The sequence below is a fragment of the Variovorax sp. 10L421 genome (genome assembly GCF_056395365.1).
The window spans coordinates 53,634-109,009 of sequence record NZ_JBFTJJ010000015.1 but is presented as its reverse complement, the minus strand read 5'-3'; the positions used below and the strand labels follow the sequence as shown (position 1 = coordinate 109,009).

Genomic DNA, 55,376 nt, shown 5'->3' with positions numbered 1-55,376 from the left:
GGATCTGCGCCTCGGTAAGCTGCCGGTTGGCCCAGTTTGACGTGGTCGCCTTGCGCGACTTGATGAAGCGGCGGTTGAACACCAGTGCCACGGCCGCCTTCACGCCAACCGACTTGCGGTAGCCGCGGTGGCGGAATTCGGTGTCGATGTCGAACACCGCCTTCGGTTCGATGCCGAGCCGCAGGCGGATCAGCGTGAGATCGCCCGAGAGCCCGAAGCCGACCTTGCGCAGCTCGGCCGAGGCGATCAGCGCGGCCACCACCGGGTTGCACTCGGTGCGGTGCAGCTGGAACAGCCACGCCGTGTCGCGCGTCGAGAACTGCACCACGTGCGGGCCGCCCGACACCTCGTTCTTCGCGAAGGTGGGCTTCGATTCGGTGTCGAAGCCGGCGATGCCGGCTGCCAGCAGCGTGGCGGCCGCGCGCTCGGCCTCCTGCAGCGTGGTGACGACGACGATGTCCTTGGGACCGAGGCCTTCGAAGGGTTCGAGCAGCGCGATCTGTTCGCGTTCGGGAAGGGGCGGGAGCGTCGGGTTGTGGGCGCTCACCGGGAGGCTGCCTTGCTTGTCTTTTTCTTCACTGCGGCTTTCTTGGCGGGTGTTTTCTTCGGCTTCGGCGGCTGGCCCGAGCGCAGCGCCGCCTCGTAGGCCCGGCGGCCCCAGAGTGCGGCTTCGTTCCGGTCCTCGAACAGGTCCGCCGGGGCTTGCCGGTACGACATCGGCATCGACTGGCCCTGGCGCACGTAGGTGAACGGCGGCAGGTCGAGCGCGTCGAAGTACGGCGCGCTCTCGGCATCCGACTTGAGGTAGAGCGTGTCGTTGGCCACGAGGGCGATCATGCGGTCCTCGTGCCACACGCCATGGCCGCCGAACATGCGGCGCGTGCGGATGCGGCCCAGGCGCTCGAAGGTTTCGTGCAGGCTATCGACGAAATCGCTCATGCCGTGATCTCGATGCGGTTGCCGTCCGGGTCCAGCACCACGCTTTCGTAGTAGCCGTCGCCGGTGCGGCGCGGGCCGTCGAGCAGCGGATGGCCGTCGGCCTTCAGGCGTTGCGTGAGTTCGTCGACTGCTGCGTCGGAGCCCACGCTGATCGCGAGGTGCGTCCAGCCCATGCGCTGTGCGCCGGCCTCCGCCGTCACGGGAGAGAGCGTGCTCGTCGTCATGGCCTCGATGCGTGCGCCGTCGCCAAGGCTCAGGAAGCACGAGGCAAAGCCCTTGGCCGGATTGACGTAGCCCGCGCCGGCGGTGGCGCCGAAATAGTCGACATAGAAGCGCTTGCAGCGCTCGAGATCGGTGGTCCAGAGTGCGATGTGGTCGATGCGCATGGAGCGGGGAAAAATTGGAACGGATTCAGCCGATGCGCCATGGCGGGCGCGCGGGCGACCAATGGTAGGCGATGCGTTCGCGGCCGCTCGTCGGATGGCGGTCGACCGCACCGCGCTGGAGGCCATAGCGCTCGTAGAAGCGCTGCGCCGGCATGTTGGTGGCGGCCACGTGCAGCCACCAGCCGGTCGGAAGGCGCACGCAGGCCTCGTCGAGCAGGGCCTTGCCCAAGCCCTGGTTGCGCAGGTGGGGCTCGACGAAGAGTTGCGCCACGTACTCGCGCCGCTCCAGCAGCACCATGAACGCCAGCACCTGCCCGTCGCGCTCCGCCAGCACCACGTCGGCAGGCGCCCCGAATTCGGTCTGCACGCGGCGCAGCCAGTGAGCGATCGGCTCGATATGGGGGAGGCCCCGGTTGGCCGCGATCCACGCGCGGCGCCAGATGCCGGCCAGCACCATGTTCTCTTCGGCAGTGCCTTCGCGCGACCGCAGATGGAAGGCGGGAATTTGGGCGGCGGACATGTGTTTCATGATACGGCGCGAGGCCGCCGCGGTCGATGAGACTTTATGCGCGCAGCGTTTGCGCGTGGTGCGCAATGTGGTCGGCCATGAAGCTCTGGATGAAGTAGTAGCCGTGGTCGTATCCCGCGTGGCGGCGCAGCGTGAGCGGCTGGCCGGCTGCGAAGCAGGCGGCCTCGAACGCCTCGGGGTGCAACTGCTCGGCGAGGAACTTGTCGGCCAGGCCCTGGTCGACGAGGATGCCTTGCGGGTAGGGCGCCGCGACCTGCGATTTCATGAGCGCGCTCGCGTCGTGCGCCAGCCACTGCGCGCGGTCGGCGCCAGGGCGGCCCAGGTAGCTGCCGAACGCCTTCTCGCCCCATGGGCACTGCGTGGGTGCGCAGATCGGCGCAAAGGCCGAGAGCGATTTGAAGCGCCCCGGATGCCGCAGCGCCAGCGTCAGCGCACCGTGGCCGCCCATCGAGTGGCCGGAGATGCCGATGCGCTCGCCGTCGATGGCGAAGTGCCGGGCCACAAGCGGCAGCAGCTCGTGCACGATCCAGCTTTCCATGCGCCAGTGCGTGGCCCACGGCTCGCGCGTGGCGTCGAGGTAGAAGCCGGCGCCGATGCCGAAGTCCCAGTCGTCCTTCGCGCCAGGCACGCACTCGGCGGCGGGGCCGCGCGGGCTGGTGTCGGGCGCGATCAGCGCAATGCCCAGGCTCGCGGCCATGCGCTGTGCGCCGGCCTTCACCGCGAAGGTTTCCTCGTTGCAGGTCAGGCCCGCGAGGTAGAGCAGGGCGGGCACGCGCTCGTGCGCGACCTGCGGCGGCAGGTACACCGAGAAGCGCATCGGCAAGCCGATTTCATGCGAGCGGTGCTCGTGGAAGCTTTGCACGCCGCCGAAGGCGTGGTGTTCGGAAAGAGTCTTGGGGCTGTTGTCGGTCATTGCGGGTTTTGGCTGCGCAGGGCGGGTACGAGTTCGAGCACGGCATCGGCAAAGACGCGCGGCGCTTCCTGCGGCATGTTGTGGCCCACGCCGGGCACAAGGCGGTGCGAACGCGGCCCGCTGAAGCGGTGTGCGTGCGCCGATGCATCGGCGGGCGGGCGCACGCCGTCGTCGAGGCCGTCGAAGGTGATGGTGGGCACTGTGATCGTGGGCTGGGCCGACAGGCGGCGTTCGATGTACGCATAAGCCGGGTCGCCCGGCACGAGGCCGAAGCGATGGCGGTACGACTGGATCACCACGTCCACGAAGTCGGGATGGTCGAAGGCGGCGGCGCTGCGCTCGAAAGTGGCGTCGTCGAATTTCCACGTGGGCGACCACAGCTTCCACAGCAGCTTCGTGAGCGCCTTGCGGTCTTTCCCGAGGCCGGCGCAGCCGCGCTCGCTGTGGAAGTAGTATTGGTACCAGAGGCTGTGCTCGTTGGCCGGCGTGTCCGGCTCCATCGCCTTGGCGATGTCCTGGATGTTGTAGCTGTTGAAGGACACCAGCCCCGCGACGCGTTCGGGCCACAGCGCCGCGACCACGCAGGCGGCGCGGCCGCCCCAGTCGTAGCCAGCCAGCACCGCGCGCTCGATCTTCAGCGCATCGAGCAGCGCGAGCAGGTCGGCGCCCAGCGCGGCCTGCTCGCCCGAGCGCGGCGTGGCCTCGCTCAGGAAGCGCGTGGCGCCGTAGCCGCGCAGGTACGGCACGATCGTGCGGCAGCCCTGGTCGGCCAGCATCGGCGCGACTTCGGCATACGTGTGGATGTCGTACGGAAAGCCGTGCATCAGCAGCACTGGCGGGCCATCGGCGGGGCCGGCTTCGAAGTACGCAACTTCGAGCACACCGGCCTCGATCTTGTGCAGGGGCTCCATGCGGGTCATGGCCGGTGCCTGCAGTGGTCTTAGTAAAGGACGACGCCGCGGATGGACTCGCCGCGCTTCATCAGATCGAAGCCCTTGTTGATGTCTTCCAGCGGCATCGTGTGCGTGATGAGGCTGTCGATGTCGATCTTGCCTTCCATGTACCAGTCGACGATCTTCGGCACGTCGGTGCGTCCGCGTGCACCGCCGAAGGCCGAGCCTTCCCACTTGCGGCCGGTGACCAGCTGGAACGGGCGCGTGCTGATCTCCGCACCCGCCTCGGCCACGCCGATGATGATGCTGCGGCCCCAGCCCTTGTGCGTGCACTCGAGCGCCTGGCGCATCACCTTGGTGTTGCCGATGCATTCGAAGCTGTAGTCCGCGCCGCCGTCGGTCAGCTGCACGATGGCGTCGACGACGTTCTCGGTGTCCTTCGGGTTGATGAAGTGCGTCATGCCGAACTTGCGCGCCATGGCCTCGCGCTCGGGGTTCAGGTCGACGCCGATGATCTTGTCGGCGCCCACCATCTTCGCGCCCTGGATCACGTTCAGCCCGATGCCGCCGAGGCCGAACACCACCACGTTCGCGCCGGCTTCCACCTTGGCCGTGAAGATCACCGCGCCGATGCCGGTGGTGACGCCGCAGCCGATGTAGCAGACCTTGTCGAAGGGCGCATCCTCGCGGATCTTGGCCAGCGAGATCTCGGGCGCGACCGTGTAGTTGCTGAAGGTCGAGGTGCCCATGTAGTGGAAGATGGGCTTGCCGTCGAGGCTGAAGCGCGAGGTGGCGTCGGGCATCAGGCCCTTGCCCTGCGTGCCGCGGATCAGCTGGCACAGATTGGTCTTGCGGCTCAGGCAGAACTTGCACTGGCGGCACTCGGGCGTGTAGAGCGGAATGACGTGGTCACCCTTTTTGAGTGTGGTGACGCCGGGGCCCACGTCGACCACGATGCCTGCGCCTTCATGGCCGAGGATGGCCGGGAAGATGCCTTCGGGGTCGGCGCCCGAGAGCGTGTAGTAGTCGGTGTGGCAGATGCCGGTGGCCTTGATCTCGACCAGCACCTCGCCGAATTTCGGGCCCTCGAGGTCCACGGTTTCGATGGTGAGCGGGGCTGCGGATTTCCAGGCGACGGCGGCTTTGGTTTTCATGGCGGGTTTCGGGGGAGAAGCAAAAAACGTTAAGGATACTCAGGCAGGGCCTGCAGGGAAGATGCCCGACATGCCGATAAACCCGGGCAGGTGGCGAACATTCCAGACCCAGTCTCTCAGCGCGGGAAATTCGTCGAGCGAAATGCCGCCCTCGCCGGCGAGCGCGACATACGGGAAGCAGGCAAGGTCGGCAATGGTCGGACCGGGCGCCGAGGCCAGCCAGTGCAGCCCGGCGCTCGCCTGTTCGGCGAGATGGTCGTCGAGCACGCGGAACACCGCGCGCGCGCCGCTGCGGCAGGCCTCGATGTCGAGGTGGTGGTAGCCGAGCGCATCGTGCAGCCGCGCGGCCGATGCCGTGCGCGTGATCTCGTCGGCGGTGGCGAGCCACATCGCGATCTGGCCGCGCAGCTTCGCGTCGCCGGGATACCACCGGCCTTGCGTGTCGTAGAAGCTTGCGAGGTACACCAGGATGGCTTGCGCATCGCGCAGCAGGAAGCCGTCGTCATCGAGCACCGGGAGCTGGCCGAGCGGGTTGACGTTTGCAATGAACGCAGCGGATTTGTGCTCGCGTCCCGGAAAGAAATCGACCGGCACCGTGTCGTACGCGATGCCCAGCCAAGCCAGCATCTGCCGCACCTTGAAGCAGTTGCCCGACAGCGGGTAGTCGTAGAGCTTGATCGTTGTCGTCATGCCGCAGCCCTCACGCCGAAGCGCATGCCGCGCTCGCGCAGCCAGCGCCGGTAGGTGACGGAGGAGGTGTCGCCGCGCGTCGGTGTCTCGGCGCGGCCTTCGAGCGGCATGCGCTTGAAGGCGTGGTTCTCGAGGATCGGCTTGTCCTGGCCGAAGATGGTGTGCTGGAAGGCGATGAGCTCGGCATTGGTGGAGTCTTCGTCGTAGCAGGCGAGGACGGTGTGGGCGATCACGTGTTCGTCGTCGATGGGCTGCAGGAAGAGGCCGATGGCGTCGAGTTCGCCCGCGCGAAAGCTCGATTTGTAGAGCATGGCCGAGAAGGGCTGCATCACACGGTACTTGTAGAGCACCTCGCTGCCCGAATCGTGCGCGGCAGAGGCGCGCGGCTGCCAGAAGCGGCAGTCGGTGGCCCAGATCTCACCGCTGCCGGGATCGACCTGCACCTCGTATTGCGCCACCTCGGTGTGTGGCACCTTGCCGAGGTAGTCGGCGTGCACGAAGGGAAAGTGCGCCATGTCGAGAAAGTTCTCGATCACGCGCAGGCCCGACACCGCCACGCCGATGCCGCCGCAGTCGACGATGCGGCGGCCGGGCTCGGCGTATTCCGGAAACTCGAAGAGGGGACGCGCGGGGCGGCCGCTCGGGCAGACCCAGAGATAGCCGTAGCGCGACTGCACGGCGAGCGGCCGGTCGCCAAGGCAGCAGTGAGGCGCGCCATCGGCATCAGTGCGGAGTTGCACGGTTTCGCCCAGCAGGCGGGTCGTCCGGGGCATGGGCGCGGCAGGCCCGACGACCAGCCAGTCGTCGAGCATGTTGGAATCGTCTGTGACGAAGGGCATGGTGGTTCCTTCAGCCTTGTGGTTGTGCTTCGATCTCGGAGCGCAGATTCCGCGCGGCTGCGTGCAGCGTCTTCATCGCGCTGGAGCCGGGGGCGGCCTCCGTCCACAGGTGGACGAAGGTGAGCCGGGGCTGCGCTTCGAGCAGCAGCGAGACGGTCTTCACCTCGCTGAGCGTGCCTTGCCAGGCACCCGACCCAGCGTCGGTTGCGAAGCCCTGCCGTGCGAGGGCTTCGCGCGCGGCCTGCGTGCCGGCGCGGACGGTCAGCGTACGGCAGAAGTGCCAGCCGGCCGGTACGGCGCCGGCCAGCGACGGCGGTGCGGCGGAAATATCTTGCGCAAGGTTGACCCACAGCATGCCCGCGGCATCCACCGCGGCGAACACCTTGGCGCAGACGTTGCGCGGCGCCTGCATGGCCGGGTGGGCCGGAATGTGGGTGCACTGTCCGCTGCCCGCGGCGTACTGCCAGCCGTGGTAAGCGCAGGAGAGGCGGTTTTCGATCACCTGGCCGAGCGTGAAGCGCACGCTTCGGTGCGGGCACCGGTTTTCCCACGCCTGGGCGGCGCCGTCGGCCGAGCGCCAGAGCGCGAGTTCCTGGCCCTCGGCGAAGCCGGCGACGATGTTGGCGCCGGGGCGCACGCCGGCGGAGGGCGCCACTGGATGCCAGGTGAAAGCGTGTGGATTCGTCATGCTGCCCCGGTTGAAAGCAGGGTACGTCGGGTGGAGCTGCGCATGGGGTTTTCTCCGGTCGTGGGAGCTCGGGGCTCGGTGGGGATGGCATAGCATTCGGTGTGCCGCCAGCAAGCACCGAACCTACCGTTTCTGTTCCCTTGATGAAAGCCAAATGCCGAGACGCTACTTTTCATTCCTGAAACGCTGGCCCGCATGAGCCGCATCGATCTCGCGCTGATCGAAGCCTTCGTGCTCGTCGTGCAGAGCGGCAGCCTGACGAAGGCCGAGAGTCTGTCGGGTGTGTCCAAGGCCACGCTGAGCCGGCAGCTCACGCGGCTGGAGGAACTGCTGGGTGCGCAACTGCTGATGCGCAGTTCGCGCAGCGTCACGCCGACCGAGGCGGGGCGCGCGTTCTTCGCGCGCTGCGAAGGCCTGCTCGACGAGGTGACGGGCCGGCTGGAAACGGCGTGCACCGAAATCCAGGAGATCACGGCCGGCGTCTCGGGCAGCCTGTCGCTGCTGTCCGAGACCCAGTTCAGCACCTCCTTCGTCTGCCATGTGGTGAAGCTGTTCCTCGAATCGCACCCCAACGTGCGCTGCCATCTCGACGTGGCGAGTCGCCTGAACGCGCCGCAGATCGGCGAGGTGGACTGCTATGTCTGCTCGGAGCCGCCCGATGTGCCGAACCTTGTTGCCAAGCTGCTTGGGCGCCTGAACTACGGCCTCTATGCAAGCCCGCAGTATCTTGAGCGCCAAGGCATGCCACAGGCGCCCGACGAGCTGCTGCGTCATCGGTCGATCGTGATGAAGGAGGGCTCGGGGCCGTCGCAGGTGCTGCTGGTGTCTGGCGCGTCGGACAGCTATGCGTTTCGCCCGGAGCCGGCTTTCGAGACCAACGACCACTGGGTGATGAAGACCTTCTGCATCGACGGCTTCGGCATCGCGTTGCTGCCAGCCTTTTTCGCCCGGCCCGAAGTGGCGCAGGGCGTGCTGGTGCCGGTGCTGCCGCAATGGCAGCCGGAGCCGCGGCGCATCTACTGCGCCTTCCAGCGGCAGCGCTACATGGGACAGAAGCTGCGGGCGTTCGTCGATCTCATGGCGCGCTGCGTGGTCGACATCGATTCGTACAACTACTACGTCGGCTCGTCCGCGGCCAGGCCGCCACGGGCGGTCTCGCGACCATAATGGAGGTTGCCTGACGCCTCATCCATCATGAAGAAAATACTCGTCCTCAACGGCCCCAATCTCAACCTGCTCGGCACTCGCGAGCCCGAACAGTACGGACGCGACACGCTGGCCGATGTCGAGCGCCTGTGCAAGGACACGGGCGCGAAGCTCGGCGTCGAGATCGAATGCCGCCAGTCGAACCACGAAGGCGTGCTGGTCGACTGGATTCAGGAGGCCGGCCGTGAAGTTGCTGCCGGCAACATGCTCGGCGTGGTGATGAACCCCGGTGCCTACACCCACACCTCGATCGCGCTGCACGATGCGATCAAGGGCGCGAGCGTGCCGCTGATCGAACTGCACATCTCGAACGTGCATGCGCGCGAGGAGTTCCGCCACAAGTCGTACATCTCGCCTGCGGCGCGCGGGATCATCGTGGGGCTGGGCGTGAAGGGCTACACGCTTGCCATCGCGGCCTTGGTTCCCTGAGGGGAGTTTTCGCGGAACACCGCGGAACCGGCTTTGCCGGGCCGCTGGCGTTGCCCCCTGCAAGGGGGGCTTCAATACTGCTGCTTGGGCGCCGCGGCCTTCCAGCTGCGGCTGATGCGCCCGGCGCTGTCGATGCTTTCCAGGTGCACGTCGAAACCCCAGAGCCGGGCGACGTGCTTCAGCACTTCTTCCGCCCCGTCGTGCAGAGGCAGGTTGTTGCGCTGCGTGTGGCGCAGCGTCAGCGAGCGGTCGCCGCGCGTGGCCACGCTCCACACCTGGATGTCGGGCTCGCGGCTGCTGATGTCGTACTGGCGTGAGAGCGATTCGCGCAACGCGTGGTAGCCGCTGTCGTCGTGGATGGCGGACACCTCGAGCTCGGCCTCGCTCTGGTAGTCGCGGATCGAGAACAGGCGGAAGTCGCGCATCGTCTTCGGGCTCAGGAACTGGCCGATGAAGCTCTCGTCCTTGAAGTTGCGCATCGCGTAGTCGAGCGTCTTGACCCAGTCGGTGCCCGCGAAATCGGGGAACCAGCGGCGGTCTTCCTCGGTCGGCTTCTCGCACACGCGGCGCAGGTCGGTCATCATGGCGAAGCCGAGGGCATAGGGGTTGATGCCGCTGTAGGCGCGGTGGCCCACCGGCGGCTGGAAGATCACGCCCGTGTGCGAGCTGAGCCACTCCATCATGAAGCCGTCCGCCAGCTGGCCGCGGTCGTACATGGTGTTGAGCAGCGTGTAGTGCCAGAAAGTGGCCCAGCCTTCGTTCATGACCTGCGTCTGGCGCTGCGGATAGAAGTACTGTGCGATCTTGCGCACGATGCGCACTACCTCGCGCTGCCAGGGTTCGAGCAGCGCGGCGTTCTTCTCGATGAAGTAGAGCAGGTTCTCCTGCGGCTCCGACGGAAAGCGCCGCGCTGCATCGGACTCGGCCGCTTGCTCGGCCCGCCGGGGCAGCGTGCGCCAGAGGTCGTTCACCTGCTGCTGCATGTGGCGTTCGCGGTCGGCGCGCTGGATGCTTTCCTGCGCCAGCGAACGCTTCTGCGGACGGCGATAGCGGTCGACGCCGTAGTTCATCAGCGCATGGCAGGAGTCGAGCAGTTCTTCCACCGCATCGAGACCGTGGCGCTCCTCGCACTCGGCAATGTAGTGCCGCGCATAGACCAGGTAATCGATGATGGATGAGGCGTCGGTCCACATCCGGAACAGGTAGTTGCCCTTGAAGAAGCTGTTGTGGCCGTAGGCCGCATGCGCGATCACCAGGGCCTGCATGGCCATGGTGTTCTCTTCCATCAGGTAGGCGATGCACGGATCGGAGTTGATGACGATCTCGTAGGCCAACCCCATGTGGCCGCGCTTGTAGTTCTTCTCGGTCGAGATGAACTGTTTGCCGTACGACCAGTGGCGGTAGATCATGGGCATGCCCACGCTGGCGTAGGCGTCCATCATCTGCTCGGCGGTGATGACTTCGAGCTGGTTCGGGTACACGTCGAGGCCGTAGCCCTTGGCGGTAAGGGCGATCTCGGTGTGGTAGGTCTCGATGAGTTCGAAGGTCCAGTCGGAAGGGCTGGGCAGGCGGTCGAGCGCTCGTTCGGTGATCATGATGCCACCCCTTCCTTCTTGAACAGGTCGCGGAACACAGGGTAGATGTCTTGCGCGTCCGACACCTTGCGCATCGCAAAGTTGGGCTCGACGCCCTCGAGCTGCTGGTATTCCTGCCACAGGTTCTGCTCGGTCTCGGCCACCTGCACGTAGGCGTAATAGCGCACCACGGGCAGGATGTCGTTGACCAGCAGCTCGCGGCAGCGGCCGCTGTCCTGGTGCCAGTTGTCGCCGTCGCTGGCCTGCGCGCCGTACACGTTCCACTCGCCACTCGGATAGCGTGCCTTGATGATCTCGTCCATCAGCACCAGTGCGCTCGACACCACGGTGCCGCCGGTTTCCGTGGCGTGGAAGAACTCTTCTTCCGTCACCTCTTGCGCCTGCGTGTGATGACGCAGGAACACCAGGTCGATGGTCTCGTAGTGCCGCGTGAGAAACATGTAGAGCAGCATGAAGAAGCGCTTGGCCATGTCCTTGCGCGCCTCGTCCATCGAGCCCGACACGTCCATCAGGCAGAACATCACGGCCTTGGCGCTGGGCACGGGCGTCTTCACGCGGTTGCGGTAGCGCAGGTCGATGGGATCGATGTAGGGCACGTGCCGCATGGTGCGGCGCAGTTCGGCAATCTGCTCTTCGGTCTCGCGTATTTCCTTCTGGATGAGCGCCTGGTCGGCCTGCGGGTGCTGCTTCAGGTGTTCGAGGTGCGCTTCGAGGCGCTTGAGCTCCTTGCGAGGCTCGCCGCCCAGCGCGATGCGGCGGGCGAGCGCGCCGCGCATCGAGCGCACCACGTGCAGGTTGTTGGGCGAGCCGTCGCTCGTGAAGCCGGCCCGGTGGCTCTTCCACTCGGGCACGTCGGCGATCTGCGTGCGGATGAGGTGCGGCAGTGCGAGGTCGTCGAAGAACACGCGCATGAACTCTTCGCGCGTCAGGCGGAAGACGAAGTCGTCCTCGCCTTCGCCGCTGTCGCCGGCCTCGCCGCTGCCGGAGCCGCTGCTGCTTCCTCCTTCGGGGCGCTTGATGCGGTCGCCCTTCAGGTACTCCTGGTTGCCCGGATGCACGTATTCGCGGTCGCCGCCGCGCGCATGCCCGAACACCGGTTCGGACACGTCGTGGCGCGGCAGGGTCACATCTTCGCCTTGCTCCAGTTCGCGGATGTTGCGGCCGCTGACGGCGCGCCTCACCGCTTCCTGGATCTGCCCCTTGTAGCGCCGGAGGAAGCGCTCGCGGTTGCCAATGGACTTGTTCTTGCCCGATAGCCGGCGGTCGATGATCTGCTGCAGGATGGCCACGATGGTTTCAGAGCTCCTTGCAAAAAGAGGACGAACGAAGGGTCGTCGTTATGAACTCTTGCGCACCCGCAGGTACCACTCGCAGAGCAGGCGGACCTGCTTGGCCGTATAGCCCTTCTCGACCATGCGGGTCACGAAGTCTTCGTGCTTCTTCTGCTCGTCGGCGCTGCTCTTGGTGTTGAAGCTGATCACCGGCAGAAGCTCCTCGGTGTTGGAGAACATCTTCTTCTCGATCACCGAGCGCAGTTTTTCGTAGCTGGTCCACGCCGGGTTGCGCCCTGCGTTGCCAGCCCGCGCGCGAAGTACGAAGTTGACGATCTCGTTGCGGAAGTCCTTCGGGTTGCCGATGCCTGCCGGCCGCTCGATCTTCTCGAGTTCGGCATTGAGCGATGCGCGGTCGAAAACTTCGCCGGTGTCCACGTCGCGGAACTCCTGGTCCTGGATCCAGTAGTCGGCGTAGGTCACGTAGCGGTCGAAGATGTTCTGGCCATACTCGCTGTAGCTCTCGAGGTAGGCAGTCTGGATCTCCTTGCCTATGAACTCGGCATAGCGCGGCGCCAGCAACTCCTTGATGTAGCTGATGTACTTCTGCTCGACCTCCGGCGCGAACTGCTCGCGCTCGATCTGCTGTTCGAGCACGTACATCAGGTGCACCGGATTCGCGGCCACTTCGGAACTGTCGAAGTTGAACACCTTCGAGATGATCTTGAACGCGAAGCGCGTGGAGACGCCGCTCATGCCCTCGTCGACGCCCGCGTAGTCGCGGTACTCCTGGATCGACTTGGCCTTGGGGTCGGTGTCCTTGAGGTTCTCGCCGTCGTATACCTGCATCTTGCTGAAGGTGCTGGAGTTCTCGGGCTCCTTCAGGCGCGTGAGCACCGAGAGCTGGGCCATCATGCGCAGCGTTCCAGGGGCGCAAGGCGCCTGGGCCAGCGACGAGTTGCGCACCAGCTTCTCGTAGATCTTGATTTCTTCCGAGGCGCGCAGGCAGTACGGCACCTTGACGATGTAGATGCGATCGAGGAAAGCCTCGTTGTTCTTGTTGTTGCGGAAGGCCTTCCACTCGCTCTCGTTGCTGTGCGCAAGCACGATGCCGTCGAACGGGATGGCGCCGAAGCCCTCCGTGCCCTTGAAGTTGCTTTCCTGTGTAGCGGTCAGCAGCGGGTGGAGCACCTTGATGGGCGCCTTGAACATTTCCACGAACTCCAGCAGGCCCTGGTTCGCGAGGCACAGGCCGCCGGAGTAGGCATACGCGTCCGGATCGTCCTGGGCATAGGTTTCGAGCTTGCGGATGTCGACCTTGCCGACCAGCGAGGAGATGTCCTGGTTGTTCTCGTCGCCCGGCTCGGTCTTGGCGACGGCGATCTGCCGCAGCACGGACGGGAAGCGCTTGACGACCTTGAACTGGCGGATGTCGCCACCGTATTCCTCGAGCCGCTTGACGGCCCAGGGCGAGAGAATTCGGTTCAAGTAACGGAGGGGAATGCCGTATTCCTTTTCAAGGATCTCGCCGTCCTCGATCGAGTCGAAGAGGCCGAGCGGGGATTCGTTGACCGGCGAGCCCTGAATCGCGTAGAAGGGCACGTGCTCCATGAGCTGCTTCAGGCGTTCTGCGATCGAACTCTTGCCGCCACCGACCGGACCCAGCAGGTAAAGGATTTGCTTCTTTTCTTCCAGCCCCTGGGCGGCGTGGCGGAAATAGGACACCACTTGTTCTATGGCGTCTTCCATGCCATAGAACTCCTTGAACGCCGGATAGATCTTGATGACCTTGTTCGCGAAGATGCGCGAGAGGCGAGGATCGTTGCGCGTGTCAACCAGCTCGGGATCGCCGATGGCCTTGAGCATGCGCTCCGACGCGGTGGCATAGGCCGTGGGATCGCGCTTGCAGATGTCCAGGTAGTCCTGCAGCGAGATGACTTCCTCGCGGGTGCGCTCGTAGCGGGCGGCAAAGTTGCTGATCACATCCATGGTCACGCCTCCATCAAGTCAGTGGGCTTTTGGCCCGATGGCTTGCAGCAAAGGCCTTGTGCAACACTTGAAGGTTGCCTGCCCATGGCTGCATGCCGCGGAAAACTCCCTTACTACAATCTGCTAACAATCAGCATAAAGCAAAGATTGAACCTGGCAAATCATTCGTAAATTCAGAACCACACCGGCAAGTAAAGTTCCACAAAAAACAAGGAACTACTTTTCGGATTTCAGTTAAATTCAAAGGCTCGCGTTCCTAATTCTCTCCGGGTGAAAACACCTATGCCGGATGGCCATCGTCCGTTTTTGCCTTTTCTCCGGAAAAGCACCGTCTATTGAGCCTCGGGCTCAAAAAAACAGACGTCTCCTGCAATAACGCGCGATCTGTCGTTTGGTTTATTGCACATCGAAAAAAAATATAAAAGCAATCCCCGCGCCGCTTTTCGATGGGCGGCTTGCGCGTGTTGGCGTGGGAAAGTTGCTTGGGTGCAGGTCGGCATGTCCCGCGAAGGGGCGGGAATGCACCGCCGATGTGCCTGCCAAGGGGCGCCGCAGCGTCGGATGCACCAGCTTGCGGACCCCACATTGCAAAGGGCCGCTAAGCGGCCCTTGTTGGAGTCAGATGCATCCGCCGGAGCTGAAGTCTCCGGGGTCGCATGTCGGACGGAAGAAGCGGGTCCGGTTCAGCTGAAGAATTCCTTCGCCTTGTCGAACCAGCCCTTGTCGGTCGGGCTGTGCTTGTCGCCGCCCTTCCTGAGAGACTCGTCGAGCTCTTTCAGCACCTTGCGTTGGTGCTCGGTGAGCTTCACGGGCGTCTCGACGCGCACATGGCAGTACAGGTCGCCGGGGTAGCTCGAGTTCACGCCCTTGATGCCCTTGCCGCGCAGGCGGAACTGCTTGCCGCTTTGCGTGCCTTCGGGAATGTCGATGGCCGCCGCGCCCTTGAGCGTGGGCACGTTGATCTCGCCGCCCAGCGCCGCCGTGGTCATGCTCACAGGCACGACGCAGTGCAGGTTGTCGCCGTCGCGCTCGAAGATCTCGTGCTTCTTGAGCCGGATCTCGATGTACAGGTCGCCCGGCGGGCCGCCGTTGACACCGGGTTCGCCGCTGCCGGTCACGCGCATGCGCTGGCCATCGTCGATGCCTGCGCGGATCTTCACTTCGAGCGTCTTGTTGCGCTTGATCTTGCCCTGGCCGTGGCACACGGTGCAGGGCTCGGGAATGATCTTGCCGCTGCCATGGCAGGTGGGGCAGGTCTGCTGCACGCTGAAGAAGCCCTGGCGCATCTGCACCGCGCCCGCGCCGTGGCAGGTGGTGCAGGTGATGGGTTTGGTGCCGGGCTTCGCGCCCGAGCCGTGGCAGGTGTCGCACTCGTCCCAGGTCGGGATGCGGATCTCGGTGGTCTTGCCTTCGGCGGCCTCCTCGAGCGTGATCTCCATCGCATAGCTCAGGTCGCTGCCGCGGAACACCTGGCGCCCGCTGCTGGTGCGGCCGCGGCCGCCGCCACCGAACACGTCGCCGAAGATATCGCCGAAAGCTTCCGCGAAACCGCCGAAGCCCTCTGCGCCCGGTCCGCCGCGCATGTTGGGGTCGACGCCGGCATGGCCGTACTGGTCGTAGGCCGCGCGCTTCTGTCCGTCGGACAGCATTTCGTAGGCTTCCTTCACCTCCTTGAACTTGGCCTCGGCCTCCTTCGAGGTGTCGCCGTGGTTGCGGTCGGGGTGGTGCTTCATCGCAAGCTTGCGATAAGCCTTCTTGATTTCATCCTCGCTCGCGTTCTTGGGGACGCCGAGGGTTTCGTRGTAGTCGCGTTTAGTGGCCATGGCAGGTCGATCAGCGGATCAGGGGAGCAGCGGGAACTCGGGCAGCTTGAAGCGAGAAAGGCTGGAGCACCCTTTCAGGTGTTCCAGCCTCGGTCAATGGACTGAAGATCAGCCCTTCTTGACTTCCTTCACTTCGGCGTCGACCACGTTGTCGTCGGCCTGCGCATGCGCAGCAGCTTCCGCGCCAGCCGGGCCCGATGCGCCCGAGGCGCCTGCGGCCGCCTGCGATTCGGCATACATCTTCTCGCCGAGCTTCTGACTCGCGGTCATCAGCGTGTTGGTCTTTGCCTCGATCGCGGACTTGTCTTCGCCCTTGAGGGCTTCTTCCAGGTCCTTGATCGCGGCTTCGATCGCGTCCTTCTCGGCGGCTTCGAGGCTCGCACCATGTTCGCCCAGCGACTTCTTCACGCTGTGCACCATGGCTTCGCCCTGGTTGCGTGCCTGCACGATCTCCAGCTTCTTCTTGTCGTCGGCCGCGTTCAGTTCGGCGTCCTTCACCATCTTCTGGATCTCGTCCTCGGACAGGCCCGAGTTCGCCTTGATGGTGATCTTGTTTTCCTTGCCGGTGCCCTTGTCCTTCGCGCCGACGTGCAGGATGCCGTTGGCGTCGATGTCGAAGCTCACCTCGATCTGCGGCGTGCCGCGCGATGCCGGCGGAATGCCTTCGAGGTTGAACTCGCCCAGGGCCTTGTTGCCCGCGGCGATGTCGCGCTCGCCCTGGAACACCTTGATGGTCACGGCCGGCTGGTTGTCCTCGGCGGTCGAGAAGGTCTGCGCGAACTTCGTCGGGATCGTTGTGTTCTTGGCGATCATCTTGGTCATCACGCCGCCCATGGTCTCGATGCCCAGCGACAGCGGGGTCACGTCGAGCAGCAGCACGTCCTTGCGGTCGCCCGAGAGCACCTGGCCCTGGATGGCGGCGCCGACGGCCACGGCTTCGTCGGGGTTCACGTCCTTGCGCGGTTCCTTGCCGAAGAAGGCCTTCACCTTTTCCTGCACCTTGGGCATGCGGGTCATGCCGCCGACCAGGATCACGTCGTTGATGTCGCTCACGCTGATGCCGGCGTCCTTGATGGCCAGGCGGCAGGGCGCGATGGTGCGCTCGACCAGCTCGTCGACCAGGCTTTCCAGCTTGGCGCGGGTGAGCTTGATGTTCAGGTGCTTCGGACCCGAGGCATCGGCCGTGATGTAGGGCAGGTTGATGTCGGTCTGCGCGCTGTTCGACAGCTCGATCTTGGCCTTCTCGGCGGCTTCCTTCAGGCGCTGCAGGGCCAGCACGTCCTTGCTCAGGTCGACGCCTTGCTCTTTCTTGAACTCGGCAATGATGTAGTCGATGATGCGCTGGTCGAAGTCTTCGCCGCCCAGGAAGGTGTCGCCGTTGGTCGACAGCACTTCGAACTGCTTCTCGCCGTCCACGTCGGCGATCTCGATGATCGACACGTCGAAGGTACCGCCGCCGAGGTCATACACGGCGATCTTGCGATCGGCCTTGTCCTGCTTGTCGAGGCCGAAGGCCAGGGCAGCAGCGGTGGGTTCGTTGATGATGCGCTTCACGTCGAGGCCCGCGATGCGGCCGGCGTCTTTCGTGGCCTGGCGCTGGGCATCGTTGAAGTAGGCCGGCACCGTGATCACGGCTTCGGTCACGGTTTCGCCGAGGTAGTCTTCGGCCGTCTTCTTCATCTTGCGCAGGATGTCGGCGCTGACTTGCTGCGGGGCGATCTTCTTGCCGCGCACTTCCACCCATGCGTCGCCGTTGTCGGCCTTGGCGATGGTGTAGGGCATCAGGTCGATGTCCTTCTGGACTTCCTTTTCCTCGAACTTGCGGCCGATCAGGCGCTTGATCGCGTACAGCGTGTTCTTGGGGTTGGTGACGGCCTGGCGCTTGGCCGAGGCACCGACCAGCACTTCACCGTCTTCCTGATAAGCGACGATCGACGGCGTGGTGCGTGCACCTTCCGAGTTCTCGATCACACGCGTGGTGTTGCCTTCCATGATCGACACGCACGAGTTGGTGGTGCCGAGGTCGATGCCGATGATCTTTGCCATGTTCTTACTCCTGAAAGCCTGAAAAATATGTTGTTATGAACTTGTGGATAACCCAGCTCGATTCAAGGGATGGAGCGGGGATTTCCTGTGGGAATCTTGTGTGCCGCGCCGATTACTTCGGCGCGCTGACCGTGACCAGCGCCGGGCGCAGCACCCGGTCGTTGATGGTGTAGCCCTTCTGCAGCACGCTCACCACGGTGTTGGGTTCCTGCTCGGGAGCGGGCACCACCGAGATGGCTTGGTGCTGGTGCGGATCGAACTTGGTGCCGGGCGCGGGGGCTACTTCGATCACCTTGTTGCGTTCGAGCGCGCTCTTGAGCTGGCGCAGCGTGGCTTCGGCGCCTTCGCGGATCTGTTCGGGCGTGGCGTCCTTGACGGCCAGGCCGGCTTCGAGGCTGTCGGTCACCGGCAGCAGGCTCTCGGCAAAGGCCTCGACGGCGAACTTGCGGGCCTTGGTGATCTCGTCGTCGGCGCGGCGGCGGGCGTTCTGCACGTCGGCCTGCGCGCGCAGGTACTGGTCGGCCAGTTCGGCATTCTTGGTCTGCAGGGCAGCGAGCTCGCCTTGTGCCACGGCCAGGGCGTCGAGCGCCTCGGCTTCATTGGCGGCTTGCGCTGCCTCCAGTTCTTCGGGGCTTGGCTCGCCTTGCAGCATTTGGGAATTCTGTGCGGATTGTTGCGGGTCAGACATTTTTCAAAGAACCGGCGTGCGCCGGAAAACAAACGATAGCCAGCCACATGGGGCTGCTCTAAAGCTTTTCAAGCGTAAAAATGCGGCCGAAAGGGCCGTAATACGGGTCGCGAAGTGGTTTTCGCGAGGGACACCGAGGAACCGGCTTCGCCGGGCCTCAGGTGTCGCCCCCGGTAGGGGGCTGGCGCAGCGGACACGAAGTGCCGCGCAGCCTGGGGGCGAGCCCTGATCAGTGGGCGTCGAGCAGCTCGACGTCGAACTTCAGGGTGGCGTTCGGGGGGATCACGCCGCCGGCGCCGCGGGCACCGTAGCCCAGCGATGCGGGAATGATCAGCGTGCGCTTGCCGCCGATCTTCATGCCGGCGACGCCTTCGTCCCAGCCCTTGATGACCTGGCCGGCGCCCAGCGAGAACGCGAAGGGGTCGTTGCGGTCGCGGCTGGAGTCGAACTTGGCGCCTTGCGTGCCGTCGTTGTAGAGCCAGCCGGTGTAGTGCACGTGCACGTGCTGGCCGGCCTTGGCTTCGGTGCCGGTGCCGACTTCGGTGTCTTCGTATTGCAGGCCGGAGGGGGTGGTGGGCATGGGAAACGCTCCTTGCGTCGATGTGAGATCAATGGATCGAAGGCGCGGAGTTTACCGAGGCCGGGCAGGGCGACCTGTCGTCCTTCAGGTCTGGCTGGTGTCGTCGGAGGGCGGCGCGGGTGTGGTAGCAGGGGCTGCCACAGGGGCGGGAGCGGGTGCGGCTGCTGGCGAAGCTGCGGCGGCTGGTGCCGGGGCTGCTGCCTTCTTGAGCTGCCCCAGTTGCCACTTGCCTGCGAAGGCCTGCAGGTCGGACAGGCGCTTGAGCAGGTCCTGTCCGCTCAGCGTGAGGCTGTAGCCGTCGCTGCCGTGGCCGACGATGCCGGCCTCGCGCAGTTCCTTGATGCGGGTGTTGAGCGTGTTGGGAGTGATGCCGCCCACGCTGTCCTGCAGCAGCCGGAAGGTCTGCGCATGGCCATCGCGCAGGGCCCAGAGCACGCGCAGTGCATAACGGGCTTCGAGCAGGGCGAGCAGCTGGCTGACGGCTGCGTTTTCCTTGGTACTCATCGACATCATCTCCTCGAAGCTGGGCGGGCCGTCGACCTTGGGGCAGGGCGATGCTTCGCGTTCTTGTGGTGGGTTACGGACCGTTTCGTTGGCCGGCGACTATAGCGCAAATGATGAGGATGCTACTAGTTTTATAGCTGCCAGGGCATACTGCATGCGGGTTGTGAGACAAAGCCTCACAAGTTGGCGTAGTCGGCCATGGCTTCGCCCAGCCGGATCGCGCGGCCTGGCGACCACGCCGGGTTGAAGGCCAGCGCAGGCGCCGGGAAGAGCATGACCACTGTCGAGCCGAGCAAGAAACGGCCCATCTCGTCGCCCTTGCGGATGTCGATCTGCCGGTCGTTGTAGCTCCACTCGCGCAGTTCGCCCACGCGCGGCGGATTGACCACGCCGTGCCACACGGTGGCCATGCTGCCGACGATGGTGGCACCCACCAGCACCAGCACGAAGGGCCCGTGCGCCGATTCGAAGACGCATACCACGCGCTCGTTGCGTGCGAACAGGCCGGGCACGCCGCGCGCCGTGGTCGGGTTCACCGAGAACAGGTCGCCCGGCACATGGATCATGCGCACCAGCCGCCCGTCGCAGGGCATGTGGATGCGGTGGTAGTCCTTCGGGCTCAGGTAGAGCGTCGCGAAGCTGCCGTGCGCGAACTTCGCGGCCAGCGCGGCGTCGCCGCCGACCAGCGCGGTGGTCGTGTAGTCGTGGCCCTTGGCCTGGAAGATCTGGTCGCCGCGGATTGCGCCGAACTGGCTGATCGCGCCGTCCACGGGGCAGACCAGGTCTGCCTGTGCGAGCGGCCGCGCGCCGGGCTTGAGCGCGCGCGTGAAGAACTGGTTGAAGCTCTTGTAGTGGTGGATGTCCGACTCGAGCGCCTCGCCCATGTCCACGCCGTACTTGGCCACGAAGCGCCGGATGATCCACGTCGTGACGGCGCCCCGTTCCTTGCCCGCGACCCAGCCGGCGAAATTGGTCAGGGCCTGCTTGGGGAACAGGTATTGGGGCAGTACTGCGGAGCGGTCGGACACGTGGGAGAAGCCTGGAATGCGGAATCGGAAGGGCATTCTATAAAGCGCTTCTCCCCGGGAACGTAGGAAGCTTCCCTTGGTTCGCGCCCCGCCGTCAGTCGGCCTTGATCCCCGCGGCCTTGATCACCTGCGCCCACTTTTCCACTTCGGCCTTCTGGAACGCCGCGATCTGCGCGGTGCTCAGGTCGGCCGGCTCCATGCCGAAGCTCTTGAGCTTGTCCTGCATCTCGGGCGCGGAGAGGATCTTGCGGATCTCGGTGTGCAGCCGGTCGACCACCGGTGCCGGCGTGCCCGCGGGCACGAAGATCGCCTGCCATGACACGACCTCGAAGTCCTGCAGGCCGGGCACGCCCGACTCGGCCACCGTCGGCACGTCCGGCATCGAGGCCAGCCGCTTCGACGAGGTGACCGCGATGGCGCGCAGCTTGCCGCTCTGGATGTGAGGGCCGGCGACCACCGTGGTGTCGAACATCATGTCGACCTGCCCGCCGATCACGTCCTGGATTGCCGGGCCGCTGCCCTTGTACGGAATGTGCGTGAACTTCACGCCCGACTTGAAGGCCATCAGTTCCAGCGCGAGGTGCTGCGAGGTGCCCGTGCCGGCCGAGGCCGACGAGAGCCCGCCGGCCTTGGCCTTGCTGGCTGCGATCACGTCCTTCAGTGTCTTGTACGGGCTTGCCTGGTTCACCACCAGCACCACCGGGTTGGTGCCGATCAGCGTCACCGGCGCGAACGACTTCTGCGGGTCGTAGCCCAGCTTGGGATACAGGCTCACGTTGATCGCGTGCGAGCTGATCGTGCCGCCGACCATCGTGAAGCCGTCGGGCGCGGCGCGCGAACCGACCTCCGAGCCCACGCTGCCGCCGGCGCCGCCCTTGTTGTCGATGATCACGCTCGTGCCCAGCACGGGGCCGAGCTTCTGCCCGATCAGGCGGGCCAGCACGTCGGTGGTGCCGCCGGCGGGAAAGGGCACGAGGTAGGTGATGGCCTTGCCCGTCGGCCAGTTGCCGCCGCCCTGCGCGAAGGCGGCCGGAAGGCCGGCGGCGAGGGAAGAGGCGAGGGCGGTGCGAATGAGTGTGCGGCGTTGCATGCAGGTGTCTCCTTGTGATGGGTGGTGCGGGGCCGTCAGGGCATGTCGACGATCTCGATCCAGTTCGGGTTCTTGCCGACGTCCAGGTGCTGGGGCCTGCCCAGCGCGCCGGTGGCGGCGTCGATGGCGTAGAGCGAGATGCCGTGCGATTCCTGTCCCGCGGCGATGAGATAGCGCCCGCTGGAGTCGATGGCGAAGCCGCGCGGCACCTTCTCGGTCGGGGTCTGGCCCAGCGGCTGCAGTTGTCCCGTGGCGGCATCGACCTTGAACGCCGACAGCGTGCTCGAGGTGCGCTCCGACGCGTACAGGTAGCGCCCATCGGGCGCCAGGTGCAGGTCGGCGGCCCAGGGCTTGCCGGTGAAGCCGGCGGGCAGCGTGGTCGTGCTCTGTTCGAGCTTGAGCGTGCCGCGCGCCGCGTCCCATGCGAACACGTGCAGGGCGGCGTCGAGCTCGTCCAGCAGATAGACGTGGCGCTGCGCCTTGTCCCAGATGAAGTGGCGCGGGCCCGATTTCGTGGATGTGGTCGTCAGCGGCGGATCGTTGGGCGACAGCAGGCCCTTCTCGGCGTCGAAGCGCCAGCTCGACACGTTGTCGCCGCCCAGGCTGGTGGCCAGCACGAAGCGGTTGCTGGCGTCCGCGTGGATCGCGTGCGCGTTGGGCCCGGTCTGGATCAATTGATGGACGGGGCCCGCGGCGCCGTCCTTGCCGATGGAATTGACCGTGATCTTGCCGCCCTGGTAGGAGGCCGCGAAGAGCCACTTGCCGCTCGTGTCCAGGTCGATGTTGGCCATGCTGTCGGCCAGCGGCGCCTCGCCGAGCTTCTGCAGCTTGCCGGTGGCGCCGTCGATCGACAGCGAGGCCACGCGAAACGGCTGCGAGCGCAGCGCGGCATACAGCACGCGCTTGTCGTGGCTCACCACCATCGGCATCACCGTGCCGCCGACGTTCAGCGTCTGCACCGGCTTGAGTGCGCCCTGGGCGCGGTCGAGCTCGAGCACGGAGATTTCCTGGCTGTCCGCGTTGGACACGTAGACCCAGGTGGCGGCCGAGGCGGGGCCGATGGCGGCCAGCCACAGCAGCGATGCGATGGTTTTTCTTTTCATGGTTCGCGGTTCAGGGTTTGATGTTCAGTTTGGTGATGAGCTGCTTGAAGTAGACGTTGTCCTTGGCCAGCGTCTCCTTGAACACGGCGCCGTCGGTGTAGACGTAGCCCAGGTTCTGCTTGTCCATCACCTCGTGCATCAGCGGCTCGGCGGCGGTCTTCGCCGTCATCTCGCGCAGCTTCGCCATCACTTCGGGCGGTGTGTTCTTTGGCGCGCCGAGGCCGCGCCAGGTGCCGATCGACAGATCGATGCCGCGTTCCTTGGCGGTGGGCACCTTCTCGAAGCCCTTCACGCGCTTGTCAGCCATCACCATCAGCACCTTGAGCTTGCCGCCCTGCACATGCGTGGTGACTTCGGCCGGGCTCACCGCCACGGCCTCGATGTGTCCGCCGAGCAGCGCCAGCACCGCCGGCGCCGCGCCCTGGAACGGGATGTGGCCGAACTTCGCGCCGGTCTTGTCTTCGAGCGCCGCGGCGGCAAGGTGCCAGATCGAGCCGTTGCCCGAGTTGCCCACGCGCACGCCCTCGGGCGACTTCTTCGCGGCCGCCAGGAACTCCTCGATGGTGTTCCACGGCGCGTCGGCCTTCACGGTGATCGCCGCCGGATCGGCGTTGAGCTGCGCGATCGGCTGGAAGTCGTCGTAGTTGAACTTGGCAAGACCCAGGTGCGGCAGCGTCAGCAGCTCGACCGTCAGCACCGCGAGCTTGTAGCCGTCGGGCTTGGCGTTGATCACCTCCGTCCAGCCGATGGCGCCGCCAGCGCCGGGGCGGTTGACGATCACGATGCTCTGCGAGATGTGCTTGCGGCTCGCCTCGGAAAAAGCGCGTGCCAGGCCATCGGTCCCGCCGCCGGGCTGGTAGGGCACCAGCAGCTCGATCGGACGGTTCGGAAAATCGGCCTGCGCCGCGGCCGGCGTGGCCAGCCCGAGCGAAAGAGCGGCCGTGGCCGAGAGGGCGGCGATGCCGCGAACAAGCTGGATTCTTCTCATGATGTCGTCGTCTCCGTTGCTGATCTGATCCGGGGCCTCGCGCAAGGCCTCCTCGTGTTCTTCGTGCGTGCCTCAGGGCATGTACTGGCCGCCGTTCACCTCGATCACCTGCCCCGTGACGTAGCCGGAGAGCTGCTCCGACGCCAGGTACAGGAAGGCGCCGACGCATTCCTCGGGCACGCCGATGCGGCCCATCGGAATGCCGGCGCGGAAGTTCTCCAGCATCGCGGGCGTCGAGAAGCGGTCCTGGAACGGCGTCTGGATAACGCCGGGCGCCACGGCATTCACGCGGATGCGGTCGCCCACCAGCTCCTTCGCGAGCCCGTGCGTCGCCGTGCTCACGAAGCCCTTCGAGCCCGCGTACAAATAGGCGGCTGGCCCGCCGCCGGTGCGTGCCGCGACCGAGGTCACGTTGATGATGTTGCCGCCGCCCTGCGCGCGCATCAGCGGCACCACCTCGCGGCAGTAGGCGAGCACCGAGCGCGCGTTGATGTGCATCACCTCGTCGAACAGCGCGTCGTCGAACTCGGCGATCGGCACGCGCTTGACCAGGCTGCCGGCGTTGTTGACGAGCACGTCGATGCGCCCCAGCTGCGCCGCGGCCTGCTTCACGCATTCGCGGATTGCGGCCGTGTCGCGCACGTCGGCCTTCAGCGCGAAGGCGGTGCCGCCGGCCGCGCGGATGGTGTCGACCACCCCGTTCGCCGCATCGGCCGAGCTGTTGTAGTGCACCGCCACGCGCATGCCGCGCGCCGCAAAGGCGACGGCCACCGCGGCGCCGATGCCGGTGCTGGCGCCGGTGACGAGCGCTGTCTTGTCCTTGAGATCTTCCATGTCTTTGCTCCGTGCGAAGGGATCAGGTCACGGGTGCCGGGTTGAACAGCACCAGCGCGTTGTGCAGCTTCCAGTGCTCGGCCCATGTTTTCTTGCGGCCGCTGGCCACGTCGAGCATCAGGCGGAACAGCTCCCAGCCCACGTCCTCGATGCTGGCCTCGCCGTCGGCGATGCGGCCTGCGTTCACGTCCATCAGGTCGTGCCAGCGGCGCGCGAGGTCGCTGCGCGTGGCGACCTTGATCACCGGTACCTCGGCCAGCCCGTAGGGCGTGCCGCGGCCGGTGGTGAACACGTGCAGGTTGATGCCGGCCGCCAGCTGCAGCGTGCCGCAGATGAAATCGCTGGCCGGCGTGGCGGTGTAGATCAGGCCCTTCTGCGCTGCCTTCTCGCCGGGCGCGAGCACGCCGGTGATGGGCGCCGAGCCCGACTTGACGATGGAGCCCATCGCCTTCTCGACGATGTTCGACAGGCCGCCCTTCTTGTTGCCCGGCGTGGTGTTGGCGCTGCGGTCGACGCGGCCCTTCTGCAGGTAGGCGTCGTACCAGGCCATCTCGCGGATCATGGCCTCGGCCACCTCGGGTGTGGACGCGCGCGAGGTGAGTTGGTCGATGCCGTCGCGCACCTCGGTCGTTTCCGAGAACATCACGGTGGCGCCCGCGCGCACCAGCAGGTCGGTGCAGAAGCCCACGGCGGGGTTGGCGGTGACGCCCGAGAAGGCGTCGCTGCCGCCGCACTGGACGCCCACCACCAGTTCGCTGGCGGGCACGGTTTCGCGCCTGCGCCTGTTGAGCCGCGCGAGGTGCTCGTCGGCCTGGCGCATGACCGAGTCGATCATCGACATGAAGCCGACATGCTCGTCGTCCTGCAGGCAGACCACGTCGAGCTCTGCCGCATCGCCGCCGGCATCGCCGCGCTTGTCGACGATGGGAATGCTTCCCGGCGGCAGCAGCCGCTCGGGCTGCAGCTTCTCGCAGCCCAGGCTCACCACCATCACCTCGCCGCCGAAGTTCGGATTGAGGCTGATGTTGCGCAGCGTGCGGATCGGCACGATGGCATCCGGCGCATCGATGGCCACGCCGCAGCCGTAGCTGTGCTCCAGCGCCACCACGTCGTCGACGTTCGGGTACCTGGGCAGCAGCTCGGCCTTGATGCGCTGCACCGCGAAGTCGGTCACGCCGGCCACGCACTGCACCGTCTGCGTGATCGCGAGGATGTTGCGCGTGCCCACCGAGCCGTCGGCGTTGCGGTAGCCCTCGAAGGTGTAGCCCTCCAGCGGGGGCAGGGCGGGGGGCTTGACCGTGGCGATGGGCAGGCCGTCGAGTCCGGGCGCCACCGGCATGCGCATTACGCGCTCGTGCACCCAGCTGCCGCGCGGCAGTGCTTTCTGTGCATAGCCGATCACCACGTTGTAGCGCACGATGGCCGCGCCCTCGGCCAGGTCGGCCAGGGCCACCTTGTGACCCTGGGGCACGTTGTCCACCAGCACCAGGCCGTCGGCGAACGAGGTGCCGGCCTTCAGGCCGCCGTCGTTCGCGACGATGGCCACGTTGTCGTTGGCGTGGATGCGGATGTAGAGCGGCGAGGCTCCGGAGGCAGCATTGCTCATCGTGAGGACCTTTGTTGCTTACAGCACCTTGTGGCCGGTCAGCATCGTGGGCAGCCAGGTGGAGAAGGCCGGCACGTAGGTCACCAGGGTGATGGCGATGAAGATCGCCAGATAGTAGGGCCAGGCGGTTTTCGTCGCCTCCCCGATGGATATCTTGCCGATCGCGCAGCCGATGAACTGCACCGTGCCCACCGGCGGGTGCACCAGGCCCAGCGCGCAGTTCAGCAGCAGCATCATCCCGAACTGCACCGGGCCCACGCCCATCTGGATGGCCAGCGGCAGGAACAGCGGCGTCGTGATCAGGATGTGCGCCGCCATGTCCAGGAAGATGCCCAGGAAGATCTGGATGATGTTGATGTACAGCAGCATCAGCCAGGGACTGGAGGTCGCGGCCAGCAGCACGGTCTCGATGGCGTCCGGAATCTCCAGGTAGGCCATCTGGTAGCGCAGCATGTTCGACACGCCGATCAGCAACAGGATCACGCCGGTGGTCTTCGACGCCTTGGCCAGCGACTTGAAGAGCTTCTCGCGCGTCATCGTGCGGTAGGCCACCACCGTGAGCAGCAGCGAATACGTCACCGCGATGGCCGCCGCCTCGGTGGCCGTTGCCACGCCCTTCATCACGCACACCAGGATGATCACGATCACCATCAGGCCGGGAATCGCAGCCAGGAAGGTCTTGGCCACCATGCCCCAGCCGGGGAAGCGCTCGACCATCGTGCTGCCGTCGGTGCGCTTCGGGTAGCCATGCTTGGCGGCCTGCCAGTAGGCGGCCACCAGCATGCATACCATGATCCAGAACACCGGGATCAGCCCCGCGAACATCAGGTCGCCGATGGACACGCCCTTGATGATGTGCCCGTCGATGGTGCCCACCGCGGCCTGCGCTGCGAAGGCGTAGATGATCATGTTGTGCGAGGTCGGCATCAGCGCACCCGAGAGCGAGGCGTGCGTCGTCACGTTCACCGCATACGCCGCGCTGTAGCCCTCGCGCTTCATGATCGGGATCATCACGCCGCCCATGGCCGAGGTGTCGGCCACGGGGGAGCCGGAGACGCCGCCGAACAGCGTCGATGCCACCACGTTGGCCAGGCCCAGGCCGCCCTTCCAATGGCCGACGAGGCTGCGCGCGAAGGCGACGATCTTGTCGGCGATGCCGCCGTGCAGCATCAGTTCGCCCGAGAAGATGAAGAAAGGAATGGCCAGGAACGAGAACACGTTCATGCCCGACACCATCATCTGGATGGCGGTCTCGAACGGCAGGCCCTCGTAGGCAAAGGTGGCCAGGCAGCTCAGCCCGATGGCGAAGGCCACCGGCATGCCGAGCAGCAGGAAGAGCACGAAGCTCAGCGACAGCACTGTCAATGCCATGATGGAACGACCTTCTGGTCTGTGAACTGAGCCGCCAGGTGCTCGAGGGAGAAGAGGGTGATCAGCACCCCCGCAAAGAGAATCGGCACGTAGCGCACGGCCTCGGACATGCCCAGCGTGGGAATGGTCGACTCGCGTGTGGACACGGCCATCTCGGCACCGCCCGCGATCAATGCGATGGCGAAGCCGATGGTCAGCACATAGACAAGCGCCTTGCACCAGAACTGCGCCTTGGGCGGCAGTACCTTCACCAGCGAATCGAGGCCGATGTGGCCGGCGTCGCGCACGCCGGCGGAAGCGCCGAACATGGCGACCGAGATCACCAGCAGCAGCGCGACCTGCTCCACGTACGGCGGGGCGTCATTGAAGACGTAGCGCAGCACCACGCCGTAGACGACGACTGCGAGCAGGCCGACAAGGCACACGCAGGCGATGTACATCGCCCAGCGCGAAAGCCGTGCGTTCAGATGGGTCAGCAAATGCATTTGGAAGTCCTGCCTTGCCCCCTCCCTCCGAAAGGTGAGGGAGAGAAGCCGTGGGCGTCATTTCGTGTTGACGATTTCCTGCACCAGCGCCTTCAGCTCCGGCGTGGTGGCGAACTTGTCCCACACCGGCTTCTCGGCATCGACGAAGCCCTTGCGGTCGATGTCGGCGGCGGCCACGACTTTCGCGCCGCCCTTGATGACGGCCGCCTTGGCGTCCTTCTCGCGCGGCTCCCACAGCTTCACGTAGTAGGGCACCGAGTCCTTCGCGGCCTTGCGGATCGCGGCCTGTTCTTCCTTGCTCAGCGTGTCCCAGATCTTCTTGGAGAACACCAGCACTTCGGGCGTCATGACGTGCATGGTCTCGGAGTAGACCGGCGCGGCCTCGAAGTGCTTGGCTTCGTCGTACGAGGGGTAGTTGTTCTCGGCGGCGTCCACCAGGCCGGTCTTCAGGCCGGTGTAGACCTCGGCGATGGGCATCGGCGTGGGCGAGGCGCCGGTGGCGCTCACCAGGCTCACCATCAGGTCGGAGGGCTGCACGCGGATCTTCAGGCCCTTCATGTCGGCCACTGTCTTGATCGGCTTCTTGGCGTAGACCGAGCGCGCGCCGCTTTCATACATGCACAGGCCGATGAAGCCGGCCTTCTCGAACGCGGCCAGCACCTTGTCGCCGGTCGGTCCGTACATGGCCTTGCGGAAATGCTCGATGTCGCGGAACAGGAAGGGCAGCGACGGAATCACCGACTCCGGCACGATGCCGTGGAACGAGGCGCTGCTCACGCGCACCATGTCCAGCGCGCCGATCTTCACCTGCTCGACCGTGTCCTTCTCCGAGCCCAGCGAACTGTCGGCGAAGATCTTGATGTTGTCCTTGCCGCCCGTGGCCTTCGACAGCTCATCGCCCATGAACTTCACCGCCTGGTTGGTGGGAAAGTCCTTGGCGTGCACTTCGGCGGAGCGGAAGGTTCGTGCCATGGCGGCGTTCGATACCGTGAGGGCGACCAGGCCGATCGCGATCAGGCCCGACAGCTTCTTCATTTGTAGTGATTTCATTCTTGATAGCTCCTCGGTGGATGAAAAGAAAACGCAGTGGATGAACAACAGGGTCAGATGCCGAAAGCGGGCTCCGCGAGGCCCTTCGCACCGGGCCGCAGCGCGAACACGCCGCCGGCCAGCGGCTGGTCCGAAAGGTCGGTGCCGCCGGGACGGATGGAGGTGACGAAGAGGGTGTCGAGGTCCGGGCCGCCAAAGGCGCACATGGCGGGCTTCTTCACCGGTACTTCGAGCGAGCGGTCGAGCCGGCCGTCGGGCGTGAAGCGGTGCACCAGGCCAGCGTCGTTGCCGCAGATCCAGTAGCAGCCGTCGGTGTCCATGGCGGCGCCGTCGGGACGGCCGGGCAGGGGCCTCATGTCGATGAACAGGCGGCGGTTGGTGGGCGTGCCGGTGTCCGTGTCGTAGTCGAAGGCCCAGACGGCTTGTACGCTGGGGTGCGAGTCCGAGAGGTACATCGTGCGGCCGTCCGGGCTGAAGGCCAGGCCGTTGGGCACGATGAGATCGCCGAGGCGCTCAGCGGCGTTGTCGCTGCCCTTGCCGTAGCGGTAGAGGCGGCCGATGCGCGCGCCGGCCGCCATGTCGAGCAGCATCGTGCCGGCCCAGAAGCGGCCCTGTCGGTCGCAGCGGCCGTCGTTGAAGCGCATGGCCGGTGCCGCGTGCGCGACGGGGGCGAGCGGGCTGGCGGCCAACGTGCCATCGGCCTGCGGCTTCAGCGAGAACAGGCCGCTTTCCATGCCGGCGATCCATTCGCCGGGAACGTCGGCGCGCGGCGCGATGCAGGCGATCATTTCGTTCGCCGTCCATTGCGTGTGGCCTTCGCTCGCGTGCCAGCGGTTCAGTGTGCGCGCCGGAATGTCGACCCAGTACAGCGCCTGCTGCCCGGCATGCCACACCGGGCTTTCGCCGGTGCCGTTGCGCGCGTCGAGAACCAGTTCAGCTTGCATCGCCGAAGGGGCCTTGCGCGGTGAAGGCGCCGCCCTGGTAGATGGCGTTCGGGTCGGTGGGGGCGACAGGTGGTTGTGCTTCGACCTTGTCGCGAAACACCTCCGAGCTGTCTTGCGGCACGAAGCCCAGGTGCGCGGCCGCGCTGTTGTCCCACCACACGTCGCGATTGCTCGACATGCCGTAGACCACCGTGTGCTTCACGTCCGGCGTGAACAGCGACTTCGCGATCAGCGTCGTCAGGTCGCGATAGCTGAGCCAGGTGCTCATCATGCGGCGGTTGGCGGGCTCCGGGAACGAGGAGCCGATGCGGATGCTCACGGTCTCGATGCCCCAGCGGTCGAAGTAGAACTGCGCCACGTCCTCGCCGAAGGATTTCGACAGGCCGTAGTAGCCGTCGGGCCGGCGCACGGCGTGCGCGTCGATGTGTTCGCTCTGCTTGTAGAAGCCGATCACGTGGTTCGAACTCGCGAACACCACGCGCTTCACGCCGTGGCGGCGCGCCGCTTCGTAGACATTGAACACGCCCTTGATGTTGGCTTCGAGGATTTCCTCGAACGGGCGCTCCACCGACACGCCGCCCAGGTGGACGATGGCGTCGCAGCCTTCGACCAGCGCATGCACTGCCGCCTTGTCCGAGAGGTCGCAGGGCACGACTTCCTCGCTCGCGTCCACGGCTGGCGAAAGCGAAGCGATGTCCGACAGGCGCAGCGTGCCGGCAAAGGGCTTGAGCCGCTCGCGCAGCACCTTGCCGAGTCCGCCGGCCGCGCCGGTCAGGAGGAGGCGGTTCATCTTCTTGTCTGTCATCGTTGCGCGTCCATACATTCAGGAGTCATGGTTTCCGAGGGCCCGCCGTCACGGTGCTTTGCTGAAAGCGGCCGGTACGATGCCGACGGAGCAAAGTCAAAGGGCTGCATGTCGGTGCCGTGGAAGCCGAAAGCCGCAGGCGAAATGGCCGGCGGCGCCAGGAGATGTGAATCGAGTTATCTGTTGTCGTACAACTAGTTGGAGATTATCATCGTGGCCATGGCTCAGTCGACTGCGGGTAATCCCTTGGAATCACAAGCGCCAGCGGAAACGGCGTCTGCCGCTTCGGCTGCGGGAGTCGCTTTCGTGGGGCGCCCGCGCCAGCGCGCACGCGGCCTCGCGCATGGGCTGGTGGAAGACCTGGGCGAAAAAATCCGCAGCCAGTCGCTGCGCCCGGGCGACAAGCTGCCGACCGAGTCGGCCATCATGCAGGCTTATGGCGTGAGCCGCACCGTGGTGCGCGAGGCGCTGTCGAAGCTGCAGGCCGGCGGGCTGGTCGAGACGCTGCACGGCGTGGGCACCTTCGTGCTGCAGCCGCGGGCGGGCGGGGTGTTTCGCCTCGATCCCGGGGAGATTGCCGCATCGGTCGACGTGCTGGCCGTGCTGGAGCTGCGCATCAGCCTGGAGACCGAGTCGGCCGGCCTTGCTGCGAGCCGCCGCACCGACGAGCAGTTGGTTGCCATGCGCCAGGCGCTCGACGATTTCGAGCGCAACGTGGTCGTGGCGGGCGACACCGTGGGGCCGGACTTCCGCTTCCACCTGCAGATCGCCGAGTCGACCGGCAACCCCTATTTCGCGGACATCATGCGGCACCTGGGCACCACGCTCATTCCGCGTACGCGTATCAGCGCCATCCGCACGCACGAGGGTGGCGCGCCCTATCTGAACCGGGTCAACCGCGAGCACGAGGAGATCTACGCGGCCATCGCGCGGCGCGATCCCGAGTCGGCGCGCGCGGCCATGCGCATCCACCTGACCAACAGCCGCGAGCGGCTGCGCCTGGCGCAGGAGGCCGCGCAGCAGAAGGCGAAGGCCGATGCGGCCGCAGGCACGGCCGCGCCGTCGTCCGACGACACTCCCTCCAGCTGAATTTTTCTTGCCGGCCAGGCTGGACAAGTTGTTTTTCTGGTTGTACGATGACTGATAACTCGCTCGGGCACGGGCGAAGCCATGACGAACCATCGAACAACTGGAGGCAGCATGACCATCAACCGGCGCGGCGCACTCGGTGCCGCACTCGCCACCACCCTGGCCGCCAACCTGCCGCTGAGCGCCATCGCGCAGGGCGCGCAGCAGGGCGGGGGCGGCAACTGGCCCTCGAAGCCGATCCGCATCATCGTCCCGTACCCGCCGGGAGGCTCGTCCGACATCATTGCGCGGTCCATCAGCCAGCCGCTGTCGGAGGCGCTGGGCCAGTCGGTGATCATCGACAACAAGGCCGGCGCCAACGGCAACCTCGGCGCCGACCTGCTGGCCAAGGCACCGGCCGACGGCTACACGCTGATGCTGTGCGACCTCGGCGCGCTGGCCATCAGCCCGTCGCTGTATCCCAAGCTGCCTTTCGATCCGTCGAAGGACCTGCGCAGCGTTTCCATGCTGGCCTACTCGCCGCACCTGCTGGTGGTGCATCCCTCGGTGCAGGCGAACACGCTGAAGGAACTGGTCGAGCTCTCGAAGAAAAGCGATCTCAACTTCGCCGTGACCGCCAGCGGCAGCACCGCGCACCTGGCCGGCATCGAGCTGCAGCGCAAGGTCGGCGCCAAGTGGGAATACGTGCCCTACAAGGGCGGCGTGCAGGCGGTGCTCGACACCGTGTCGGGCCAGACGCAGGTGCTGATGAACGGCATGCTCGCCACCTATCCACAGGTGCAGTCCGGCAAGCTCAAGCTGATCGCCGTGTCGAAAGCCACGCGCATGCCGCTGATCGGCAGCGTGCCGACCATCGCGGAGCAGGGCGTCCCCGGCTACGAGTCGGGCACCTGGCAGGGCGTTGTCGCGGCGCGCGGCGTGCCCGACGCGGTGATCGCCCGGCTCAACAAGGAACTGGTGCGCATCATCCGCACGCCCGACATCCGCGCGCGCCTCGCGGGGCAGGGCGCAGAGGTCGTGACCATGGCCGCGCCCGAGCAGGACCAGTTCTTCGCCAAGGAGCGCGCGCGCTGGGCGCAAGTCATCAAAGAGGCCAACGTCAGGCTCGACTAGTCATGTCTGCCCCCCGGCTCTTCACTCGCTTCGCTCCGTGTAATTCGCCACCCCCCGAGGGTGGGGCGCGGCCCGCCTTGGGGCGACCTGGCGGCAGCCGCATCGCCGCCCTTTGAATCTTCTTCATTTTTCAAAAACTTCACTGGACTCTTCCCGATGAACCCGCAAGAACTCAAGACCATCATGGGCTCCGGCCTGCTCTCGTTTCCGCTGACCGACTTCGACAGCAACGGCGACTTCAACAAGAAGGGCTACGTCGAGCGCCTCGAATGGCTCGCTCCCTACGGCGCGAGCGCTCTGTTCGCGGCCGGCGGCACGGGCGAGTTCTTCTCGCTGACTGGCGACGAGTACCCCGGCATCATCCAGACGGCTGTCGACACCTGCCGCGGCGTGGTGCCGATCATTGCCGGCGCCGGCGGCCCCACGCGCTTCGCCATCCAGTGCGCGCAAGCCGCCGAGAAGGCTGGCGCGCACGGCATCCTGCTGCTGCCGCACTACCTCACCGAAGCCGGCCAGGAAGGCCTGGCCGCGCACGTCGAGGCCGTGTGCAAGAGCGTGAAGTTCGGCGTGATCGTCTACAACCGCGCCACCAGCCGCCTGAAACCCGACACGCTCGCCGGCCTGGCCGAGCGCAACCCGAATCTCGTCGGCTTCAAGGACGGCATCGGCGACATCGAGGCCATGGTCGCCATCTACCAGAAGATGGGCGACCGCTTCGCCTACCTGGGCGGCCTGCCTACGGCCGAGGTCTATGCCGCTGCCTACAAGGCAATGGGCACGCCGGTGTATTCGTCGGCCGTCTTCAACTTCATTCCGAAGACCGCCATGGACTTCTACAAGGCCGTGGCCGCCGACGACCTGCCGACGCAGCACCGCCTGCTGAAGAACTTCTTCATGCCGTACCTCGAACTGCGCAACCGCACGCCGGGCTATGCCGTGAGCATCGTGAAGGCCGGCGCCAAGATCGTCGGCCACGACGCGGGCCCCGTGCGAGCGCCGCTCACCGACCTGAAGCCCGCCGAGATGGAACAGCTCAAGGCGCTGATCGACGCGCTCGGCCCGCAGTAAGCCGGCAAGCCGTCGAACACGAACAACAACACGGAGACAAGGCAATGTTCCTCAAGAAGCTCTTCCTGATTGCCGCCGCGGCGGCCGCGTTCTCAGGGTGCTCGATGATGCCGGCGGGCAATGCGGCATCGGCCTCGCCCGAAGTGGCAGCCGCCGCCGAGCGCCTGCGCATTGCGATGATCGATCCGACCGCCGCCGCGCTCGGTGCACTGGTGGCCGACGACCTGAGCTATGGCCACTCGAGCGGCAAGGTCGACACCAAGGCCAGCTTCATCGGCGACCTGGTGGACGGCAAGTCGGACTTCGTGGCCATCACGATCACCGACCAGACCATCAAGGTGGTCGACGGCCAGACTGCCATCGTGCGCCACACGCTCGCGGCCGACACCAACGATTCGGGCAAGCCAGGCAAGGTGGCGCTGAAGATCCTCGGCGTCTGGCAGAAGCAGGGCGGAAGCTGGAAGCTGCTCGCCCGCCAGGCCGTGAGGATCTAATGCTCCCCAGGCTTCGCGCACACCCTTGCCGGAGCAACACCAGCGGCCCCGGCAGAGCCGGTCCCGCGGTGTTTCCCGAGGGGGTCGGCATGGTTTTGGATTGATTCGAAAATGACATCTTCAGATTCCACTTCTCCCGTCACCGGTGCCCCCGTCGTCACCGGCATGCGCGTGATTCCCGTCGCGGGCCACGACAGCATGCTGATGAACCTCAGCGGCGCGCACGGTCCGTTCTTCACGCGCAACCTGCTGATCCTGACCGACAGCGCCGGCCACACCGGCGTCGGCGAAGTGCCGGGCGGCGAGAAGATCCGCCAGACGCTCGAAGACGCGCGCGGCCTCATCGTCGGCCAGCCCATCGGCCGCCACAACGCCGTGCTCAACAGCATGCGCAGCGCCTTCGCCAACCGCGACAGCGGCGGCCGCGGCCTGCAGACCTTCGACCTGCGCGTGACCATCCATGCAGTGACGGCCGTCGAAGCGGCGTTGCTCGACCTGCTCGGTCAGCATCTCGAAGTGCCCGTGGCGGCCCTGCTCGGCGAAGGCCAGCAGCGCGACGCGGTGCAGATGCTCGGCTACCTCTTCTATGTGGGCGACCGCAACAAGACCGACCTGCCGTACGAAAGCGACCCCGGCGCCGACAACGACTGGTTCCGCCTGCGCCATGAAGAAGCCATGACGCCCGAGGCCATCGTGCGCCTCGCCGAGGCCACGCATGCGCGCTATGGTTTCACCGATTTCAAGCTCAAGGGCGGCGTGCTGCGCGGCGAGGAAGAAGTCGAGGCCATCCGCGCGCTGCACGAGCGCTTTCCGCAGGCGCGCGTCACGCTCGACCCGAACGGCGGCTGGCTGCTCGCCGACGCGATTCGCCTGTGCCGCGACCTGCACGGCGTGATGGCCTATGCCGAAGACCCGTGCGGCGCCGAAGGCGTGTTCTCGGGCCGCGAGGTGATGGCCGAGTTCCGCCGCGCCACCGGCCTGCCGACCGCCACCAACATGGTGGCCACCGACTGGCGCGAGATGGTGCACAGCCTGTCGCTGCAGTCGGTCGACATTCCGCTGGCCGATCCGCACTTCTGGACCCTGCAGGGCTCCGTGCGCGTGGCGCAGCTGTGCCAGGCCTGGGGCCTGACCTGGGGCTCGCATTCGAACAACCACTTCGACGTGTCGCTCGCCATGTTCACGCACGTGGCGGCCGCGGCGCCGGGCAAGGTCACCGCGATCGACACGCACTGGATCTGGCAGGACGGCCAGCACCTGACGAAAGAGCCGCTGCAGATCGAAGGCGGCTTCGTGAAGGTGCCCACGCGCGGCGGCTTGGGCGTGGAACTCGACATGGATGAAGTCGAGAAGGCGCACCAGCTCTACCTGAAGCACGGCCTGGGCGCGCGCAACGACGCGCAGGCGATGCAATACTTGATTCCGGGATGGACTTTCGACAACAAAAAACCTTGCATGGTCCGTTGAAGGTTTAGTCCCCCGTTTCCATTTCCGCAGCCGGACACACAGTGCTCCGGCTTCTTTCTTTCCATCGAGCAGCAAGGAACCCCTCATGCAAAACTTCGACAACCTGATCGGCGGCGAATGGCGTGCCGGCGCAAGCTACAGCCCCAACGTCAACCCCAGCAACCTGTCCGACGTGCTCGGCCAGTACACGCAGGGCGACGCGTCGCACGTCGAGGCCGCCGTGGCTGCCGCCACCGCCGCCTTCCCGGCCTGGGCTACGGGCAGCATCCAGGCGCGCTCCGATGCGCTCGACAAGATCGGTACCGAAATCCTCGCGCGCAAGGAAGAACTCGGCACGCTGCTGGCCCGTGAAGAAGGCAAAACCCGCGCCGAAGGCATCGGCGAAGCCACGCGCGCGGGCCAGATCTTCAAGTTCTTCGCCGGCGAATGCCTGCGCCTGTCGGGCGAGGTGCTGCCTTCGGTGCGGCCCAACATCGGCGTGGAGATCACGCGCGAGCCGGTCGGCGTGGTCGGCCTCATCACGCCGTGGAACTTCCCCATCGCCATCCCGGCCTGGAAGATCGCGCCTGCGCTCGCTTTCGGCAACTGCGTGGTCCTGAAGCCTGCCGACCTCGTGCCTGGCTGCGCCTGGGCGCTGGCCGAGATCATCAGCCGCTCGGGCATCCCGGCCGGCGTGTTCAACCTCGTGATGGGCCGCGGCAGCGTGATCGGCAACGCGCTGGTCAACCACCCCGGCATCCATGCGATCAGCTTCACGGGCTCGGTCGGCGTGGGCCGCAACATCGCCGTGCAGTGCGTCACCAACCACAAGAAGGTGCAGCTCGAAATGGGCGGCAAGAACCCGCAGGTGATCCTGGACGACGCCGACCTCGCGCAGGCCGTGGAGCTCAGCGTGCAAAGCGCGTTCTATTCCACCGGCCAGCGCTGCACCGCGTCGAGCCGCCTCATCGTGACCGAAGGCATCTACCCCAAGTTCATCGAGGCGATGAAGGCGCGCATGGCCAAGATCAAGGTCGGCGATGCGCTCGCGCAGGGCACCGACATCGGCCCCGTCTCGTCCAAGTCGCAGCTCGACCAGGACATGGAATACGTTGCCATCGGCAAGGGCGAGGGCGCCACGCTGGCTGCCGGCGGCGAGCTGCTGAAGCTGGAGACCGACGGCTACTACATGTCGCCCGCGCTCTTCAGCGAATCGGCCGCGGCCATGCGCATCAACAAGGAAGAGATCTTCGGGCCGGTCGCGAGCGTGATCCGCGTGAAGAACTACGAAGAGGCGCTGGCAACGGCCAACGACACAGAGTTCGGCCTCTCGGCGGGCATTGCGACCACGAGCCTGAAGTACGCCACGCACTTCAAGCGCCACAGCCAGGCGGGCATGGTGATGGTCAACCTGCCGACGGCTGGCGTCGACTACCACGTGCCGTTCGGCGGCCGCAAGGGTTCGAGCTATGGTCCGCGCGAGCAGGGCAAGTATGCGCAGGAGTTCTTCACCACTGTGAAGACGGCTTACACACTGGCCTGATCCTTTGGTCGTGGGTGGCTCTGGGCACGCTGTCGTGTTCGGGGTGCGCTCACGCCGACGGGTACTCTGCTCCGCGAATGTCCCCCGGCCTTTGGCCTCCTCCTTTATTTCGCTGCGCAGAGCACCCCGCCAGCGTGATTGATCAGAGCACTGGTTGATCAGCCAGCACAACGGCAGCGTCCATTGTGCGAAGGGCACCGGGTGGCTCCCGCAGCAAAATAAAGGAGGAGCCGAAGGCGGGGGACATTCGCGGAGGGAGCCACCCGGTGCCCTTCGCACACACCCCGAAAGAAAGCCCCCCGAATTCAGGAAGGTGGCGAAGACGGCGGCACACGACGCCGCCGCCGCATCAAGTACTCCACGAGTTCGAACAGGCCCTCGCTCAGCAACGCCAGCGCAGCCGCCGGCAATGCGCCCGCAACGAGCAGTTCGCGGTCGTTGAGCGCCAGCCCCGTCACGATGCGCTCGCCGAAGCCGCCCGCACCGATGAAGGCCGCGATGGTCGCCGTGCCGATGGCGATCGAGGTCGCGGTGCGCACGCCCGCCAGCAGCGTGGGCAGTGCCAGCGGCAGCAGCACCAGCCGAAGGCTCTGCGGCGGCGTCATGCCGAGTGCGGTGCCGGCCATCCGCAGGCCGTTGGGCACCTCGGCCAGGCCCGTCACCGTGTTGCGCATGATCGGCAGCAGCGAATAGAGCGTCAGCGCGATCAGCGCGGGCAGCGCGCCGATGGCGCCCAGCATCGAGATCAGCACGGCCAGCAGCGCCAGCGACGGCACTGTCTGCAGCAGGCTCGCGAAACCCAGCACCACCGCGCGCAGCCGCACATGCGCAAACACCAGGATCGCCAGCGGCACGCCGATGAGAATCGCGACGCCGACCGACACCGCCACCAACAGCAGATGCTGCCGCGCGAGCTTCCACAGGTCCGGCCCGAACAGCTTGGCCATGAAGCCGCGCCGCGCTTCCTGCGGCTGCGCCTTCGCGCCCTTGCCCGTGCTCGCGAGGAAGTCGCGCGCGATGGTGTCGAAGGGCACGCTCTGCAGCTCGGCCCGCGCATTCATCGCGATCATCGCGCGCTCGTCGACGCGGCCTTCGAGCGTCTTCAACGCGGCCCAGGCCAGCGGCAGCCGCGTGGGCAGGTCGAGCTTGTAGAGCACCACCGCGTCGTAGCGCGGAAAGTATTTCCTGTCGTCTTCCAGCACGCGCAGGCCGAGGTGGTCGATCTTGGCGTCGGTGGTGTAGATGTCGATCACGTCGATCTGCTTCGCGGCCACCGCGTCGTAGGCCAACCCGTGGTCGAGCCCGGTGGGCATCTGCGTGAAGCCGTAGCGCCCGGCCAGGCCCTTCCAGCCGTCCGCGCGGCCGATGAATTCGTTCGACAGGCCGAACTTCAGCTCGGGGTGCTTCGCCAGGTCGCTCAGCGTGCGCAGGCCCAGCCGCTCGGCGTCGGCGGCGCGCACCGCGAGCGCATAGCCGTCGTTGAAGCCCAGCGGAATGGCCACGCCCAGGCCCATCGGCGCGAGCGCCGCGTTCATGGCCTCGCGCGTGTCCGCCGGCGAGCCCTTGAGGATCTCGAGCGCGATGGTGCCGGTGTATTCGGCGTACAGGTCGATGGCGCCCGAGCGCAGCGCCTCGTACACGATGGCCGTGTTGCCCAGGCCTTGCCGCACGACGGGCGGCGAGGCGGTGTGCGGTGCGGCCGTCTGCGCCAGCAGTTCGGCCAGGATGTACGACTCGGTGAAGCGCTTGGAGCCCACGCGCAGCGTCTCGTCCGCGGCTCGTGCGGGGGCCGGCGCGACGGCAAGCCATGCGAGGGCGTACAGCAGGGCGGCGCGCCAGAAACAGCGGGGCAGATGCATCCGGGCCAGTGTATAGACATCGTTCCGTTTGGCGCACCCGCCGCTCTCCTACACGCCGTGGTGCGCGGTGCCGATGGGGCGGGCCGCTGATCGGGCCCACAGTCGGTTGCCATGAAGACCCGCTCCACGAAGAACGAACACCCCGGCCCCGACGTCCACGGCCTGCGCGAGCTGCCGGGCGTGCAGGTCGACGGCTACAGCCTGCAGCTGCGCGACAAGGACGGTTTCGTCGGCGACCAGGCCAGCCAGACGGCCTTTCGCGACCTGCTCGAACGCTGGCGCAAGCGCCGCCGCAGGAAGGGAAAGGACCCGCTGGGCGGCTTGCATTCGCGCGACCTCGGCAAGGGGGAACTCGACCGCGCGCTGCAGGGAGGAAAGGCGTCCGAGGCCTCCGATGTGATGCATGGCGCCATCGAGGAGTTCGCGCAGGAGCTGGCCCTGGTGATCCAGCGCTTCATGCGCCAGCCCTCGTGGCGGAAGGTGCAGCGCATCGTGGTCGGCGGCGGCTTTTCCGAGAGCGACGTGGGCGAGCGCGCCATCCTGCAGACTGGGGCCATCCTCGAGGAGATGGGCCTGCACGTGCAGATCGGCCGCCTCTCGCACGACGTGGACGACGGCGGACTGATCGGCTGGGCGCACCTTGTGCCGCGCGCCATGCTGAAGAAGCACGACGCGATCCTCGCGGTGGACATCGGCGGCACCAACGTGCGCTGCGGCATCGTGAAGACACGCCACCGCAAGGCGCGCGACTTCTCGCTCGCGAAGGTGGTGCGGCGCGAGAAGTGGCGCCATGCGGACGAAGGGCCCGACCGCGGCGGCATGGTCGAGCACATCGCCGACATGCTGGAAGACATGGTGCGCTACAGCGAGCGCAGGAAGATCCGGCTCGCGCCCTTCGTCGGCATTGGTTGCCCGGGCCTGATTCGGCCGGACGGTTTCATCGCGCGCGGCGCGCAGAACCTGCCCGGCGACTGGGACAGCCACGCCTTCCACCTGCCGAGCCAGCTGTGGCAGCGCATGCCGATGCTGGGCTCGGGCCCGACGCTGGTGCCGATGCACAACGACGCGGTGGTGCAGGGCCTGAGCGAACTGCCCTTCATGCGCGACGTGCGGCACTGGGGCGTGCTGACCATCGGCACGGGGCTGGGCAACGCGAGCTTTACCAACAGGGCTTGAATCAGAGGTCTTCGGGTCGCAGGCCTTCGACGCGCATGCTGGCCGACGCCACGGCCTCGCCGCCCAGTGCCTTGTAGACGGCCACCAGCCCGACCGCGAGCCGGCTGGCGCTCTGCGCCTGGTCGCGCCGCGCCTGCAGCAGGGCGCGGCGCGCGTCGAGCTCGACGCCCAGGTCGGTGAGGCCGCCCTTGTAGCGGGCAGCCGCCAGCACCAGCGCGTCGCGGCCGCGGCGCTCGCGCTCGGCCAGTTCGGTCTGCCGCTGCCGCTCGGCGGCGTAGGCGGTGAGCGCCGAGTCGATCTCGTGCCAGGCCTTGAGCACGGTCTGCTGAAAGGCCACGGCCGCTTCCTGCTGCTGCAGCTCGCGCAGTTCGACGGCGCCGCGGCGGCGTCCGTTGTCGAAGATCGGCAGGCTGATCGACGGGCCCACGTGCCATTGCCGGCTGCCCCATTCACCGAAACGCTCGCTGCCCACCGATTCGTAGCCGAAGCCGGCGCCCAGCGTCACGCGAGGATAGAGATCGGCCACGGCCACGCCGATGCGGGCCGTGGCGGCATGCAGCTGCGCCTCGGCCGCCGCGATGTCGGGGCGGCGGYGCGCGAGTTCGGCGGGCTGGCCCAGCGCGAGGGCGGGGAGCGCCGGGGCGTCGAGTGCGTCGCCGGTGGCGGTGTCGGCCAGCTCGGTGTTCAGCGCGCCGGGCGCGGCACCGGCCAGCAGCGTGATGCGGTTCGTCGCATCGGCCTCCTGCAGCAGCAGCGCGGGAATGCGCGCGCGCAGTTCGGCGACCAGCGCGCGCTGGCGCACCGGGTCCAGGTCGGTGACGAGGCCGCTGTCGGCGCGCGCCTGCACCAGTTCGAGCGACTCGGCGGCTGCCGCGATGTCGGCGCGCGCGATGCGCAGTTCGCGTTGCGTGCCGCGCAGCTCGAAGTAGTTGCGCGCCAGCTCGGCCTGCACGCTGAGCCGGGCCTGCCGCAGCAGCGCGGACGAGGCGCTCGTGTCGGCATCGGCCGCCTCGATGGCCCGGCGCACGCGGCCCCACAGGTCGATCTCCCACGAGGCATCGAAGCCGGCCTGGTAAAGGTTGTAGGGCTCGCTGAGCGTGTGAATGAGCTGGTCGCGGTTGGAGACCGACGAGCCGATCGCATCGATCATCCGCGTGGCGGCACCGCTTTCGCTCTGGCGCTGCCGTGTGACGCCGGCGCTCGCGTTCACCTGCGGCCCCTGCTGCGCCGCCGTGGTGGTGCGCTGCACGCGGCTTTGTGCGAAGCGCAGGGCGGCAGTCTGAAGGTCGGGGTTGCTTGCGAGCACCATGGCTTCGAGACGGTCGAGCACCGGATCGTTGAAGGCCTTCCAATCGCCGGATGCGATGCCGCCGGTGGAAGCGCCCTGCCGTTCCGCGCCCAGCAGCGCGGGCGAGCCGCCGTGCCAGGCAGTCCAGTCGGCGGGCGTGCGCACCTCGGCCGGTTTGTGGTCGGGTCCTACGGCGCAGCCGGAGAGCAACAGGGAGAAGGCGAACGCGGTCGCGGCGCGAGGAGCGGACAGAAGAGGCATGGCGTGCTCCCGGTTTCAGACAAGACGGTTGCGGAACAGCCAGGCCGCCAGCGGCAGCGTGATGGCGGCGATGACTGCGAGCGGAATCAGGTTGTGCCAGACCGTGCCCAGCCCCACGCCTTCGAGGTACACGCGCTGCACGAGATCGATGGCAAAGCGCAGCGGGTTGGCCAGCGTGGCCACCTGCAGCACGTCTGGCATGTTGCGCACCGGCGTGGTCAGGCCCGACAGCAGCATCAGCGGCATGAGCAGCACGAATGCGTAGAGCATGGCCTGCTGCATGTTGGCCGACACGGCCGAGATCGACAGGCCGATGCCCACGCTCGCGACCGTGAAGAACACCAGCCCCGTGTACAGAGTGACGAGCGAGCCCGCCATCGGAATGCGGAACCAGAACAGCGCCACAAGCAGGATCAGCGACGACTGCACCAGCCCCACCAGCACCGGCGGCAGCGCCTTGCCGATCATGATCTCGAGCGGCGACATCGGCGTGACCAGCAGCTGGTCGAAGGTGCCTTGCTCGCGCTCGCGCGCCACCGACAGCGCGGTGAGCAGCAGCGTCTGCAGCATGCTGAGCGCAGCGATCATGCCGGGCAGCAGGTTCCAGCGCGTCTCGAGGTTCGGGTTGAACCATGCGCGCGATTCGATGACCAGCGGCGACGGCGGGGCGCCCGCGCGCGTGCGCAGTTCCGCGTTGTAGCGTTCGACCACCGCGCTCACGTAGCCCGCCGCCGAGCCCGCGGTGTTGGAGTTGCGCGCATCGAGGATCAGCTGGATCGTCGTGGTCTGCCCCGCGCTGAGCTGCTGCTCGAAGTTGGCGGGAATCTGGATGACGAGCAGCGCCTGCTCGGTGTCGACCACCTCGCGGATGTCGGCCTGCGAGCGCAGCGTGGCCACGCGGTGGAAGACGCCCGTGCTGTCCAGGTGCGCGATGAGTTCGGACGAGGCGCCGTTGCGGCTCTGGTCGAGCAACGCATAGGGCACGTTGGTGAGGTCGTAGGTCGCGCCGTAGCCGAAGACCAGGCTCTGCAGCAATGCCGGCGCGACCAGGATGGCGCGCGTGGCCGGGTCCTTGAGGATCGTCAGCAGCTCCTTGCGGCAGAGGTTGGCGATGCGCATGAGGAAATCGACCATGGCTTCGGCCCTCAGTCGAGGCTCTTGCGAGTTACCGCGCGCGCCACCAGCAGCAGGCCCACCGCGTACGCCAGCAGGATCGCGCAGTTGCGCCAGATCAGCGGCCACACGTCACCGGCGAGGAACAGCGTCTTGATCAGATCCATGAAATAGGTGGCCGGCAGCAGGTGCCCCACCACCCGAACGGCAGTGGGCACGTTGCGCAGATCGAACAGGAAGCCCGACAGCATCATCGAAGGCATGAAGGTCGCGATCAGAGCCACCTGGCTCGCGAGGAACTGGTTGCGCGTGACCGACGAGATCACGAGACCCAGGCTCACGGCCACGATCAGGTACAGCATCGAGCTGAACACCACCACCAGCAGCGAGCCGTACATGGGCACGGCGAACAGGTAGCGCGCGGAGAGCAGGCACAGCGTAAGGCCCAGCATGCCGACCGCGAAGTACGGAATGATCTTGGCCAGCAGGATCTCGACCGGCCGCACCGGTGTGACGAACAGCGCCTCCAGCGTGCCGCGCTCCCATTCGCGCGCCATCACCAGCGCCGTGAGGAAGGCGCCGACCAGCGTCATGATGAGCACGATCAAGCCCGGCACCAGATACCAGGTGCTGGTGTTCGCGGCGTTGAACCACATGCGCTGCTCGACGGCGACGCTGCCTGCGGCCGCGGCGCCGGCAGCGTCGCCGCTGCGGTCCGCCTGCCGCACGCCCGCTTGCGCGAGGGCGCCGCTCACGTAGGCCTTGATGATGCTCGCGCGCCCCGCGTCCGAGCCGTGCACGATGAGCTGCACGCGTGCGTTGCCGGCGGCGAGCGCGCGGGAGAAATCGGCCGGCACGCGCACGATGCCGTCGACCTTGCGCTCGCGCATCAGTTCCTCGGCGTCGTGCATCGAGCCCAGCAGGACCGGCGCAATGGTGGGCGAGAGCTGCAGCCCGGCAATGGCCTCGTGCGCGGTCGGCGAGGCGTCTTCCATGACCACGGCCACGGGCGCGTTCTTCACGTCGAGCGACATGCCGTAGCCGAAGATCAGGATCAGCACCATCGGTAGCAGGATGCCGATGGCGAGGTTGCTGCGGTCGCGCAGCAGCTGGCGGAACTCCTTGCGCGTGAGGGAGACCAGGCGGGACCGGAAGCCGTTCATGCCGCCACCTCTTCCGTGCTCTTGTGCCGCGCCTTCTCGACGATGCCGATGAAGGCCTGTTCCATGTCGATGCGTCTCTCGCTGTCTTCCTCGCCCAGCGCTTGCGCGCGCACCTCCTGCGGCGTGCCGATGGCCAGCACCTTGCCTGCGTCCTGGATCACGATGCGGTCGCAGTACTCCGCCTCTTCCATGAAGTGCGTGGTGATGACGACTGTGGTGCCGCCTTCCGACAGCGCCGTGATGCGGCGCCAGAACTCGCGGCGCGCGAGCGGGTCGGCGCCGCTGGTGGGTTCGTCGAGGAACAGGATCTCGGGCTCGTGCAGCAGGCCGGTGGCCATCGCCAGGCGCTGCCTGTAGCCGCCGGCCAGTTGGCTGCTGGGCGTGTCGAGTGCCTGGGCAAGGTCGAACTGGTGCAGCACCGTGTCCATCCGCTCGCGCAGCTTCGCGCCGCGCAGGCCGTAGGCCCCCCCGAAGAACGAGAGGTTCTCGCGCACCGTGAGGTTGCCGTAGAGCGCGAACTTCTGCGAGACGTAGCCGATGCGCTGGCGCGCCTGTGCGCGTGCATGCCGCAGGTCGACGCCGGCCACGCGCAACTGGCCGCCGCTGGCGGGCAGCAGGCCGCAGAGCATGCGGAAGGTGGTGGTCTTGCCCGCGCCGTTAGGGCCGAGCAGGCCGAAGATTTCGCCGCGCCGAACCGAGAAGCTGGTGTTGGCCACGGCGACGAAATCACCGAAGCGGCGCACGAGGTCCTTGACCTCGATGACCACCTCGCCCGATTGGCCGTCGGGCGTCGCCATGGCGGCTGGCGGAATGGTGTCGCTGGCGGGCGATGGCTGCGTTCGCAGCAGCATCATGAAGCCGTCTTCGAGGCGCGGCGCGACGGGCTCGGTGTGCGCGCCGTCGAGCAGCGCGTCGAGCCGCGCGCCGTCTGCTTCCTCGCGGCGGATGAAGCGCACCTCGCCGCCCTGCGGCACTGCATCGACGATGTCCTGCCGCGCGTCGAGCAGGCGAGCCTGAAGCAATCGCGGCGGCTCGCTGTCGGACGGCGTTGCGACAAAGCACAGGCCGCGCGCCCGGTCGCGCAGTTCGCCGGGCGCGCCCTGCGCCAGCAGCTTGCCGCCGCGCAGCACGAACACATGGCTGCAGCGCTCGGCCTCGTCGAGGTAGGCGGTGCTGACGATGACCGAGAGCTTTTCGTCGTCGACCAGTTGCTGCACGATCTCCCACAGCTCGCGGCGCGAGAGCGGGTCCACGCCCACAGTCGGCTCGTCGAGCAGCAGCAGGTCGGGCGAGCGCACCAGCGTGCAGGCCAGGCCGAGCTTCTGCTTCATGCCGCCCGAGAGCTTGCCGGCGGGGCGGGTGGTGAAGCGGCCGAGGTCGGTCATTTCCATCAGCCGTGCGTAGCGCTCGCGCCGCTGCGTGCGCGGCACGCCGTGCAGGTCGGCGTAGAGGTCGAGGTTCTCCTGCACGCTGAGGTCGTCGTAGAGGCCGAAGCGCTGCGGCATGTAGCTGATGCGGTCCTGCACCGCCTGCGGGTCGGCCGACACGTCGATGCCGAGCACGCGAAGCTCGCCCTGGTCGGCGCGCATCAGGCCGGCCATGAGGCGCAGCAGCGTGGTCTTGCCTGCGCCGTCGGGACCGACCAGCGCGGTGAGCGTGCCGGCGGGTACTTCGAGCGACACGTCGTCGAGCGCGTGCACGGCCGCGGCCGGCGCCTTCGGCACGAAGCGCTTGTGCAGCGAGCGCCCGGCCACGGCTTGCATTCAACAGCCCTCCGTGTGGGAAGTCTTGCTCCTTCCCCCGCTGGGGGAAGGCTGGGATGGGGGCAGGCAGAGCGCTCGACGGGTACGCCGTCTGCCCCCACCCCAGCCCTCCCCCAGAGGGGAAGGGAGCAATGCGGGAAGAAGGACGGTCATTCAGGGCCTGCCCGTCGAAGCCAGCTGCAGCCGCACGGTCGCCGGCATGCCGAGCCGCAGCCGGTCCTCCTTGTCGTCGACCATCACGCGGATCTCGTAGACGAGGCTGCTGCGCAGCTCCTCCGTCTGCACCGTCTTGGGCGTGAACTCGGCCACCGACGAGATGTAGCCGACCTTGCCCGCGATGGCCTCGCCGGGTTGGCTGTCGGTGCTCACGCGGGCCTCCTGCCCGGCGCGCACGCGGCCGAGGTCGGGTTCGGCCACGTAGGCGCGCACCCACTTGGGATCGGTGATGGCGAGCGTGAAGGCCGGGCGCTGCGGCGAGGCCATCTCGCCCGGTTCGAGCAGCCGGGCGCGCACGACGGCGTCGATGGGCGCCTTGAGCTCGGCCTCCGCGAGCTGGTGGTTCATGAGTGCGAGTTCGGCGCGGGCCGATTCGAGCTGGGCCTGCGCCTGCCCGATGTCTTCCTTGCGCGGCCCGGTGACAACCAGCTGCTGCGCCTTGTGCGCGTTGTCGAGCTGCGCCAGCGCCACCTTGCGCCTGGCCTGCGCGTTGTCGAGATCCTGCTGGCTCACCGCGCGGCCGGCCGTGGTGGCGCCGATGGCCTGCAGGCGCGCGAGCTGCTGCTGCGCCAGATCGGCATCGGCCTGCGCGGCGGCCACCTGGGCGCCGGCCTGCGCCACCTCCTCGGGGCGGCTGCCGGTCTTCAGGCGCAGCAGGACCTGCTCCTGCACGCCGATGCGCGCCTGCGACTGCGCCGCGCGCAGCACCAGCGAGCGGGTGTCGAGCCGGCCCAGTACCTGCCCGGCGCGCACGCGGTCGCCTTCGCGTACCGTCAGCTCGGCCACGCGCTCGTTGGCGTTGAAGGCCAGCGAGACCTGGCGCAGGTCGACGTTGCCGTACAGCACGAGCTGGTCGGAGGGCGCGGCCGAGCGGTGCGCGTACCACCAGCCGCCTGCTGCCGCGATGACTGCCACGGCGGCGATGGCGATAAGCGGTTTCCTGTTCATGGTGTGTGTCCTGACGAGGCTGCTTCTGTCCCCGGCCCTGTGTGATGTTATCAAATTGAAATTTGAATTTGAAGTATTTTTTCGTTTGGGTTAGCCTCGAGGAATGGCAACCCGCACTCCGCGCACCGACGGCAACACCACGCGCCTGCACATCCTCGAGACCGCGGGGCGGCTGTTCGCGGCGCAGGGTTTCGCGCAGAGCACCAGCAAGGAAATCTGCACCCGCGCGGGCACCAACATGGCCGCGATCAACTACCACTTCGGCGGCCGCGACGGGCTCTACGAGGCGGTGCTGATCGAGGCGCACCGGCAACTGGTGAGCCTCGACGAGCTGATGGCGCTGTCCATGGAGTCCACCGATGCGCGGCTCAAGCTGCGCGCCTTCCTCACGCACATGGTCGAGATGAGCGCGCAGCCGAAGGCGCCGTGGGGCTTCCGGGTGGTGCTGCGCGAGGCGCTGTCGCCGTCGCCGGCCATGCCGGCGATGATCCAGCGGGCGGTGCTGCCCAAGGCCAAGCTGCTGCGCGGCATCATCGGCGAGATCATGGGCTTGCCCGGCGACCATCCCTCGGTGCAGCGCAGCCTGCTGCTCACGGTGCTGCCGTGCCTGGTGATGACGGTGGCGCCCAAGGACCTGAGCAGCAAGGTGCTGCCGGCCTTGAAAGACACGCAGGCGCTGGCGGACGACCTGATGCGCTACGTGCTCGCCGGGCTCGACGCCGTGGCAAAGGACGCCAAGGCCGCCGAGCCGACTACAGCTGGAAAGCGACGGTAAGCAGCAGCCCCTCGGCCACGTCGCGCAGCAGCCCCGGTCGCCGCGCGCGGTAGGGTTCGCCGGCCGACGCGGTGGTCTCGATCCACTCGGCCAGCCAGTCAATGTGGTCCTGGCCGTAGAACACCACGGCGGCCTCGTGATTCAGCAGCAGGCTGCGCAGGTCGAGGTTGATGGAGCCGCAGATGGCGAGTTCGTCGTCCACCACCACGGCCTTGGCGTGCGCCATGAACGGGAGCATGCGAAAGCTCACGCCCGCGCGTGCCAGGTCGCGCATGGCGCGTGCGCGCACGAAGTCGGCCAGTCGGTGGTTCGACTTCGCCGGCATCGCGATGGTCACCTGCACGCCGCGCCGCGCGGCCAGCCGCAGTGCGTCGCGCAGGCCGTCGCCGGGCACGAAGTAGGGCGTGATCGCGAGGATGCGTTGCTCGGCGCGGAAGCACGCGTCGATCAGCAAGGCATGCGCCGTGTCCTCAGTCTGGTCGGGGCCGCTCGGCAGGAACTGGGCCATGGCCGTGCCCGGGCCCTCGGCAACGTCGTCGCACGTGATGGCGCGGGCCTTGCGGCTGCGCACCGAGGTCCAGTCGTGGTCGAACTGGCGCGCCGCCGCCGCGGCCACGCTGCCGCGCAGATCGAACGACAGGTCGTACCAGGCCTCGGGATGCTTGTCGTTGCCGGTGAAATACTCGCCCGCGAGGTTGCGCCCGCCCGACCAGAGCCAGCTGTCGTCGGCAATGGTGAACTTGCGGTGGTTGCGCAGGTTGCGCGGCCCGATGCGGCGCAGGCTGAAGAAGGGGCGGAACACCGCCACCTCGCCGCCCGCCGCGCGCAGCCGGTCGAAGTGATGGCGCGGCAGCGACAGCGCGCCGAAGCCGTCGAGCAGCACCCGCACCTTGAGCCCCTCGCGCGCCCGCCTGGCGAGCCGCTCGATCACCGCATGGCCGAGTGGGTCGTCGCCGATGATGAAGGTGCACACGTCGATGCGCTCGCGCGCGCCGTCGATCACCTGCCACAGCGCCTCGCGCGCGGCCTCGCCTTCGGCATGCATGCGGATCGCGCAGCGCCCCGGCGGAGCGAGGCCGAAGCTCTCGATCAGGTCGGCCGCCCAGTGGCCCGGCGGCACCGAGCGCGGCGGCCGCGGCGAGCCCGCCGGGCGCAGCTTGCGCTGGCCGAACAGCAGGTACATCGGCAGGATGAAATAGGGCATCAGCACCAGCCCCATGACCCAGGCGATGGCCGTGGTGGGTGCGCGCTGCTCGCGGCGCGCGCGCGTGGTCAGGACGTAGACCAGCAATGCGAAAGTGACGACGAGGAAATGCTGCGAAGGGGAGGGCAGCCAGTCGAACCCTGTGATCGGCATGGAGCGATGATGCCTCAGCGCCGCCGGCCTTCAGCGTTGGAGGAAGGCCGGCACGCCGCGCCCCTGCGAGGCCAGGAACCGCATCATCGGGTCGACCACCGCGCGCACCGCGGGGCGGTCGCCCACGCGTGTGCGCCAGGCCAGCAGGCGCGGCGTGGCGTCGGTCATGCCGGCGCCCTTGCGGTCGGCGAACACGCAGGCCATGTAGAAGGCGATGTCGGCGAAGGAGTAGGGGCCGGCGAGGTACACGCGCGTGGCCAGCAGGCCTTCCATTTCTTCATAGAAGCGCGCGCAGCCGGCGCAGGCCGCGATCGCCGCGGCGCTGTGCATGTCGTGCTGCAGGCCGAAGAGCTTGATGACGTTGGGAAAGAAGACCTCGTCGGACTTCTGCTCCAGCTGCCGTGCGCGGGCCCGTTCGGCGATGCCCTCGGGCCACAGCGCAGGGGCGGGGTAGCGGTCTTCGAGGTATTCGAAGATCTGCGTCGAGTCGAACAGCTCGACCCCGCCGTCGATCTCGTCGGTCAGTACGGGCACCTGCTGCTTGACCGGGTTGACCCGCAGCACCACCGGGTGCTTGGGCTCGTAGGCGTCGCCCTCGATGAACGGCACCATGACCAGTTCGAAGGCAAGGCCTTTTTCGCGCGCCGCGATCTCGACCTTGGCGCCGAACATGCTGAGGGGGCCGGAGTAGATGTGAATCGTCATGGGCCCCGACTTCAACAGAAATGGCGCTTCAGGTCGAGCCCCAGACTTCCTGTGCAGTCTCGACCACGAGGCGCAGCTTGGCGCGCTGCGCTTCCACGGCGATGTTGTTGCCGTGCACCGTGCTGGAGAAGCCGCATTGCGGCGATAGCGCGAGCTGTTCGAGCGGGGCGTACTTGGTGGCATCTTCGATCCGGCGCTTGAGCTCGTCCTTGTCTTCCATCTCGCCGAACTTGGTGGTCACGAGGCCGAGCACCACGGTCTTGCCCTTGGGCAGGTAGCGCAGCGGCTTGAAGTCGCCCGAGCGGGCGTCGTCGTATTCCATGAAGTAGGCGTCGAGATCCATCTCTTTCAGCAGCGCCTCGGCCACCGGTTCGTAGTTGCCGGCCGCTGCGTGCGTGCTCTTGAAGTTGCCGCGGCACAGGTGCATGGCCAGCAGCATGCCCGGCGGCTTCTGCGCGACCACCTTGTTGATGAAGGCGGCGTAGCGGTGCGGCAGCTCGTTGGGGTCGTCGCCGCGCTTGCGGGCGGCTTCGCGCATGTGCTCGTCGCACAGGTAGGCCAGGTTGGTGTCGTCCATCTGCACGTAGGTGCAGCCGGCTGCAGCCAGCGAGCGCAGCTCGTCGCCATAGGCCTTGGCCACGTCGTCGTAGAACACCGGGTCGAGCTCGGGATAGTGTTCCTTGCTGATGCCGGCGCGGCCGCCGCGGAAGTGCAGCATGGTCGGCGAGGGGATGGTCACCTTCGGCGTGCGGCCCGCCGAAACCTGGCTCTTGAGGTACTGGAAGTCGGCGAGCTGGATGTCCTTCACGTGGCGCACCTTGTCGATCACGCGCATCGCGGGCGGCGCCAGTTCCTCGGTGCCGTCGGGCTTGCGGATGGTGACCGGAATGTCGGTCTTCACGCCGCCGAGCTGGTCGAGGAAGTCGATGTGGAAGTAGGTGCGGCGGAACTCGCCGTCGGTGATGCTCTTCAGGCCGATGTCTTCCTGGAAGCGGACGATCTCGGTGATGGCCTTGTCTTCGACCAGGCGAAGCTGCTCGGGCGTGATCTCGCCCTTGGCCTTCTGCTCGCGCGCTTCGAGCAGGTACTTGGGGCGCAGGAAACTGCCCACGTGGTCGTAGCGGGCGGGCAAGGCGGCGTGCTGGGACATGGATGACTCCGTCGTGATGGGGGAACGAGCGGAACATCGTATCGCCTTCGAAACATCGGCGGCTTGAATCAAACGACCCGGCGCGGCTGCGCCTACTGCGCCGACAGCCGGCACGCACGCAGGCGGAAGCTGCCATGCGCGATGATCGCGCGGTTCATCTGGTTATCGCGCAACAAAGAATCCCGTCGGAGACCGCTAGGTGATTGCCAGCTCCGCCGGGTGTTGCAAAGTGTTGAAAATAGCCCGGGTTCGCGTTCCGCCCCTCAAAGGAAAAACCATGCAAAGACGCCATCTCATCCAGACCGCCGCCCTGTCGGCGCTAGCGCTTTCAATGTCGCTGGCCAGCGCCCAGGACAACAAGTTCAAGATCGGCCTGATCCTGCCGATGACGGGCCAGTCGGCCTCCACCGGCCGCCAGATCGAAGCTGCCGCGCGCCTCTACATGGCCCAGAACGGCGACACCGTGGCCGGCAAGAAGGTCGAGCTGATCGTCAAGGACGACACCGGCCTGCCCGACGTCACCAAGCGCCTGGCTCAGGAACTGGTGGTGAACGACAAGGTCAACGTGCTGGCCGGCTTCGGCCTCACGCCGCTGGCGCTGGCCGTGGCGCCGATCGCCACGCAGTCGAAGACGCCTGAAGTGGTGATGGCCGCCGCCACGTCGAGCATCACCGAAGCTTCGCCCTACATCATCCGTTCGAGCTTCACGCTGCCGCAGGTGTCGGTGGCCATGGGCGACTGGGCGCCGAAGAACGGCGTGAAGACAGTCGTCACGCTGGTGGCGGACTACGGTCCCGGGAACGACGCCGAGAAGTTCTTCAGCGAGCGCTTCCAGCTCAACGGCGGCAAGGTGCTCGAGAAGCTGCGCGTGCCGCTGCGCAACCCCGACTTCGCCCCGTTCCTGCAGAAGGTTCGCGACGCCAAGCCCGACGCGCTGTTCGTCTTCGTGCCCTCGGGCGCGGGCGCGGCCGTGATGAAGCAGTTCCTCGAGCGCGGCATGGACAAGGCCGGCATCAAGATGATCGCCACCGGCGACGTGACGGACGACGACCAGCTCAACGACATGGGCGACGGCGCGCTGGGCGTGGTCACCTCGCACCACTACTCGGCCGCGCACCCCTCGGCGATGAACAAGAAGTTCGTCGAGGCCTTCCAGAAGGCCAACCCCAAGATGCGCCCCAACTTCATGGCCGTGGGCGGCTATGACGGCATGCGCGTGATCTACGAAGCGCTCAAGACCACCAAGGGCCAGGGCGGCGGCGAAGCGCTGCTGGCGGCCATGAAGGGCCAGGTCTTCGAGAGCCCGCGCGGCCCGGTTCTGATCGATGCGCAGACGCGCGACATCGTGCAGGACGTGTACCTGCGCAAGGTCGAGAAGAAGGACGGACAGCTCTACAACGTCGAGTTCGACGTGATCAAGGGCGTGAAGGATCCGGGAAAAGCTAAATAATGCTCGCCCCCAGGCTGCGCGCACTTCGTGTCGCTTCGCCTTCCCCCTACCGGGGGCAACACCAAAGGCCCGGCAAAGCCGGTTCCTCGGTGTTTCCCGAAGAGACCGCAGCGCGCGGCAAGCTGGTGAATCGCTGATATGTTGACCATTCTTTTCGACGGCATCGCCTACGGCATGCTGCTCTTCGTGCTCGCCGTCGGCTTGGCCGTGACGCTCGGGCTGATGAACTTCATCAACCTCGCGCACGGCGCCTTCGCCATGGCGGGCGGGTACCTCACCGTGTTCGCGATGCAGAAGCTGGGCCTGCCGTTTCTGGCCTGCCTGCCGTTCGCGTTCATCGTCGTCGCGTTGGCCGGGGCTTTGCTCGAACGCACGCTCTATCGGCCGATGTACGGCAAGCCGCACCTCGACCAGGTGCTTTTTTCCATCGGCCTCGCCTTCATGGCCGTGGCGGCCATCGACTACTTCGTGGGATCGTCGCAGCAGAACGTGCAGCTGCCCGAGTGGCTGCGCGGCCGTACCGAAATCGGCGATGGCGCGCTGCTGCTGGGCATGGGGCACTACCGGCTCTTCATCATCGGCGTGTGCGCCGTGCTCACGGTGGTGCTTCAGCTCATCCTGTCGAAGACGCGCTTCGGCAGCCGGCTGCGCGCGGCGGTCGACGACCCGCGCGTGGCGGCGGGGCTGGGCATCAACGTGAACATCGTGTTCCTGCTGACCTTCGCCGTGGGCTCCGGGCTCGCGGGGTTGGGCGGTGCGCTGGGCGCGGAAATTCTCGGGCTCGACCCGACCTTCCCGCTCAAGTACATGATCTATTTCCTGATCGTGGTGTCGGTCGGCGGCACCTCGTCGATCACCGGGCCGCTCGCGGCGGCGCTGCTGCTGGGCATTGCCGACGTGGCGGGCAAGTACTTCATTCCGAAGATGGGCGCGTTCACCGTCTACCTGCTGATGATCCTCATATTGATGTGGCGGCCCCAGGGCCTGTTCACCCGCAAAGGGGGGCGCTGAATGAGCACGCCTTCTTCTGCGACCGATTTCCAGTCGGCCCTGCTGCGCAAGGCGCGCTGGCACTCGCTCGAGTTCGTCGTCTGGGCCGCGGCCTTCGCGCTGCCGCTCGTGATGCCTTCGCACTCGCTGCTGATCAACGAGATCGCCATCGTCGCGCTGTTTGCGATGTCGCTCGACCTGATCCTCGGCTACACCGGCATCGTGTCGCTGGGCCATGCCGCCTTCTTCGGCTTCGGCGCGTATGCGGCGGCGCTGTTCGCCAAGCTCGTGATGCCCGACCCGACCGTGGGGCTCGTGGTCGCCACCGTGCTCTCCGCGCTGCTGGGCCTCGTCGCCAGCGTGACGATCTTGCGCGGCAGCGACCTCACGCGCCTGATGGTCACGCTCGGCACCGCGCTGCTGCTGCTCGAACTCGCCAACAAGCTCGACTGGCTGACCGGCGGTGCCGACGGCCTGCAGGGCGTGGTGATGGGACCGGTGCTCGGCCTGTTCGACTTCGACCTGTACGGCCGCACGGCCGCCTGGTATTCGCTGGCCGTGATGCTGCTGCTGTTCCTGCTGATGCGCCGGCTGGTGCATTCGCCGTTCGGCGCGACGCTCAAGGCCATCCGCGACAACCGGCTGCGCGCCATGGCCATCGGCATCCCGGTGGTGTCGCGCCTTGCGGTCATCTACACCGTGGCAGCCGGCATCGCCGGAGCCGCGGGCGCGCTGCTGGCGCAGACCACCGGCTTCGCCTCGCTCGACGTGCTGGCCTTCGACCGCTCGGCCGACGTGCTGCTGATGCTCGTCATCGGCGGCGTGGGCTGGCTCTATGGCGGCGTGGCGGGCGCCATCGTGTTCAAGCTGCTGCAGACCTGGCTGTCGGCCGTGACGCCGCAGTACTGGATGTTCTGGATCGGCCTGATCCTGGTGCTGCTGGTGCTGGTCGGGCGCGACCGGCTGCTGAAGCCCTGGACGTGGTTCGGCGCCGGCAAGAAGAAGGGTGGAGCGGCATGAGCGACACCGTTCTTTCCACCCACGGCCTCGTGATGCGCTTCGGCGGCATCACGGCCACCAACAACGTGTCGATGGAGCTCAAGCGCGGCGCGCGCCATGCGCTGATCGGCCCCAACGGCGCGGGCAAGACCACGCTGATCAACCAGCTCACGGGCGTGCTCACGCCGACCGAAGGCCGCATCACGCTGCTGGGCGAAGACATCACGACGCTCGCGCCGCACAAGCGCGTGGCGCGCGGGTTGGTGCGCACGTTCCAGATCAACCAGTTGTTCGATTCGATGACGCCGCTCGAAACGCTGGCGCTCGTGGTGTCGCAGCACCAGGGCATCGGCGCGCAATGGTGGCGTCCGCTGGGCGCCAGCAAGGCCATCGCCGAGCGCGCGACGCAACTGCTCGAGCAATTCCACCTGAGCGACGTGGCACAACAGCAGGTGAAGCACCTGGCTTATGGCAAGCGCCGCCTGCTGGAGATCGCCATCGCGCTGGCCTGCGAGCCGCGCGTGCTGCTGCTCGACGAGCCGGTGGCGGGCGTGCCCGCCGGCGAGCGCGAGGAGCTGCTGCAAACCGTGGCCGCGCTGCCGGCCGACGTGTCGGTGCTGCTCATCGAGCACGACATGGACCTGGTGTTCAGCTTTGCCGACCGCATGACGGTGCTGGTCAACGGCACGCTGCTGACCGAGGGCGACCCTGAAACCATCGCCAACGATCCCAAGGTGAAAGAGGTCTATCTGGGCCACGGAGAAACCGCCCATGTCTGAGCTGCTGCGCATCGAGAACCTGAGTGCCGGCTACGGCGAGGCCGTGGTGCTGCACGACGTGGCGTTCGCGCTCGGCGAGGGCCAGACGCTGGCGCTGCTGGGCCGCAATGGCACGGGCAAGACCACGCTGATCAATACGCTCGCGGGCGCCACGCGCCAGCATGG

General features: G+C 66.8%; 52 protein-coding genes and 1 pseudogene (2 of these 53 cut by a window edge). 15 read left to right on the top strand and 38 right to left on the bottom strand.

Features of this window, described 5'->3' with window-relative positions; translation table 11 throughout:
* The 10 genes in view from AC1DFC_RS19470 to AC1DFC_RS19425 are tightly spaced (at most 43 nt apart) and all read right to left on the bottom strand, a layout consistent with a single transcriptional unit that may run on beyond the window.
* Nucleotides 1-547: the 5' portion of a 3'-5' exonuclease gene (locus tag AC1DFC_RS19470; RefSeq protein WP_413314465.1), read on the bottom strand. 65 nt of this gene lie to the left of the window's left edge; only the first 547 of its 612 coding nucleotides appear in the window; the start codon lies at nucleotides 545-547; the stop codon falls past the left edge of the window.
* Nucleotides 544-939, bottom strand: a complete 396-nt coding sequence (locus AC1DFC_RS19465) for a TfoX/Sxy family protein (protein WP_413314463.1) — start codon at nucleotides 937-939, stop codon at nucleotides 544-546. The genes AC1DFC_RS19470 and AC1DFC_RS19465 overlap by 4 nt, the downstream gene beginning before the upstream one ends.
* Nucleotides 936-1,325 (bottom strand): VOC family protein, encoded by a 390-nt coding sequence (locus AC1DFC_RS19460; protein WP_056520849.1) that lies wholly within the window; start codon nucleotides 1,323-1,325, stop codon nucleotides 936-938. The genes AC1DFC_RS19465 and AC1DFC_RS19460 overlap by 4 nt, the downstream gene beginning before the upstream one ends.
* A 25-nt stretch (nucleotides 1,326-1,350) precedes the next feature.
* On the bottom strand, nucleotides 1,351-1,845 hold the full coding sequence (locus AC1DFC_RS19455) for a GNAT family N-acetyltransferase (RefSeq protein ID WP_478179822.1): 495 nt from the start codon (nucleotides 1,843-1,845) through the stop codon (nucleotides 1,351-1,353).
* Nucleotides 1,846-1,888: 43 nt separating this feature from the next.
* A complete protein-coding gene (gene fghA / locus AC1DFC_RS19450) occupies nucleotides 1,889-2,767 on the bottom strand; it encodes an S-formylglutathione hydrolase (protein ID WP_478179821.1) in 879 nt (292 codons plus the stop codon).
* Nucleotides 2,764-3,687 (bottom strand): alpha/beta fold hydrolase, encoded by a 924-nt coding sequence (locus AC1DFC_RS19445; protein ID WP_478179820.1) that lies wholly within the window; start codon nucleotides 3,685-3,687, stop codon nucleotides 2,764-2,766. The genes fghA and AC1DFC_RS19445 overlap by 4 nt, the downstream gene beginning before the upstream one ends.
* Before the next feature lie 20 nt (nucleotides 3,688-3,707).
* Entirely contained in the window at nucleotides 3,708-4,814 is a 1,107-nt protein-coding gene (locus AC1DFC_RS19440; protein WP_413314457.1) for an S-(hydroxymethyl)glutathione dehydrogenase/class III alcohol dehydrogenase, read from the bottom strand.
* A 39-nt stretch (nucleotides 4,815-4,853) separates the two neighbouring features.
* Nucleotides 4,854-5,504 (bottom strand): glutathione S-transferase family protein, encoded by a 651-nt coding sequence (locus tag AC1DFC_RS19435; RefSeq protein WP_478179819.1) that lies wholly within the window; start codon nucleotides 5,502-5,504, stop codon nucleotides 4,854-4,856.
* Entirely contained in the window at nucleotides 5,501-6,343 is an 843-nt protein-coding gene (locus tag AC1DFC_RS19430) for an aromatic ring-hydroxylating oxygenase subunit alpha (RefSeq protein WP_007835119.1), read from the bottom strand. Before AC1DFC_RS19430 ends, AC1DFC_RS19435 begins: the two co-directional genes overlap by 4 nt.
* A 10-nt stretch (nucleotides 6,344-6,353) precedes the next feature.
* Nucleotides 6,354-7,031, bottom strand: a complete 678-nt coding sequence (locus tag AC1DFC_RS19425) for a Rieske 2Fe-2S domain-containing protein (protein WP_007835121.1) — start codon at nucleotides 7,029-7,031, stop codon at nucleotides 6,354-6,356.
* Nucleotides 7,032-7,226: 195 nt separating this feature from the next.
* On the opposite strand from AC1DFC_RS19425, the gene AC1DFC_RS19420 reads away from it, so the two are divergent.
* Complete coding sequence (locus tag AC1DFC_RS19420) at nucleotides 7,227-8,198, top strand: LysR family transcriptional regulator (RefSeq protein WP_478179818.1); 972 nt, start codon at nucleotides 7,227-7,229, stop codon at nucleotides 8,196-8,198.
* A 27-nt stretch (nucleotides 8,199-8,225) separates the two neighbouring features.
* On the top strand, nucleotides 8,226-8,666 hold the full coding sequence (gene aroQ / locus AC1DFC_RS19415) for a type II 3-dehydroquinate dehydratase (protein ID WP_007835124.1): 441 nt from the start codon (nucleotides 8,226-8,228) through the stop codon (nucleotides 8,664-8,666).
* 71 nt (nucleotides 8,667-8,737) lie between these two features.
* On the opposite strand, the gene AC1DFC_RS19410 is transcribed toward aroQ, so the two are convergent.
* The 19 genes and pseudogenes from AC1DFC_RS19410 to AC1DFC_RS19320 form a co-directional block, all read right to left on the bottom strand.
* Complete coding sequence (locus AC1DFC_RS19410) at nucleotides 8,738-10,261, bottom strand: SpoVR family protein (RefSeq protein ID WP_007835130.1); 1,524 nt, start codon at nucleotides 10,259-10,261, stop codon at nucleotides 8,738-8,740.
* Nucleotides 10,258-11,550, bottom strand: coding sequence for a YeaH/YhbH family protein (locus AC1DFC_RS19405; protein ID WP_007835132.1), 1,293 nt, complete (start codon nucleotides 11,548-11,550; stop codon nucleotides 10,258-10,260). Before AC1DFC_RS19405 ends, AC1DFC_RS19410 begins: the two co-directional genes overlap by 4 nt.
* Nucleotides 11,551-11,598: 48 nt before the next feature.
* Nucleotides 11,599-13,521: a PrkA family serine protein kinase gene (locus tag AC1DFC_RS19400; RefSeq protein WP_007835134.1), complete on the bottom strand. Its 1,923-nt coding sequence runs from the start codon at nucleotides 13,519-13,521 to the stop codon at nucleotides 11,599-11,601.
* 683 nt (nucleotides 13,522-14,204) lie between these two features.
* Nucleotides 14,205-15,344, bottom strand: a complete 1,140-nt coding sequence (dnaJ, locus tag AC1DFC_RS19395; protein ID WP_478179817.1) for a molecular chaperone DnaJ — start codon at nucleotides 15,342-15,344, stop codon at nucleotides 14,205-14,207.
* 108 nt (nucleotides 15,345-15,452) lie between these two features.
* The gene (gene dnaK, locus AC1DFC_RS19390; RefSeq protein WP_007835137.1) at nucleotides 15,453-17,390 is read right to left on the bottom strand and encodes a molecular chaperone DnaK; all 1,938 of its coding nucleotides are present in this window, start codon (nucleotides 17,388-17,390) and stop codon (nucleotides 15,453-15,455) included.
* A gap of 112 nt (nucleotides 17,391-17,502) precedes the next feature.
* Entirely contained in the window at nucleotides 17,503-18,078 is a 576-nt protein-coding gene (gene grpE, locus AC1DFC_RS19385) for a nucleotide exchange factor GrpE (protein WP_081502666.1), read from the bottom strand.
* Nucleotides 18,079-18,307: 229 nt separating this feature from the next.
* Nucleotides 18,308-18,658, bottom strand: a complete 351-nt coding sequence (locus tag AC1DFC_RS19380; RefSeq protein ID WP_007836448.1) for an FKBP-type peptidyl-prolyl cis-trans isomerase — start codon at nucleotides 18,656-18,658, stop codon at nucleotides 18,308-18,310.
* Between the two features lie 201 nt (nucleotides 18,659-18,859).
* Nucleotides 18,860-19,162, bottom strand: a pseudogene (locus tag AC1DFC_RS19375) (winged helix-turn-helix transcriptional regulator); the annotation flags it as partial.
* Nucleotides 19,163-19,338: 176 nt separating this feature from the next.
* On the bottom strand, nucleotides 19,339-20,190 hold the full coding sequence (gene asd, locus AC1DFC_RS19370; protein WP_042673904.1) for an archaetidylserine decarboxylase: 852 nt from the start codon (nucleotides 20,188-20,190) through the stop codon (nucleotides 19,339-19,341).
* 94 nt (nucleotides 20,191-20,284) lie between these two features.
* Nucleotides 20,285-21,280, bottom strand: coding sequence for a Bug family tripartite tricarboxylate transporter substrate binding protein (locus AC1DFC_RS19365; protein ID WP_007836441.1), 996 nt, complete (start codon nucleotides 21,278-21,280; stop codon nucleotides 20,285-20,287).
* A gap of 35 nt (nucleotides 21,281-21,315) precedes the next feature.
* The gene (locus AC1DFC_RS19360; protein ID WP_478179816.1) at nucleotides 21,316-22,383 is read right to left on the bottom strand and encodes a lactonase family protein; all 1,068 of its coding nucleotides are present in this window, start codon (nucleotides 22,381-22,383) and stop codon (nucleotides 21,316-21,318) included.
* A 10-nt stretch (nucleotides 22,384-22,393) separates the two neighbouring features.
* Entirely contained in the window at nucleotides 22,394-23,371 is a 978-nt protein-coding gene (locus AC1DFC_RS19355; RefSeq protein ID WP_042673906.1) for a Bug family tripartite tricarboxylate transporter substrate binding protein, read from the bottom strand.
* A gap of 72 nt (nucleotides 23,372-23,443) precedes the next feature.
* Entirely contained in the window at nucleotides 23,444-24,205 is a 762-nt protein-coding gene (locus AC1DFC_RS19350; protein WP_007836436.1) for an SDR family NAD(P)-dependent oxidoreductase, read from the bottom strand.
* Nucleotides 24,206-24,227: 22 nt separating this feature from the next.
* Nucleotides 24,228-25,811 carry a galactarate dehydratase gene (gene garD / locus AC1DFC_RS19345; RefSeq protein ID WP_478179815.1) on the bottom strand — a complete coding sequence of 528 codons (1,584 nt, stop codon included), beginning with the start codon at nucleotides 25,809-25,811 and terminating at the stop codon, nucleotides 24,228-24,230.
* 18 nt (nucleotides 25,812-25,829) lie between these two features.
* A complete protein-coding gene (locus tag AC1DFC_RS19340) occupies nucleotides 25,830-27,182 on the bottom strand; it encodes a TRAP transporter large permease (RefSeq protein ID WP_007836432.1) in 1,353 nt (450 codons plus the stop codon).
* Nucleotides 27,173-27,667, bottom strand: a complete 495-nt coding sequence (locus AC1DFC_RS19335; protein WP_007836430.1) for a TRAP transporter small permease — start codon at nucleotides 27,665-27,667, stop codon at nucleotides 27,173-27,175. The genes AC1DFC_RS19340 and AC1DFC_RS19335 overlap by 10 nt, the downstream gene beginning before the upstream one ends.
* Before the next feature lie 57 nt (nucleotides 27,668-27,724).
* The gene (locus tag AC1DFC_RS19330) at nucleotides 27,725-28,717 is read right to left on the bottom strand and encodes a TRAP transporter substrate-binding protein (protein ID WP_007836428.1); all 993 of its coding nucleotides are present in this window, start codon (nucleotides 28,715-28,717) and stop codon (nucleotides 27,725-27,727) included.
* Nucleotides 28,718-28,770: 53 nt separating this feature from the next.
* Nucleotides 28,771-29,661 carry an SMP-30/gluconolactonase/LRE family protein gene (locus AC1DFC_RS19325; protein WP_413332365.1) on the bottom strand — a complete coding sequence of 297 codons (891 nt, stop codon included), beginning with the start codon at nucleotides 29,659-29,661 and terminating at the stop codon, nucleotides 28,771-28,773.
* Nucleotides 29,651-30,466: an NAD-dependent epimerase/dehydratase family protein gene (locus AC1DFC_RS19320; protein WP_478179814.1), complete on the bottom strand. Its 816-nt coding sequence runs from the start codon at nucleotides 30,464-30,466 to the stop codon at nucleotides 29,651-29,653. Before AC1DFC_RS19320 ends, AC1DFC_RS19325 begins: the two co-directional genes overlap by 11 nt.
* Nucleotides 30,467-30,685: 219 nt before the next feature.
* Between AC1DFC_RS19320 and AC1DFC_RS19315 the strand changes: the two genes are divergently transcribed.
* From AC1DFC_RS19315 to AC1DFC_RS19290, 6 genes are all read left to right on the top strand, one after another.
* Complete coding sequence (locus AC1DFC_RS19315; RefSeq protein WP_478179813.1) at nucleotides 30,686-31,555, top strand: FadR/GntR family transcriptional regulator; 870 nt, start codon at nucleotides 30,686-30,688, stop codon at nucleotides 31,553-31,555.
* A 111-nt stretch (nucleotides 31,556-31,666) separates the two neighbouring features.
* Nucleotides 31,667-32,668, top strand: coding sequence for a Bug family tripartite tricarboxylate transporter substrate binding protein (locus tag AC1DFC_RS19310; protein WP_478179812.1), 1,002 nt, complete (start codon nucleotides 31,667-31,669; stop codon nucleotides 32,666-32,668).
* A 156-nt stretch (nucleotides 32,669-32,824) separates the two neighbouring features.
* The gene (kdgD, locus tag AC1DFC_RS19305) at nucleotides 32,825-33,736 is read left to right on the top strand and encodes a 5-dehydro-4-deoxyglucarate dehydratase (protein WP_007836417.1); all 912 of its coding nucleotides are present in this window, start codon (nucleotides 32,825-32,827) and stop codon (nucleotides 33,734-33,736) included.
* Nucleotides 33,737-33,780: 44 nt separating this feature from the next.
* Complete coding sequence (locus AC1DFC_RS19300) at nucleotides 33,781-34,230, top strand: nuclear transport factor 2 family protein (protein ID WP_007836415.1); 450 nt, start codon at nucleotides 33,781-33,783, stop codon at nucleotides 34,228-34,230.
* Between the two features lie 111 nt (nucleotides 34,231-34,341).
* The gene (gene gudD / locus AC1DFC_RS19295) at nucleotides 34,342-35,697 is read left to right on the top strand and encodes a glucarate dehydratase (protein WP_413314439.1); all 1,356 of its coding nucleotides are present in this window, start codon (nucleotides 34,342-34,344) and stop codon (nucleotides 35,695-35,697) included.
* A gap of 85 nt (nucleotides 35,698-35,782) precedes the next feature.
* Nucleotides 35,783-37,219, top strand: a complete 1,437-nt coding sequence (locus AC1DFC_RS19290; RefSeq protein ID WP_478179811.1) for an aldehyde dehydrogenase family protein — start codon at nucleotides 35,783-35,785, stop codon at nucleotides 37,217-37,219.
* A 305-nt stretch (nucleotides 37,220-37,524) separates the two neighbouring features.
* Here the strand turns inward: AC1DFC_RS19290 and AC1DFC_RS19285 are convergent, their stop codons facing one another.
* A complete protein-coding gene (locus AC1DFC_RS19285) occupies nucleotides 37,525-39,078 on the bottom strand; it encodes an ABC transporter permease/substrate-binding protein (protein WP_478179810.1) in 1,554 nt (517 codons plus the stop codon).
* 111 nt (nucleotides 39,079-39,189) lie between these two features.
* Here AC1DFC_RS19285 and AC1DFC_RS19280 point away from each other — a divergent pair, with 111 nt between their 5' ends.
* Nucleotides 39,190-40,254, top strand: coding sequence for an ROK family protein (locus AC1DFC_RS19280; RefSeq protein ID WP_478179809.1), 1,065 nt, complete (start codon nucleotides 39,190-39,192; stop codon nucleotides 40,252-40,254).
* 1 nt (nucleotide 40,255) lies between these two features.
* Here AC1DFC_RS19280 and AC1DFC_RS19275 read toward each other — a convergent pair whose 3' ends face one another.
* The 5 genes from AC1DFC_RS19275 to AC1DFC_RS19255 form a co-directional block, all read right to left on the bottom strand.
* Nucleotides 40,256-41,803, bottom strand: coding sequence for an efflux transporter outer membrane subunit (locus AC1DFC_RS19275; protein ID WP_478179808.1), 1,548 nt, complete (start codon nucleotides 41,801-41,803; stop codon nucleotides 40,256-40,258).
* A 15-nt stretch (nucleotides 41,804-41,818) separates the two neighbouring features.
* On the bottom strand, nucleotides 41,819-42,937 hold the full coding sequence (locus tag AC1DFC_RS19270) for an ABC transporter permease (RefSeq protein ID WP_007838526.1): 1,119 nt from the start codon (nucleotides 42,935-42,937) through the stop codon (nucleotides 41,819-41,821).
* 11 nt (nucleotides 42,938-42,948) lie between these two features.
* The gene (locus AC1DFC_RS19265) at nucleotides 42,949-44,079 is read right to left on the bottom strand and encodes an ABC transporter permease (RefSeq protein WP_007838528.1); all 1,131 of its coding nucleotides are present in this window, start codon (nucleotides 44,077-44,079) and stop codon (nucleotides 42,949-42,951) included.
* Nucleotides 44,076-45,842 (bottom strand): ATP-binding cassette domain-containing protein, encoded by a 1,767-nt coding sequence (locus AC1DFC_RS19260; RefSeq protein ID WP_007838530.1) that lies wholly within the window; start codon nucleotides 45,840-45,842, stop codon nucleotides 44,076-44,078. Before AC1DFC_RS19260 ends, AC1DFC_RS19265 begins: the two co-directional genes overlap by 4 nt.
* 153 nt (nucleotides 45,843-45,995) lie before the next feature.
* A complete protein-coding gene (locus tag AC1DFC_RS19255) occupies nucleotides 45,996-47,006 on the bottom strand; it encodes an HlyD family secretion protein (protein ID WP_007830624.1) in 1,011 nt (336 codons plus the stop codon).
* 103 nt (nucleotides 47,007-47,109) lie between these two features.
* On the opposite strand from AC1DFC_RS19255, the gene AC1DFC_RS19250 reads away from it, so the two are divergent.
* Nucleotides 47,110-47,781 (top strand): TetR/AcrR family transcriptional regulator, encoded by a 672-nt coding sequence (locus AC1DFC_RS19250; protein WP_007830625.1) that lies wholly within the window; start codon nucleotides 47,110-47,112, stop codon nucleotides 47,779-47,781.
* Here AC1DFC_RS19250 and AC1DFC_RS19245 read toward each other — a convergent pair.
* Genes AC1DFC_RS19245 through AC1DFC_RS19235 form a run of 3 tightly spaced genes read right to left on the bottom strand, consistent with a single transcriptional unit; the run spans nucleotide 47,759 to nucleotide 50,993 of the window.
* Nucleotides 47,759-49,138: a phospholipase D-like domain-containing protein gene (locus AC1DFC_RS19245; RefSeq protein WP_007830626.1), complete on the bottom strand. Its 1,380-nt coding sequence runs from the start codon at nucleotides 49,136-49,138 to the stop codon at nucleotides 47,759-47,761. The genes AC1DFC_RS19250 and AC1DFC_RS19245 overlap by 23 nt on opposite strands.
* 30 nt (nucleotides 49,139-49,168) lie before the next feature.
* Complete coding sequence (locus tag AC1DFC_RS19240; protein WP_007830628.1) at nucleotides 49,169-49,843, bottom strand: glutathione S-transferase family protein; 675 nt, start codon at nucleotides 49,841-49,843, stop codon at nucleotides 49,169-49,171.
* Nucleotides 49,844-49,871: 28 nt separating this feature from the next.
* Nucleotides 49,872-50,993: a 5-methyltetrahydropteroyltriglutamate--homocysteine S-methyltransferase gene (locus AC1DFC_RS19235; RefSeq protein ID WP_007830629.1), complete on the bottom strand. Its 1,122-nt coding sequence runs from the start codon at nucleotides 50,991-50,993 to the stop codon at nucleotides 49,872-49,874.
* 277 nt (nucleotides 50,994-51,270) lie between these two features.
* Between AC1DFC_RS19235 and AC1DFC_RS19230 the strand changes: the two genes are divergently transcribed.
* From AC1DFC_RS19230 to AC1DFC_RS19210, 5 genes are all read left to right on the top strand, one after another.
* A complete protein-coding gene (locus AC1DFC_RS19230; RefSeq protein WP_007830630.1) occupies nucleotides 51,271-52,443 on the top strand; it encodes an ABC transporter substrate-binding protein in 1,173 nt (390 codons plus the stop codon).
* 138 nt (nucleotides 52,444-52,581) lie between these two features.
* Nucleotides 52,582-53,454: a branched-chain amino acid ABC transporter permease gene (locus tag AC1DFC_RS19225; protein ID WP_007830631.1), complete on the top strand. Its 873-nt coding sequence runs from the start codon at nucleotides 52,582-52,584 to the stop codon at nucleotides 53,452-53,454.
* Complete coding sequence (locus tag AC1DFC_RS19220) at nucleotides 53,455-54,453, top strand: branched-chain amino acid ABC transporter permease (protein WP_007830632.1); 999 nt, start codon at nucleotides 53,455-53,457, stop codon at nucleotides 54,451-54,453.
* Nucleotides 54,450-55,211 (top strand): ABC transporter ATP-binding protein, encoded by a 762-nt coding sequence (locus AC1DFC_RS19215; RefSeq protein ID WP_007830634.1) that lies wholly within the window; start codon nucleotides 54,450-54,452, stop codon nucleotides 55,209-55,211. Before AC1DFC_RS19220 ends, AC1DFC_RS19215 begins: the two co-directional genes overlap by 4 nt.
* A protein-coding gene (locus tag AC1DFC_RS19210) for an ABC transporter ATP-binding protein (protein WP_007830636.1) crosses the window boundary here: on the top strand, nucleotides 55,204-55,376 show its 5' portion. Its footprint extends 532 nt past the window's final position; 173 of the gene's 705 nt are visible here — the first part of the coding sequence; its start codon is at nucleotides 55,204-55,206; the stop codon falls past the right edge of the window. The genes AC1DFC_RS19215 and AC1DFC_RS19210 overlap by 8 nt, the downstream gene beginning before the upstream one ends.

Excerpts from the sequence above, each read along its gene's own strand:
- AC1DFC_RS19465 (WP_413314463.1), bottom strand. The coding sequence starts at position 939 with ATGAGCGATTTCGTCGATAGCCTGCACGAAACCTTCGAGCGCCTGGGC.
- AC1DFC_RS19460 (WP_056520849.1), bottom strand. The coding sequence starts at position 1,325 with ATGCGCATCGACCACATCGCACTCTGGACCACCGATCTCGAGCGCTGC.
- AC1DFC_RS19455 (WP_478179822.1), bottom strand. The coding sequence starts at position 1,845 with ATGTCCGCCGCCCAAATTCCCGCCTTCCATCTGCGGTCGCGCGAAGGC.
- fghA (WP_478179821.1), bottom strand. The coding sequence starts at position 2,767 with ATGACCGACAACAGCCCCAAGACTCTTTCCGAACACCACGCCTTCGGC.
- AC1DFC_RS19445 (WP_478179820.1), bottom strand. The coding sequence starts at position 3,687 with ATGACCCGCATGGAGCCCCTGCACAAGATCGAGGCCGGTGTGCTCGAA.
- AC1DFC_RS19440 (WP_413314457.1), bottom strand. The coding sequence starts at position 4,814 with ATGAAAACCAAAGCCGCCGTCGCCTGGAAATCCGCAGCCCCGCTCACC.
- AC1DFC_RS19435 (WP_478179819.1), bottom strand. The coding sequence starts at position 5,504 with ATGACGACAACGATCAAGCTCTACGACTACCCGCTGTCGGGCAACTGC.
- AC1DFC_RS19430 (WP_007835119.1), bottom strand. The coding sequence starts at position 6,343 with ATGCCCTTCGTCACAGACGATTCCAACATGCTCGACGACTGGCTGGTC.
- AC1DFC_RS19425 (WP_007835121.1), bottom strand. The coding sequence starts at position 7,031 with ATGACGAATCCACACGCTTTCACCTGGCATCCAGTGGCGCCCTCCGCC.
- AC1DFC_RS19420 (WP_478179818.1), top strand. The coding sequence starts at position 7,227 with ATGAGCCGCATCGATCTCGCGCTGATCGAAGCCTTCGTGCTCGTCGTG.
- aroQ (WP_007835124.1), top strand. The coding sequence starts at position 8,226 with ATGAAGAAAATACTCGTCCTCAACGGCCCCAATCTCAACCTGCTCGGC.
- AC1DFC_RS19410 (WP_007835130.1), bottom strand. The coding sequence starts at position 10,261 with ATGATCACCGAACGAGCGCTCGACCGCCTGCCCAGCCCTTCCGACTGG.
- AC1DFC_RS19400 (WP_007835134.1), bottom strand. The coding sequence starts at position 13,521 with ATGGATGTGATCAGCAACTTTGCCGCCCGCTACGAGCGCACCCGCGAG.
- dnaK (WP_007835137.1), bottom strand. The coding sequence starts at position 17,390 with ATGGCAAAGATCATCGGCATCGACCTCGGCACCACCAACTCGTGCGTG.
- grpE (WP_081502666.1), bottom strand. The coding sequence starts at position 18,078 with ATGTCTGACCCGCAACAATCCGCACAGAATTCCCAAATGCTGCAAGGC.
- AC1DFC_RS19380 (WP_007836448.1), bottom strand. The coding sequence starts at position 18,658 with ATGCCCACCACCCCCTCCGGCCTGCAATACGAAGACACCGAAGTCGGC.
- AC1DFC_RS19365 (WP_007836441.1), bottom strand. The coding sequence starts at position 21,280 with ATGCAACGCCGCACACTCATTCGCACCGCCCTCGCCTCTTCCCTCGCC.
- AC1DFC_RS19360 (WP_478179816.1), bottom strand. The coding sequence starts at position 22,383 with ATGAAAAGAAAAACCATCGCATCGCTGCTGTGGCTGGCCGCCATCGGC.
- AC1DFC_RS19355 (WP_042673906.1), bottom strand. The coding sequence starts at position 23,371 with ATGAGAAGAATCCAGCTTGTTCGCGGCATCGCCGCCCTCTCGGCCACG.
- AC1DFC_RS19350 (WP_007836436.1), bottom strand. The coding sequence starts at position 24,205 with ATGGAAGATCTCAAGGACAAGACAGCGCTCGTCACCGGCGCCAGCACC.
- garD (WP_478179815.1), bottom strand. The coding sequence starts at position 25,811 with ATGAGCAATGCTGCCTCCGGAGCCTCGCCGCTCTACATCCGCATCCAC.
- AC1DFC_RS19340 (WP_007836432.1), bottom strand. The coding sequence starts at position 27,182 with ATGGCATTGACAGTGCTGTCGCTGAGCTTCGTGCTCTTCCTGCTGCTC.
- AC1DFC_RS19335 (WP_007836430.1), bottom strand. The coding sequence starts at position 27,667 with ATGCATTTGCTGACCCATCTGAACGCACGGCTTTCGCGCTGGGCGATG.
- AC1DFC_RS19330 (WP_007836428.1), bottom strand. The coding sequence starts at position 28,717 with ATGAAATCACTACAAATGAAGAAGCTGTCGGGCCTGATCGCGATCGGC.
- AC1DFC_RS19325 (WP_413332365.1), bottom strand. The coding sequence starts at position 29,661 with ATGCAAGCTGAACTGGTTCTCGACGCGCGCAACGGCACCGGCGAAAGC.
- AC1DFC_RS19320 (WP_478179814.1), bottom strand. The coding sequence starts at position 30,466 with ATGACAGACAAGAAGATGAACCGCCTCCTCCTGACCGGCGCGGCCGGC.
- AC1DFC_RS19315 (WP_478179813.1), top strand. The coding sequence starts at position 30,686 with ATGGCTCAGTCGACTGCGGGTAATCCCTTGGAATCACAAGCGCCAGCG.
- AC1DFC_RS19310 (WP_478179812.1), top strand. The coding sequence starts at position 31,667 with ATGACCATCAACCGGCGCGGCGCACTCGGTGCCGCACTCGCCACCACC.
- kdgD (WP_007836417.1), top strand. The coding sequence starts at position 32,825 with ATGAACCCGCAAGAACTCAAGACCATCATGGGCTCCGGCCTGCTCTCG.
- AC1DFC_RS19300 (WP_007836415.1), top strand. The coding sequence starts at position 33,781 with ATGTTCCTCAAGAAGCTCTTCCTGATTGCCGCCGCGGCGGCCGCGTTC.
- gudD (WP_413314439.1), top strand. The coding sequence starts at position 34,342 with ATGACATCTTCAGATTCCACTTCTCCCGTCACCGGTGCCCCCGTCGTC.
- AC1DFC_RS19290 (WP_478179811.1), top strand. The coding sequence starts at position 35,783 with ATGCAAAACTTCGACAACCTGATCGGCGGCGAATGGCGTGCCGGCGCA.
- AC1DFC_RS19285 (WP_478179810.1), bottom strand. The coding sequence starts at position 39,078 with ATGCATCTGCCCCGCTGTTTCTGGCGCGCCGCCCTGCTGTACGCCCTC.
- AC1DFC_RS19280 (WP_478179809.1), top strand. The coding sequence starts at position 39,190 with ATGAAGACCCGCTCCACGAAGAACGAACACCCCGGCCCCGACGTCCAC.
- AC1DFC_RS19270 (WP_007838526.1), bottom strand. The coding sequence starts at position 42,937 with ATGGTCGATTTCCTCATGCGCATCGCCAACCTCTGCCGCAAGGAGCTG.
- AC1DFC_RS19265 (WP_007838528.1), bottom strand. The coding sequence starts at position 44,079 with ATGAACGGCTTCCGGTCCCGCCTGGTCTCCCTCACGCGCAAGGAGTTC.
- AC1DFC_RS19260 (WP_007838530.1), bottom strand. The coding sequence starts at position 45,842 with ATGCAAGCCGTGGCCGGGCGCTCGCTGCACAAGCGCTTCGTGCCGAAG.
- AC1DFC_RS19255 (WP_007830624.1), bottom strand. The coding sequence starts at position 47,006 with ATGAACAGGAAACCGCTTATCGCCATCGCCGCCGTGGCAGTCATCGCG.
- AC1DFC_RS19250 (WP_007830625.1), top strand. The coding sequence starts at position 47,110 with ATGGCAACCCGCACTCCGCGCACCGACGGCAACACCACGCGCCTGCAC.
- AC1DFC_RS19245 (WP_007830626.1), bottom strand. The coding sequence starts at position 49,138 with ATGCCGATCACAGGGTTCGACTGGCTGCCCTCCCCTTCGCAGCATTTC.
- AC1DFC_RS19240 (WP_007830628.1), bottom strand. The coding sequence starts at position 49,843 with ATGACGATTCACATCTACTCCGGCCCCCTCAGCATGTTCGGCGCCAAG.
- AC1DFC_RS19235 (WP_007830629.1), bottom strand. The coding sequence starts at position 50,993 with ATGTCCCAGCACGCCGCCTTGCCCGCCCGCTACGACCACGTGGGCAGT.
- AC1DFC_RS19230 (WP_007830630.1), top strand. The coding sequence starts at position 51,271 with ATGCAAAGACGCCATCTCATCCAGACCGCCGCCCTGTCGGCGCTAGCG.
- AC1DFC_RS19225 (WP_007830631.1), top strand. The coding sequence starts at position 52,582 with ATGTTGACCATTCTTTTCGACGGCATCGCCTACGGCATGCTGCTCTTC.
- AC1DFC_RS19220 (WP_007830632.1), top strand. The coding sequence starts at position 53,455 with ATGAGCACGCCTTCTTCTGCGACCGATTTCCAGTCGGCCCTGCTGCGC.
- AC1DFC_RS19215 (WP_007830634.1), top strand. The coding sequence starts at position 54,450 with ATGAGCGACACCGTTCTTTCCACCCACGGCCTCGTGATGCGCTTCGGC.